This is a genomic window from Neisseria sp. P0020.S005, from assembly GCF_051957055.1.
GTDB classification, from domain to species: domain Bacteria; phylum Pseudomonadota; class Gammaproteobacteria; order Burkholderiales; family Neisseriaceae; genus Neisseria; species Neisseria subflava_A.
The window spans coordinates 1-56,610 of sequence record NZ_JBQCWV010000001.1 but is presented as its reverse complement, the minus strand read 5'-3'; the positions used below and the strand labels follow the sequence as shown (position 1 = coordinate 56,610).

Below are 56,610 nucleotides of genomic sequence, written 5' to 3'. Positions count from 1 at the left end.
ATCAAACGGTAGAATTTGCCGATAAAAGGACGGAGTTTCGCCTTTTTTTAAATCCCATTATCCTAGAAACAATAAAAACATTAACATTGATTCACAATCTCTCAAAAAGCATAGATCCTTTATCTATCTTATTAAAAGCTAAATTTTAACTTTAGTTATAGTAAACAAACATAATACTAATAAGTAGTTATTATTATGAATAGATAATATCGACAATTTACCCAAATACAGCCGCATCCGGATTTTGTTCTACGCTAATAATGTGAATTTATCTTATTTACACTATAATGACACGAATACCTATTCAACAGCTATCAGAGGAGATACTCAACCATGCGTACTTTATTGACCGGAGCCAAAGGTCAGCTTGCCCGTTGTCTGCGCGACCGCCTGCCCGAAGATTGGGAACTGATTGCTACCGATTCAACTTCGCTGGACATTACCGACACCGAAGCCGTGCATCACATGATCAAAAATTTCCAACCAGATGCCATCGTTAATGCCGCAGCTTACACTGCCGTCGATAAAGCAGAAGAAAACGCTGAAGCCGCTTTTGCCGTCAACGCAACCGCAGTTCACAACCTGGCCGCAGCTGCCCGCGCCGCACACGCCCGCTTTATCCATATTTCCACTGATTATGTATTCGACGGCGAAGGCAAACGCCCTTACCGCGAAACCGACTATACCAATCCGCGCAGCACTTACGGTCAATCCAAAGTAGCAGGCGAACTTTTGGCTTTAGCCGCGCATCCAGAAAGTACAATCGTCCGTACTTCATGGCTGTTTAGCGAATACGGCAGCAATTTCGTCAAAACCATGCTGCGCCTTGCCAAAGAACGTGATTCCCTCTCCATTGTTCACGACCAAACCGGCTGCCCGACTTATGCAGGCGACTTGGCTCACGCCATCATCAGTTTACTGCAACAGCCCACTTCCCCACGCGGCATCTTCCATTACTGTGGCAACAAATCGGCAACATGGTACGAATTTACCAAAGCCATCTTTCAGACGGCCCACCAATTAGACGACAGCTTCCGCATTCCGGAACTGAACGCGATTACCACCGAACAATACCCCCTGCCCGCTCCGCGTCCGGCATACAGCATTATGGATTGCTCACGCCTAGAGACCGAGTTTGGTATCAAACCGTCCGACTGGCAAAGAGCCCTGCGCGAAATTCTCCGCAAAATTGACTGATAAGCTGATCCATCTGTATCAAAGGCCGTCTGAAAACATATTTTCAGACGGCCTCTTTGTTTCTTTTATATCAAATGCTTTATCTATCCAGTCTGTCATTTGAAAAGTGCTACAATAGCCATTTATTTTATTTTTCAGACGGCCTGACAATATGTGCAACCATCATCCCAAACATTCACACGATAATGACACCATCCGCATCCGCGGTGCGCGCACGCATAATTTGAAAAATGTCGATTTAGACATTCCGCGCCACAAACTCGTGGTGGTAACAGGATTGTCAGGCAGCGGCAAATCGTCGCTGGCGTTTGATACTTTATATGCCGAAGGCCAACGCCGTTATGTTGAAAGCCTTTCCGCCTATGCCCGTCAGTTTTTGCAGATGATGGACAAACCTGATGTTGATTTGATTGAAGGCCTGTCGCCTGCGATTTCTATCGAGCAGAAATCCACCAGCCACAATCCGCGCTCCACCGTCGGCACGGTTACGGAAATTCACGACTATTTGCGCCTTTTGTACGCACGCGTCGGCACACCCTACTGCCCCGAACACAAGCTGCCGCTGTCAAGCCAAACCGTATCTCAGATGGTCGATGCCGTCTTGAAGCTGCCGGAAGACACGCGTGTGATGATTCTGGCGCCGGCAGTGCGCGAGCGTAAGGGCGAGTTTGTCGATTTCTTTGCCGACTTGCAGGCGCAGGGCTTTGCGCGGGTGCGCGTAGACGGCGAAGTCTATCAGCTTGACGAAGTACCGAAGCTGGAAAAAAACATCAAGCACAATATCGACGTCGTCATCGACCGCGTGAAAGTAAAAGCCGACATCAAACAACGACTGGCAGAAAGTTTTGAAACCGCGCTTCGCCACGGCAACGAGCGCGCGCTGGCAATGGAAATGGACAGCGGCGAAGAGCATTGGTTCTCCGCGCGTTTCGCCTGCCCCGTATGTTCATACAGCCTGCCCGAATTAGAGCCGCGCCTGTTTTCCTTCAACAACCCTATGGGTTCCTGCCCGACTTGCGACGGCTTGGGTAATACCAACTTTTTCGATCCCGAAAAAGTGGTTGCCCATCCCGAATTATCCTTAGCCGCAGGCGCGATTGACGGCTGGGATAAGCGCAACCAATTCTATTTCCAAATGATTCAATCGTTAGCACGCCATTATGAGTTTGATGCGGATGCAGCATGGGAAACACTGCCTGAAAAAGTTAGAAAAGTTGTCTTGCACGGCTCGGGCAAAGAAGTCATCGACTTCACCTACCTGTCCGAACGCGGCACCACCTTCAACCGCAGCCACGCCTTCGAGGGCATCATCCCCAATCTCGAACGCCGCTACCGCGAAACCGACAGCGAAACCGTGCGCGAAAAACTGCGTGAATACCAAAACCACCGCGCCTGCCCAAGCTGCGGCGGCGCACGTTTGCGCAAAGAAGCGCGCTACGTTTACGTCAGCGGTGAACCGTTGCACGAAGTCTCTGCCTGGCCGCTGACCAAAACCCACCAATTCTTTGAAACGCTGGATTTGGACGGCAACAAAAAACAAATCGCCGAAAAAATCCTTAAAGAAATCACCGAGCGGCTCGGCTTCCTGATTAACGTCGGGCTGGATTACCTGAATCTCTCCCGCTCTGCCGAAACCCTTTCCGGCGGCGAAGCCCAGCGCATCCGCCTCGCCAGCCAAATCGGCAGCGGCCTGACCGGCGTGATGTACGTTTTGGACGAACCCTCCATCGGCCTGCACCAGCGCGACAACGACCGCCTGCTCGCCACCCTCAAACGCCTGCGCGATTTGGGCAACAGCGTGATTGTGGTCGAACACGACGAAGACGCCATCCGCGAAGCTGATTTCGTCGTCGATATGGGCCCCGGTGCAGGCGAACACGGCGGCAACATACTGATTGCCGACACGCCCGAAAACGTCGCCAAATGCGAAAATTCCGTTACCGGACAATACCTCAGCGGCAAAAAATCCATTGCCGTGCCGTCTGAACGCACGCCCGTCAATCCCGACCGAATGCTCGTCCTCAAAGGCGCGCGCGGCAACAACCTCAAAAACGTCACCCTTGAGCTGCCGCTCGGTCTGATTACCTGCATCACCGGCGTATCCGGCAGCGGCAAATCCACCCTGATTAACGACACCCTCGCCAAAATCACCGCCCGCGAACTCAACCGCGCCCAAGAAGAACCCGCCCCATACGACGATATTCAGGGCCTCGAACACCTCGACAAAGTCATCAACGTCGACCAATCCCCCATCGGCCGCACCCCACGCTCCAACCCTGCCACCTACACCGGCCTGTTCACCCCCATTCGCGAACTCTTCGCCGGCGTACCCCTCTCGCGCGAACGCGGCTACAACGTCGGCAGATTCTCCTTCAACGTCAAAGGCGGCCGCTGCGAAGCCTGCCAAGGCGACGGCGTGATTAAAGTCGAAATGCACTTCCTGCCCGACGTGTACGTCCCTTGCGAAGTCTGCCACGGCAAACGCTACAACCGCGAAACTCTAGAAATCCAATACAAAGGCAAAAACATCAGCCAAGTCCTCGACATGACCGTAGAAGAAGCCCGCGAATTTTTCGACGCCGTCCCCACCGTATCGCGCAAACTGCAAACCCTGATGGACGTAGGCCTCGGCTACATCCGCCTCGGCCAGTCCGCCACCACCCTCTCCGGTGGCGAAGCCCAGCGCGTCAAACTCGCCTTGGAACTCTCCAAACGCGACACCGGCAGAACGCTCTATATCCTCGACGAACCCACCACCGGCCTGCACTTCGCCGACATCGCCCTGCTGCTGGAAGTCATAGGTCGTCTGAAAGGCAAAGGCAACTCGATTGTGATTATCGAGCACAATTTGGACGTGATTAAAACCGCGGATTGGATTGTGGATTTAGGGCCTGAAGGCGGCGATGGCGGGGGGAGGATTATTGCGGAAGGCAGCCCTGAGATTGTTGCTAAGGTTAAGGGAAGTTATACTGGGAAGTATTTGAAAAATAGCTTATAGTTAAAACATAGAATATCAAAAAATCACATTCAATTCGTCATTGGGTATCTCTATAGTTAATAAGAAATAAAGGAGAAGATAATGCAGTTTAAACTAATACCGGCATTACTAGTTTTTCTAGGTTCCTATTTTCCTTTAGCAATTATTTTAGCAATTCAAGACATTAAAATATCTTCTTGGGACTCGAATATATGCATTAATTTAGATAAATGTCATTTACCTGAATTTCACAATCCTTGGACTTCTCTGCTAATATTCATGATTACAGGGGGATGCCTTATATTGACTTTTTCTATATTTAAAAAAGTCAAGTATGTATATCAAATTAAAATTAGAGAAGCCAAACCAATTCCAACAGAGCTGATTAATTATAGTTTTCCATATATAGTTTCTTTTATGGGAGTTGATTATGAGTCAATTGGGAAAATAGTTGGTTTGATTATTTTTCTTGCATGGTTGTTTTTACTTACTTATAAGTCTCAGCAAATTATTATGAATCCAATACTATTAATTTTTGGATGGAATTTATATGATGCTAATATCTGCATAGATAAACATAATATCTCTACTAAAATATTAAGCAAAATTAAATTAACTTCCAATAAAATTTATTCTTGTGAGAAAATTCAAAGTATTTATGTAATAAAAGGAGACAATGAGAATGACTGAGTTTGACCTATGGAAATCATTTAACTATCAAGAATCTAATGTTCAATTATGGGTATTTAAGAAGAGTCAATCATCTGCTAAATTCCGTGGATGGCATGTGAAAACTGATCCTGCCATAGAACAGCTTTTTCGAGATGCAGCAAGTAAAGATGTAACATTGACAACAGAACATCTTTCTTATCAACCATTATCTCAAAATAATGAAAATAGTTGTCTAACTCACTCTTTATCAGAAAGTGAAGGCTTGACTGCATTATTAAATGTAGTTAACCAGCCCGCGACTGAGAATATTGATGCTAAACTAAAGCATCTGAAAGGAGCTATTGGTTATTTAGTTAAATTTCAATTTGATAGCCAAGTGGTTTATGCAATTAGAAAAACTGCTCCAACATGGAAACCTAAAATTCGTAATTCTTTTATTAATGCTATTTTCCAAAATGGAGAATTATCCGCAACACCTGAAGAAACCTTCTCTTTTGATGACTATTTTGATTTTTACTGCATTAATGAGGTCATTTTTATAAAATCGAAGCGTGCATATGAAAGTACAACTTCAGATAAAAAAAGCTACCAAAGGAATTTTGATAGCTTATTAATAGATCCATCATTCATAGATATTTTTGTTGATATTGAACCTTTAAAAAATTATGTTGGTAGTAATTCGATACAATTACGCAGGATGACAGTTATACAAGATAAGGCATTATATTCAAAACCTAATTTCTTAGAAAAAGTACAAGAAATTAGTTCAAATAGAGATTTTGGTCTAAATTTTGATGATGGTGGCAAACTTATAATATGCAGCGAAACTGTTAAAACAATAATACAAATATTATTAGATCATAGATTATTAAGTGAAATTACTGAAACAATATATGATGTCCCAGATACGGAAGTTGTTTGAAAAAAGCAAGCCGTAGCCTGCATACCCAACTGACCGCGTGCGTGGCTACGCCACACACCCTACCTATGAATTACTCGGAACTTAAAAACCAACGCGTAGGGTGTGTGCGGTACGCACGCACGCGGTTGCTTGATTGACGGTTTGCCGTTTCAACTTTTAACTTCGTTGAAGCTAGCGCTTTCAGACGGCCTCAAAGGTCGTCTGAAAGTGTCAAATTGAACGAAGTTAAAACCTCAAAAAACAAATCATTCCTTCTCCAACACCCAAACCACAAGCAAAAATCCTATGGCGCGTTATCGCAGAAACTTCATTGCCGGCGGCACATTCTTTTTCACCGTCAAACTCGCCGACCCGAAATCGCGCCTGCTTGTCGAACATATCGACTTATTGCGTGCGGCCTATATGGATGTGCAAAAACAATATCCCTTTGAAACCGTCGCCGTATGCGTACTGCCGAACCATATCCACGCCATTTGGACGCTGCCGCCCGACGATACGGATTATTCCCTGCGCTGGCGGCTGATTAAAACCAAATTCTCCGCCCATTTCCCTCGTGCCGAAAACCTGTCTGCCAGCAAACAGCGGCGGAACGAACGCGGTATTTGGCAACAGCGTTTTTATGAACACACCGTGCGCGACGAAACGGACTTGCAACGTTGTGCAGACTACATCCATTTCAATCCCGTCAAACATGGATTATGTGACAATGTCCGCGATTGGGCGTTTTCGTCGTTTCACCGTTATGTGCGGGACGGATGGCTGCTGTTAGATTGGGGTGGCACAAAAGAAACAGCGGTAATGAGTTTTGGGGAATGAATGCGCTATAAAACACTACCGACCGCGTGCGTGGCTGCGCCACACACTCTACCTGTGAATCAGACAGAACTTCAAAATATTAAAGTATCAAGCATTGTTATTTAATTTAATTAAAATCATGAAGTTGAAAGAGTCAGTCTATCTAAACATACTAAAGGCCGTCTGAAATTTCAGACGGCCCTTGCTTTTTTAAGTAATCCTTTTTTCAATGATTACGCCGCTTTACGGTGATAATGTCTGAGTGCGTGTTCTTTGCGCCGTCCGCTACTGAATGCGGATACGCGCTTCAAATAGCCGATGACGCGGGTGCCGTAGTCAATGTCGTGCGAACTGCAGGCGGAACAGGCATGCAGGGTGCGTTTGTCGATGTGACCGCATTCGTTGCAGATGGTGATACGTACGTTCACGCAGAAGTAGTTGCAGCCGGTTTGCGCGGCGATGTCCAGCAGCGAGCGGTAGCCGGATTCGGGCAAGGCTTCGTCAAGGTTCAGGTGCAGCGCAGATCCACCGTCAAGCCAATCCACCAGTTCTTTACCGTGCAGCAGGAATTTGTCGAGCGCGTTGATTTCTTCGTCTTCGACGACGTAGAAATAGGAGTTGTAGCATTCGCGGCTGACTTTGTAGCCGTCGGCTTTGTCCCATTTGGCGTTTTTTACGCCGAGGTTTTCGGCGGGGACAAACTCAGTGTTGAACTTCACGCCGTAGTGTTTGCTGGCGGCTTGGTTGGCTTCGAATATGGTTTTCAGACGACCTTGGACGAAGTTGATATAATCGTCGTTGTAGCCAACTTTGATGCCTTGTGATTCGGCGGCTTCCGCCATGCCGTTGATGCCGATGGTGAGGAACTGTTTGTCCAACGTGATGAAGCCTGCATCGTAAACGGGTAGCATTCCAGCGGCTTGGTATTCTTCCATCAGTTTGCGGTAGGCGTATTGGTATTTGTGGATTTTGGCGACTTCGGCAGCAAGGTCGCGTCCGTCTTGTTCCAGCCTGTTCATGTTGATGGTGATGACGTTGATGGAACCGGTCGCTACGCCGCCCGCGCCGAGGGTGTAGCTGAAAGTACGGTCTTCAATGGCGTTGCGCAGGCGGCAGCAGGAAGCCAAGGAGTCGGGATTATCGGAAAGATAAACGAAGAAGGAATTGCCTTCCGCCAATTCTTTCGCCATTTCGTCGGCAAACACGGTGTCTTTGCATTTGCCGCCATCAGTCAGCATCGCAGCGGTTACGACGGGGAATGTCAAAATGGCTTTGCTGCGTTCCTGATTAAACCATTTGAGGAAGAAGTTTTGCAGCTTCGCCACACTTGGCCACACTGGTTTGCTGAAATCGGGGAAGACGAAATCGCCAAACATCGCGTCGAAATAGTATTGATCGTAAACGGAAATATTCCAGAATACGCTCTGATAGCCACGCGCGGCGGCGGGCTGGTTGATGCTGTACACCACCTGCTGCATATGGTTGGCGATTTCTTTGCCGTGGGTTTCCAAATAATCATCACCGTAGTCTTTGCGGGCAAAGTAGTCGAAATAGGTCAGAAATTCCACCGTCGCCACCGCGCCGGCAAACTGCGCGCTGATGGCAAACACCAGGTTGATAAACGAGCCGCAAAACGAAGCCAAATGTTGTGGCGCCTTAGATTCTCCGCCGAGTTTGCTTAAGCCGTCGAGCAGGAAGGGATACAGCGTAACCGACACACAATAAGGCTTGAGGCTGGTTTCGTCATGCACATAAATCTCGTGCGCCTCAATCTGGCGGATGTATTCGTCAGCGACGGATTGATCGAAAATTTCGGCGATTTTGCGCGATACTTGGGCGCGGTTAATCTGTACGAAAAAGTCTTTCATGATTTCCGCTTCCATCGTGGCGATGTTTTTCTGGGTAACGTTGGCATTGGCGTCCATTTTCGAGCCGTCCGCCGCGTTTTGCGCGCTGATGTAGTCGCGCATGAATTGTAGTTTTCCGTTTAACTGTTCGGGATGCAGCCGAATCATGTTAATTCTCCTGTATGGTTTGGTTGATTTATCAAGCAATGACGGTCAGGCCGTCTGAAACATCGCTGTCAGCGAATACAATAAATTCAATTTAAATCAGTGCAATACAGCATTGAGCTAAATTGAAGCCACTGGAAAAACTTTAGGCGCAGGTTTGTCTTTGATAAACAAGCGGTTCAACACTTCGCCCGTACGCAAATCAATAAACTTCTGATTGGTGGTCGGGCTGTCCAAGCCGCCCAGCTCCATCTGCCAGCGGCCGGTTTTCAGATACGTCAGATAAGGCAGGATGCCGTCTGAAACCGCTTCCAGCTCCTCACGCTCCAGGCCTGTGTACAAACAGGCTTTCAAACCTTCCTCGGCAACAATAGCCAGCATTTTCTGCAAGACTTCCGGCTGCCATTCTCCGCCCATAAACAACACGCAGCTGATTAATCCGCGATAGCGTTTCAGACGGCCTTTTAAATAATCCTCGGTCAATTCCGTACCAATACCCTCTTTCCATGTATCGGCACTATGACAGCCTTTACAACGCAGAGGACAACCGGAAAACAGAAACGCCAGCGACACTTCGCCCGGCACTTCCTGCCAGACAATTTGCTCAACTGTAAATTTCAAGCTACTCATTGCAGCACCATAAAACACAAGATATGGTGCGAATTAAAACACAAGACTACTAGATATGGTATTTTTATTTAACAATGTATTTTACCCATACAATAGATTTTTATTATTTATCTGATTGTCTATTACTATAAAATAGTAGTTTTAAGCCAATAAAAAGGCCGTCTGAACACGATTCAGACAGCCTGTAATTAAAAAAAGAAAAGCAAACTCCGTTATAACAAAGACAGTTTTAACAAATCAAAAAAGGCCGTCTGAAATCATCTTTCAGACGGCCTCAATTTCAGGTTTTAGCCCCGATTCGAGCCTTTAACCATATCCATCAAAAACAATCGGCAATCCAAGTTACCATTAAACAGCGGAATTTTACGCTTCGGAGAAAGGCGCATAAATTTCGGCATATCGCGATCGCCGGTCAACATTCCGGCAAGCCAGCCTGCGTAATGCTGTTTCAACCATGTGCCCAGTTGCGGATAAAGCGCCTGTAAAGCCTGAATTTCGGCAAGGCGCACTCCATAAGGCGGATTGGAAATCATAATGCCGTGTTCGCCGTTTGGCCGCGCGGCTTGCGCATCTTGCACGTCAAAGCGGATGAAATTATCCACTTCGGCGACTTGGGCATTGGCCAATGCGGCACGGATCATATAACGGTCGTTGTCGCTGCCGGAAATGGGCGCGGCGGCCGGTTTGATTTGTTTTTCAGCTTCACGGCGCAAGGCTTGCCATTTTTCTTTGTCGAAGTTTTGCAGTTTTTCAAAACCGAAACGGCGCATCAAGCCCGGCGCACGGTGTGCTGCAATCCATGCAGCCTCAATGGCAATCGTACCGCTGCCGCAAAACGGGTCTTGGAAAGGTTGCGTACCGTCATAGCCTGCCAAAAGCAGCAAACCTGCTGCCAAATTCTCTCTCAATGGCGCTTCGCCGGTATCCTGACGATAGCCGCGTTTGAAGAGTGCTTCGCCGGAAGTATCGATAAAGATTTCCACATTGCGCTCATCGATAAAGGCATGAATGCGGATATCGGGGTTGATTTTGCCCACGCTCGGACGCGCATCATAAATATCGCGGAAGGCATCGCAGACGGCATCTTTGATTTTCAAACCGACAAAATCCAAGCTTTTCACATTGGCGCGCTTGCCTTCGACTTTGACTTTAAAGGTCTGCTCCAGCTTAAACCAACCTGTCCAATGCAGATTTCGTGCGAGTTTGTAGATATCGTGTTCGTTGCGATAACCGCCTTTGGTCAAACGCAGCAAAACACGGCTGGCAACGCGCGAATGCAGGTTGATACGATACACCTGTTCCATTGTGCCTTTACATGCCACACCGCCGTCAACAGCGCGGATATCCTGACATGCCATGTTTTCGAGTTCCTGCGTCAAAGGCGCTTCCAAACCGCGAGGACAAGTGATAAAAAGTGAATAAACCGTCATATAAAACCTTTCCGGGTAGAGCTATCCGAACCACTCGGATAACAAATAAAAACAATATTATAGCCGAAAACCAAAAGGCCGTCTGAAACTTCAGACGGCCTTTGAATAAAGCTTGCTTAGTGATCCAAACTGTCGGTTTCAACCTTAACCGCTTTATCGGTTTTGTCTTCCGGCAAAACCAAGTTCAACAATACCGCCATAATACCGCCGGCAGAAATTGAGTTTTGGAACAATACCGGCAGGTTTTTGAACACTTCCGGCTCAAACGCCACACCCAAACCCAAACCGACAGAAGTCGCCGCGATAACTGCTTCACGACGGCGAATACCGTGGCTGACCAAAATTCGCACGCCTGCAATCGCAATCAGGCCAAACATCAATACCATCGCACCACCCAAAACCGGACTCGGAATCGTGGTAAACGCGCGGCCGATAACAGGGAACAAACCCAACAATACCAAAATCGCTGCAATATATTTGCCCACATGGCGCGAAGCCACGCCGGTCATTTGAATCACGCCGTTGTTTTGCGCAAAAGTGGTCAAAGGCAAAGAGCCCAACGCAGTCGCAATCACAGACACTAAACCATCTGCCAATACACCACCGCGCAGACGTTTGGTGTATTCCTCACCCTCAATCGGCTGCTCGGAAACCATCGCAGTCGCCGTCAAATCACCTACTGCTTCAAATACGCTCAACAGGAAAATCGCACCGGCAACGATAAACGCGTGCCAATCAAATGCAAAACCATATTTAAACGGAACAGGCAGGGTAATCAGCGGCAAGTTTTGCAGGGCAGAAAAATCTACTTTGCCCAAAAACAGCGCAACAATATAACCGACAATCAAACCCACCGCGATGCCGCTCATACGCAGCAATGGATTTTTCAAGCAGTTGAAAACCAATACAATCAGCAACACCATCGATGCCAGACCTAAGTTTTCCATCGAGCCGAACGTGCCGTCTGCTTTCGCACCGAAGCCGCCGCCGAAATCGGTAATGCCGACATGTACCAAGCTCAAACCGATCAACATGACGACCACGCCGCTTACAGTTGGCGTAATCACTTTTTTCAGATAAGGCAAAAGCCAAGCGGAGAAGCACACCAAAAACGCGCCGACAAAGGACACGCCCAAGAGCGTTGAAATCATCACATCTTCAGTCAAGCCACCCTCTTTCATACCGGTACCGAGCGCAATCATCACGGTAACAAAAGAGAAGTTGACCGACTGAATCGACAACATACCCGAACCGACCGGCCCAAAACGGTTGACCTGCAAATAAGTACCGACACCGGAAGCCACCATCGCCATCGACACCAAATAAGCCGTCATTTCAACCGGCAGCTCCAATGCCCCACCGACAATCAGTGCCGGAGTAATCATCGGAACAAAAATCGCTAGAAGGTGCGTAACCGCACTCAACAACGCATTCCCAAACGGCGGCTTATCTTCCAAACCATAAACCAAATCAAGCGGTTCCGCTTGTTTTTCAGTCATTCCGGCCATGTTGAACCTTCTCTCAAGAATCGTTAAAAAATATTAAGATGCGTATTTTAACCAATTTGAAATGTATCAGCAAATTCAAAACCATCAGGCCGTCTGAAAGTTCCGCCCAGCCGTTTTCAGACGGCCTCAAACCGCCTTAACACATTTTAATTCTTGACATCATTTTTCCATCTCAAAACAAACAAACCAATGATTTAAAAATGTATTATTCATTAAGATAATGACAAGTCACCATCAAACTGCAAAGCCTCATAGCGGATATGTTTCACACAAACAACAAAGTAAGCTACAATCCACTGCATAATTCACCCACACCATAAAATTAAAGGTTTCCGTATGTTAAAAGGCAGTCTGGTTGCCCTGATTACTCCGATGAATCAAGACGGCAGCATCAACTACGAACAACTTCATGACTTAATTGACTGGCACATTGAAAACGGCACCGACGGTATCGTTGCAGTCGGCACCACCGGCGAGTCAGCCACCCTGCCTGTCGAAGAACATTTGGCCGTTATTGAAGCCACTGTCAAACACGTCAACAAGCGAGTTCCCGTTATCGCCGGCACAGGCGCCAACAATACTGTCGAAGCCATCGCCCTTTCCAAAGCCGCCGAGCAAGCCGGTGCGGACTACACCTTATCTGTTGTTCCCTACTACAACAAACCTTCGCAAGAAGGCATTTACCAACATTTCAAAGCCATCGCCGAAGCCACTTCGATTCCGATGGTTATTTATAATGTTCCCGGCCGTACCGTCGTCAGCATGAGCAACGACACTATTTTGCGTTTGGCCGAGATTCCGAATATCGTCGGCGTGAAAGAAGCCAGCGGCAATATCGGCAACAACATCGAATTGATCAACAGCGTTCCTGAAGGTTTTGCCGTATTCTCCGGTGACGATCCTACCGGCCTGCCTTTCATGCTGTGTGGCGGCCACGGCGTGGTAACCGTCGCAGCCAACGTTGCACCGAAACTCTTTGCCGACATGTGCCGAGCCGCCCTTGAGGGCGATATTGCGACCGCCCGTCGTCTAAACGAGCAACTTATCCCAATTTATAACACCATGTTCTGCGAGCCCAGCCCGGCCGCGCCCAAATGGGGCCTGAGCTTATTGGGCAAATGCGAACCCCATGTTCGTCTGCCTTTGGTAGCACTGACCGAAGCCGGTCAAGCCAAAGTCCGAGCCGCTCTGGAAAAATCAGGACAAATCTGATCCGGAAATAAGGCCGTCTGAATCCCAAACACCCTTTTCAGACGGCCTCCCTGTTAAGAACTTCATCCACAGGAAAACAAGATGACCTATATCAAACCCATCGTAGTAGCCCTCGCCCTGATTAGCATGACTGCCTGTTCCGGCAGCAAAAAAGAACAACCCAAACTCGACTATCAAAGTCAATCACACCGCTTGGTCAAACTGGAAGTACCACCTGATTTGAACAACCCAGACCAAGGCAACCTCTATCAATTACCGGCAGGCAGCGGCGCCGTCCGTGCCAGCGACTTCAACAAACGCCGCACTCAAGCCGTACAACAACCTGCCAATGCAGAAGTTTTGAAATCCGTTAAAGGCGTACGCCTTGAGCGTGACGGCAACCAGCGCTGGTTGGTTGTCGATGGCAAATCGCCTCGCGAAATTTGGCCGTTGCTGAAAGTGTTCTGGCAAGAAAACGGTTTCGACATCAAATCTGAAGAACCGGCCATCGGCCAAATGGAAACCGAGTGGGCTGAAAACCGAGCCAAGATCCCTCAAGACAGCCTGCGCCGCCTGTTGGATAAAGTCGGCTTGGGCGGCATCTACTCTACCAGCGAACGCGACAAGTTCATCATCCGCATCGAACAAGGTAAAAACGGTTCGACCGACATCTTCTTCGCCCACAAAGGCATGAAAGAAGTTTATGCCGACCGTAAAAAAGACACTACGATGTGGCAGCCGGGTGAAAACGACCCTAACCTCGAAGCCGCATTCCTCGCCCGCTTTATGCAATACTTAGGCGTTGACGGTCAGCAAGCCGAACAGGCTCTGACCCAAAGCGTTGCCGCCCGCAGCAATGCTTCTGAATTGGCCCGTGTGGACAACGGCACTCTGTTGCTGGCAGGCGATTACGGCCGCAACTGGCGCCGTACCGCCCTTGCGCTTGACCGCATCGGCCTGACTGTTATCGGTCAAAATGCCGAACGCCGCGCCTTCTTGGTTCAACAAGCGCCAACCGAAGGTGAAGCAGTTGCCAATAAAAAACCGGGCCTGTTCAAACGCGTATTTGGCAAAGGCAAAGCAGAAGCGCCAAAAACATATCCTGAAATCATCGTCTATGTTGAGCCTATCAACAATGGCGCACGCCTCCATCTGTTGAATAAAGACGGCAGCCCATACAAAGGCAGCGATGCCTCCACATTGCTGAGCCGCCTGCACACAGAATTGCGTTAATCCGTTATTCGACTTAAGGCCGTCTGAAATATTCAGACGGCCTTTTTAACGAATCCGGCATGGTTTCAAATTCCCAATCTGACGTTATAATCAGAACATTTTCCCCCTCCCCCAAGCTGCCATGACCCGACAAAAAGCCTATCTGCTCCTGACCGCCCTGTTTACCCTGATGTTTATCGTACTGATTCTGTTGGGCGCTTATCTTCTGAGCATTCACAGCAAACAATTTGCCGTTGCCGCCTTTCTGTTTGCCTTTGCAGCCGTTTTTGCCCAAATCGGCAGCCTTGCCCTTTACATCCGCCACAAAGCACGCGCACAAATGGCTCGTATGCAGCAAACCGAAAACCATTAAGGAAAAACCATGTTTGAAAAAATCGTCCTTGCCAGTGGCAACGCAGGCAAACTCAAAGAATTTTCCCGCCTCTTTGCCGACTTAAACATCGAAGTCCTGCCGCAATCGCAGTTCAATACGCCCGAATGTCCCGAGCCGTACCATACCTTTATTGAAAATGCCCTGGCTAAAGCACGTCATGCCGCCCAATACAGCGGCTTACCGGCACTTGCCGACGACTCCGGCATCTGCACCAACGCCTTAAACGGCGCACCCGGTATTTTCTCCGCACGTTATGCAGGCGAAAACCCCAAATCCGATGCCGCAAACAACGCCAAACTCTCTGCCGATCTTGCCGATAAAGACGACAAAAGCTGCTACTACGTCTGCGTACTCGTACTCGTCCGCCACGAAAACGACCCGCAACCCATCATCGCAGAAGGCATCTGGCGCGGACAATGGCAGACCGAGGCAGCCGGTACAAACGGCTTCGGCTACGACCCGCATTTCTATCTTGCCGAACACGGCTGCACCGCCGCCGAGCTTGACCCTGAAATCAAAAATGCCGAAAGCCACCGCGCCCAAGCATTGCGTGAATTGTTAAGAAAAATTGAATCCTTATAAATCGATAACAGGCCGTCTGAAAACCTGAAACGTTTTTTTAGATGTTCCAAATCCAATAAATAATAAAAGAAATCCATGTCCCCTAAGCAAATCTTGATTGTCGCCATCCGCTTGGTCGTTTTAATCGGTATCGTACAAACGCTTGGCAGCATCGCGACCATATTCGTACAGACAGAAAGCATGTATGACAGTAAACAAATCTCATCCGTACTGATGCTCTACGGCTTGTATTTAATTGCATGGCTGCTGCTATGGTGTTTCCCTGCCACCATTGCCAACCGCCTGTTGCCCGAACATCTGCAAACCGTACAGGAAGCCCCAAAACACCCTGCACCATGGCTGACGACCGGTATTGTATTAATAGGCATATATACTGTTTTTCCAAGCTATCCCCGACCTAATTTACCAGTTCTCTCTCTATCTTTTTGTACAGTCTATTGCTATCGACACACATACATCCGTTTGGGCGGACCTCGGCGCACAAAACCAAGCCGGTATACTTGCCAACATCGCGCAGCTTTTTATCGGCATTTTCCTGCTATTCGGCGCACCAAAACTCTCGTCTTGGATACGCAAAAGACTTTAACAACAGGCCGTCTGAAACCTTCAGACGGCCTACCTCACATTCATTCCCATGCCCAAACCCTCACCTGAAGAATTGGCAGCCTTTGCAAAACACGTCGCTGCCTTTATCCCAACCATACCTGACGAACTTCTGCAACTCATCGACAGTCAAGAAACTGCTATCGTCTTTTTAGGCAAACCAAGCTGTTCATACTGTCGCCGTTTTGTTGCAAAACTGTCTACCGTTTCCTTAAACAAGCAGCTTACCATCCGCTTTACCGACAGCAGCAACAAAGCAGCTTTAAAAACTTTTCGTGAACAACACGGCATCCAAACTGTTCCCGCTCTACTCAAAATCTCACAAGGCAAAATAAAATTCGTCTGCAATTCCAAATTATCAGAAGAAGAAATTGAAGCTTTTTTGAGCGCTTAGACTTCGCATATTTCCTACTGATTACTTTCCCAGCCTACATTTCAGTTAAAATAACGACCTAAAAATTTCAGACGGCCTTAAGCCTCAACACATACCATGACCAAAATCACTTTCCAACGCCCCGGCCAGCTAACCGCCCTGCCTCCTTTATCACTCTATATCCACATTCCATGGTGCATCAAAAAATGCCCGTATTGCGACTTTAATTCACACAGCCTGAAAAACGGCCTGCCGGAAGAAGCCTATATCGATGCCCTATTAACCGACTTGCAACTTGAATTGCCCAATATTTGGGGCAGACCGGTGGAAACCATATTTTTCGGTGGCGGCACACCCAGCCTGTTTCAAGCGGAATCAATTGACCGTTTGTTAAGCGGCGTGCGTTCGCTGTTACGCTTACAACCTGAAGCGGAAATTACTTTAGAAGCGAACCCGGGCACATTTGAAATTGAGAAGTTTCAAGGATTTAAAGACGCAGGCATTACGCGCCTGTCTATTGGCGTGCAGAGTTTTAACGACGATATGCTTGCTCGATTGGGACGCGTTCACAATGGCAAAGAAGCCCTGACAGCTATTGATACTGCATTGAAATTATTTGATAAAGTCAATATTGATTTGATGTATGCCCTGCCAAACCAAACGGTTCAGACGGCCTTAAACGATGTGCAAACCGCTATCGCAACAGGCGTATCGCATATCAGCGCATATCATCTGACAATGGAACCGAACACGCCTTTCGGTCATACGCCGCCCAAAGGATTGCCGCAAGATGAAGCAGCATTGGATATTGAAGATGCCGTACACGGTGCATTGGAAGGCGCAGGCTTTATTCACTACGAAACATCGGCTTTTGCAAAACCTGGTATGCAGTGCCGCCATAATTTGAACTATTGGCAGTTCGGCGATTACTTGGGTATAGGTGCGGGCGCACACGGCAAAATCTCCTATCCTGACCATATCGAACGCACCGTCCGCCGTCGTCATCCCAACGACTATCTTGCCGCCATGCAGAGCAATCCGCATGAAGCAGTTGAACGAAAAACCATTGCCGCCGAAGACCTTCCATTCGAATTCATGATGAACGCCCTGCGCCTGACCGACGGCGTACCTGCCGCAATGTTGCAGGAACGTACCGGCGTACCCACTGCAAAAATCATGGCACAAATCGAAACCGCCAGACAAAAAGACCTGCTTGAATCAGACCCGACCGTGTTCCGCCCGACCGAACAAGGCTGTTTGTTCTTAAACGATTTGTTACAGTGTTTTTTATAAGTGCGATTTTACAACAGCTGACACATTTTTAGATTTGCTTAATTTTCCACAAGAAAATACAATCAGAATAATTGTTGGGAATGAACAATCCCGGCGATTATCCACTACTCCTAATCCTACATTAAGGACAAAACAATGAAAAAAGTTCTGGTAACACTGATTGCTCTTTCCCTGCCTGCATTTGCATTGGCTGATGAAACCAAAGGTTTTTATGTTCAGGCTGATGCTGGTCATGCTACTGTAAAACTGGGTGGCGCATCAATTAAAGGCTTTAGCCCTCGTATTTCTGCAGGCTACGATTTCGGCGATTTCCGTGTTGCTGCCGACTATACGCATTATAAATCTGCAAAGATTAATGTACCTTCGGTATATGCTGAGGCTAAATATCACAGTGCCGGTGTATCTGCTATTTATGATTTTGACCTGCAAGCTCCTGTAAAACCTTATGTAGGTGTTCGCCTGGGTCTTAACCACTCTACTCATAAATATCAAACAGCCGAACAAACAGCTGAACGTAAGGATACTAAAATTGGCGTAGGTGCAATGGCTGGTGTAAGTTACGATGTAACTCAAAATGTAGCACTGGATGCAGGCTATCGCTATAACCACTGGAGCAAGATCAATAACGTTAAGCTCCATTCCCACGAAGTATCTGCCGGTGTACGCGTAAAATTCTAATATTTAAATACTTGGCATGAAGTAACGATTGCTTCATGCATCAAGTAACAAAAGGCCGTCTGAAACCTGTTTCTCAGGATTTTAGACGGCCTTTAAGTTGTTTAAATATGTCTAACTTTTTGCTGCTTTTACTTTTGATGCAAACCACAGCGCCGCAGCCGTACCTGCCATATCGGCAATGCCGTCCGCGATCGAACCCTGGCGCGTAGTAGTCAGAAATGCCTGAGCCAGCTCGCTTCCTATTGCAAACAATAAAGCGGCAAACAGAATGCCTTTATGGGGAATATTCCTATTGTCTTGAATAAATATTTTTGCGCACAGCCATGCCTGTCCGAAAAACAGTCCGAAATGGCCAACTTTATCAAAATGGGGAAATGGTGGAGCGCTATTGCCGCCCTCTTTGAAAAGTAAGGCATAAATGGCGGCGGCAAACCAGATAAAGGCAGCGGCAGTGAATTTGTTTAATGGTAAGGCTTTCATTTGTCGGCCTCTTCATCCAGCCATGTTTGGCAGATATCTGCCAAGCGGACAAATTTCCCACCCCGCGCCTTCAAAATATCACGCCATTGTGCCACTTCTTCTGCATCCGGGGCATCTTCAATACTGCATTCGTAAAGGCAGAAGTCTAATGTTTCGCCAACAATGCCCGGGGGTTCGGTCTGCATAAGGCTGGTCAGTTCGTTCATATTTACTGTTTCTTCGATTGGTTTATCGCTAGCCAGACTGCGCCGTCTGTTTTCAGGCCGTCTGAACATGATGTACAAGGTTGCCCGTTTGATTCGGGTACGCTTACTTACTGTGTAAAAAACGTGTTGCCTCTTCCCATTCGCCATTCAACACGGCCGGCAATCCTTGCAGAGATTTGGCGATGGAGTCATCAATTTGTTGTCTGTGTTCTGCCGACGGTTTATTCAACACATAACCGACAACCAGATTACGGTCGCCCGGATGATCAATACCCAAGCGCAGGCGGTAGAAATTAGGCGTACCTAAACGAGCCTGAATGTCTTTGAGACCATTGTGTCCACCGTTGCCGCCGCCAAGTTTGAATTTGATACGACCGCATGGAATATCCAGCTCGTCATGAACCACCAAGATTTCCTCCGGCTTGATTTTGTAAAACTGAGCCAAAGCGGCAACAGCCTGACCGGAACGGTTCATAAAGGTCATGGGTTTGAGCAGCCAAACATCGCCATCAGGCGTAGTGGCGCGCGCTACTTCACCGTAAAATTTCTTTTCGTCTTTTAAATTGACTTTCCATTTCCACGCCAGCTCATCCAACAGCCAAAAGCCGACATTGTGGCGCGTTTGTTCGTATTCTTGGCCTGGATTACCCAAACCGACGATTAATTTAATTTTCAAGCTCATTACTGTTCTTTCAGTTTGACAGGCCGTCTGAAAAAGTTTCAGACGGCCTTCGATTTATTCTTGCCCTGCGCGTTTACGTCTCGCTTCTTTCGGATCAATCAACAATGGACGATAAACCTCAATCCGATCGCCATTGCGCAACGCTGTCTCGTCTTTCACTGCCTTGCCGAAAATACCCAAAGGCGCTTGCTGCAAATCCAACTCTGGGAACTCTACCTCCAAACCGCTTTGCAGGGCGGCTTCGCGTACGGTTGTCCCTTCGGCAACGGTCATGTTCTTCAACACTTGCCTATCGGCCAGTCCGTAAACAATTTCAATCTCAAGCATAGCGGCGGTCGGCCTCTTTAATAAAAGCATCCACCAATGTACCGGCGAGATGGCCGAATACCGGGGAAATCATGGCAGAGAGTACGGCATTGGAGAAATCGTATTCTAATCTGAATTCGACTTTGCACATATCATCGCCCAAGTCGATAAATTTCCAAGTGCCGCGCAGGGTTTTAAATGGTCCTTCGAGCAAATCCATGCGGATTTCCTGCCCTGGGATATTGTGGTTGTGTGTCGCAAACGACTGCTTGACGCGCATATAGTCCATAAACAGGCGCGCTTTTAGCTCATTGCCTTTGCGTTCGATGACTTCGGTCTTGCTGTACCACGGCAAAAATTTTGGATAGTCCTCAACTTTGTCCACCAGCTCAAACATTTCCTTAGCGCTATGCAGCACCAATACGTTTTTCTCGACTTTTTTCATGTGGTTGTAGACCTTGTTTTTGAATATTCGGGGTTCAGACGGCATGATTTAGAAAAATATCCGCCCTACTTTGGGACAAAATTCCCAATTTAAACCGCTTCTCCATTTTGTTTCGCTTCCAGCCATTCCCAGCGTTCCAGCTTTTCCAAAAGCGACATCTCGATTTCTTCCGCCCTGCTTTGCAATGCGCCTGCTTTTTCGTAATCTTTGAAAATTTCAGGATCGGAAAGCTGGGTATTGATTTCAGCCTGCTCGGTTTCCAAAGCGGCGATTTCGTCAGGCAGGGTATCGAGTTCGCGCTGTTCTTTATAGGAAAGTTTGACCGTGCGGTTGGCTTTGGGTTTGACTTTCTCAGGCTCGGCAACCGCTTTGGGCGCAGAGGCCGTCTGAATTTTCTCTTCCCGCGATTTTGCGTCGATATAGTCCTGATAGCCGCCAATGTATTCTTTCAGACGGCCTTGTCCTTCGAAAACAATGCTTTGAGTAATCACATTATCCAAGAACATACGGTCATGCGAGACAAGGAATACCGTGCCTTGGTAATCACGCAGCAAGTCTTCAAGCAGCTCTTGGGTGTCGATATCCAAGTCATTGGTCGGTTCGTCCAAGACCAAAATATTGGCAGGACGGGTAAAGAGTTTTGCCAACAGGAGGCGATTGCGTTCGCCGCCGGAGAGCGATGAAACAGGACTTTGTGCGCGGGCTGGATGGAACAGGAAATCTTCTAAATAGCTCATCACATGCTTTTTCTTGCCGCCGACTTCAACGTAATCGTTGCCCTGTCCGAGCGTGTAAAACACAGTATCATTTTCATTCAAGGCGCTGCGGAACTGGTCGAAATAGGCAACTTCCTGTTTACTGCCGATGCGGATTCTGCCGTAGGTCGGCTGCAATTCGCCTAAAATCAGCTTAAGGAAGGTGGTTTTACCGATGCCGTTTGGACCGATTAAGCCGATTTTGTCACCGCGTTGCAAAATGGCGGAGAATTTGTCCATGATAACTTTGTCGCCATAGGCAAACGAAGCGTGTTCCAATTCGGCGATGATTTTGCCGCTTTTCTCACCGCTGTCGAGCTTAAAGTTGACCTGTCCCTGCACGTTGCGACGTTCGGCGCGCTGGCGGCGCAGTTCTTCCAAACGGCGCACGCGGCCTTCATTACGGGTACGGCGCGCTTCGATGCCTTTGCGTATCCACGCTTCTTCCTGCGCGTGGAATTTGTCGAAGAGGCGGTTGTGTTCCGCCTCAACCGCCAACTCTTGCGCTTTTTTCTCGCTATATTTGGAGAACGATCCGGGATAGGAGCGCAGAATGCCGCGGTCGAGTTCGACGATGCGCGTGGCGATATTATCCAAAAAACGGCGGTCGTGGGTAATCACGACCAAGCTGCCTTCAAACGCTTTGAGCAGGTTTTCCAGCCAGATAATCGCATCAATGTCCAAATGGTTGGTCGGCTCGTCCAGCAGCAATACGTCGGGCTTTTGCACCCAAGCCTGCGCCAAAGCGACACGCTTTTTCTGACCGCCGGAAAGGTTGCCGATTTTTTCGTTTTCCGGCAAACCGAGTTCCCCCAAAGTCTGCTTGACTGCCGCATCCAGCTTCCAGCCGTCCTTCGCTTCAATTTCGAGTTGTAATTCGTTGAGTTCTTTCAATAAAGCCTCACTCGAACCATTTTCCAACTCATGGCTGACATGATGATAACGGCGCAATAAATTACGAATTTCTCCCAATCCTTCGGCAACGGTATCAAATACGGTTGCTTCCTTATCAAAAAAAGATTCCTGCGGCACATAAACGATTTTAAGATTGTTTTGAACAATAATCTGCCCGTCATCGAGCTTTTGTACGCCTGCAAGGATTTTTAAAAACGAAGACTTACCCGCACCGTTACGGCCGATTAAACCGATTTTCTCGCCGCTGTCGAGTTGAAAAGAAGTTTTATCGAGCAAGGCGACGTGGCCGACAGCAAAAGAAGCATTTTCTACGGATAAGATATTCATGGGGAAACTTCAAAAAAGAAAAGGGGGACATTTTAACCGATTATCGGCAGATATTTGCCGACAATCATATGAAATTGAAAGTATCAGGCCGTCTGAAAGCGGTTTTCAGACGGCCTTCATTATTATTCTTGAACCTTCAAACCGAAATGTAGATAGGCTCGTTCGGTTGCTACGCGTCCACGCGGTGTACGTTGCAAAAAGCCCTGCTGAATCAGATATGGTTCAATCACATCTTCGATGGTATCGGTTGATTCGCCAATCGCAGCAGCCACGTTTTCCAAACCGACAGGACCGCCGCTGAACTTGTGCAAAATCGCCTCAAGGAATTTCCTGTCCATCACATCCAAACCTTGCCCGTCCACATCCAGCATGCTTAAGGCAGCATCGGCAATTTCCGCATCAATCACGCCGTTATTTTTCACATCGGCATAATCACGCACACGTCGCAAAAGACGGTTGGCAATACGCGGCGTACCGCGACTGCGCTTGGCCACTTCTATCGCGCCCTCTTCACCCATATCTAACTGCAACAACTGGGCAGAACGGGCAACAATAGTTGCTAAGTCTTTGTTTTGATAAAACTCCAATCGGGACACGATACCGAAACGGTCGCGCAAAGGGTTGGTCAGCATGCCGGCGCGGGTCGTCGCGCCTACCAATGTAAACGGCGGCAAATCGATTTTGACCGAACGCGCGGCCGGCCCCTCTCCTATCATGATGTCCAACTGATAATCCTCCAGCGCAGGATAAAGGATTTCTTCAACCACGGGGCTTAAGCGGTGGATTTCATCGATAAACAGCACATCATGCGGCTCGAGGTTGGTCAACAAGGCTGCAAGGTCGCCGGCACGTTCCAAAACCGGGCCGCTGGTTTGGCGCAAATTAACGCCTAACTCTTTGGCAATAATGTGTGCCAAAGTAGTTTTGCCCAAACCCGGAGGGCCAAACAGCAAAGTGTGGTCAAGCGCTTCGCCACGTTTTTTCGCCGCCTGAATAAAAATGGCCAACTGCTCTTTGGCTTTATCCTGCCCGATATAGTCGTCTAAAGTTTTCGGACGTAAAGCGCGTTCAAGCAACTCTTCCTGAGCGGAAATATTTTGAGCAGTGATAATGCGCTGAGGTTGTGCAGAAGTAAGATTATCGGTTTGTAACATAATGTTTCTAAATTCTAAGACCGTTCCCGACCCGTTATTTCAGACGGCCCGAACAATCAGATAAAGCGGTTAAATTATGATTTTGGCCATTATACCCGATAAGGCCGAGCCGCTTTTCCCTCAAATCTAAATCCCACGAAAATTTTCGTTTTCAGACGACCAAAGCAACGTATAATAAACGGTTAATTCAAATACCTATCGCATTCAGGAGAACACATGAGCCTCAAGCAAAAAGTCATCGCCATCGACGGCCCCAGCGCATCCGGCAAAGGGACGGTTGCCTCACGCGTAGCCGAAGCCTTGGGTTTTCTTTACCTCGACTCCGGTGCGCTTTACCGCCTGACCGCGCTTTACGCACAAAAACAAAATGTTGCCTGGACAGATGAAGATGCCGTCAGCACACTGGCAGAAACCTTGCCCGCACAATTTGAAGGCAGCGCCGTATTATTGAATGGCGAAGATGTATCCGAGCAAATCCGTACCGAAGCGATCGGCATGGGCGCATCTGCCGTCGCGCAGTTGCCTAAAGTGCGTACCGCCCTTTTGCAGCGCCAACGCGATTTCTTAACCGAAAAAGGTTTGGTCGCCGACGGTCGTGATATCGGCTCGGTTATTTTCCCTGATGCCGCATTAAAAATTTTCCTGACCGCAAGTGCCAATGTCCGCGCCCAACGTCGTGCCAAACAACTCGGTATCCCATGCGAAGGCATTGCATTCGAGCGCATTCTGTCAGACATTGAAGCGCGTGATGAAGCAGACCGCCGCCGCCCTGTTGCTCCGTTGAAACAGCTGCCCGACGCCCAGCTTTTAGATACTGATAACCTTTCTATCGAAGAAGCTGTAAAAAAAGTGCTTGATTGGTATCATAAAGTTTAAAATTTGGAGTATAATCGCGAAGTTTTCATTTCAGACGGCCTGTTAACCCTATAACAAGGCCGTCTGAAAACATTTCCCAACCTGCCGCGCCAAGGACGGCAGGTCATTTCAAACCTAACCCGCACCCCTTGGCGGTGTACCGAAAAGAGTATATATGACTATGGAAAATTTTGCCCAGCTGCTGGAAGAAAGCTTTACCCTGCAAGAGATGAACCCAGGTGAAGTGATTACTGCCGAAGTAGTCGGCATCGATCAAAACTTCGTTACCGTTAACGCAGGTCTGAAATCAGAATCTCTGATTGATGTTGCTGAATTCAAAAACGCTCAGGGCGAGATTGAAGTTAAAGTTGGCGATTTCGTTACCGTTACCATCGAATCTGTTGAAAACGGCTTCGGCGAAACCAAACTGTCCCGCGAAAAAGCCAAACGCGCTGCCGACTGGATCGCTTTGGAAGAAGCTATGGAAAACGGCGACATCCTGTCCGGCGTTATCAATGGCAAAGTCAAAGGTGGTCTGACTGTTATGATCAACAGCATCCGCGCATTCCTGCCGGGTTCTTTGGTTGACGTACGTCCCGTTAAAGACACTTCCCACTTTGAAGGCAAAGAAATCGAATTCAAAGTCATCAAACTGGACAAAAAACGCAACAACGTCGTGGTTTCCCGCCGCGCCGTTCTGGAAGCTACTTTGGGTGAAGAGCGCAAAGCCCTACTGGAAAACCTGCAAGAAGGCTCTATCATCAAAGGTATCGTTAAAAATATCACCGACTACGGTGCGTTCGTTGACTTGGGCGGTATCGACGGTCTGTTGCACATCACCGACTTGGCATGGCGCCGTGTGAAACACCCGAGCGAAGTTCTGGAAGTCGGTCAAGAAGTTGAAGCCAAAGTCCTGAAATTCGACCAAGACAAACAACGTGTTTCTCTGGGTATGAAACAATTGGGTGAAGATCCTTGGAGCGGCCTGACCCGTCGTTACCCACAAGGTACCCGCCTGTTCGGTAAAGTATCCAACCTGACCGACTACGGTGCGTTCGTTGAAATCGAACAAGGCATCGAAGGTTTGGTACACGTTTCCGAAATGGATTGGACCAACAAAAACGTACACCCAAGCAAAGTTGTTCAACTGGGTGACGAAGTTGAAGTAATGATCCTGGAAATCGACGAAGACCGCCGCCGTATCTCTTTGGGTATGAAACAATGCCAAGCTAACCCTTGGGAAGAATTTGCCGCCAACCACAACAAAGGCGACAAAATCTCCGGCGCAGTTAAATCTATCACTGACTTCGGCGTATTCGTAGGTCTGCCTGGCGGTATCGACGGCCTGGTTCACTTGTCTGACCTGTCTTGGACTGAAGCCGGCGAAGAAGCTGTACGCAAATACAAAAAAGGTGAAGAAGTTGAAGCCGTTGTATTGGCAATCGACGTTGAAAAAGAACGCATCTCTTTGGGTATCAAACAACTGGAAGGTGATCCGTTCGGCAACTTCATCAGCGTAAACGACAAAGGTTCTTTGGTTAAAGGTTCTGTGAAATCTGTTGACGCTAAAGGTGCCGTAGTTGCTCTGTCTGAAGAAGTTGAAGGCTACCTGCCTGCTTCTGAATTCGCTGCTGACCGCGTTGAAGACCTGACTACCAAACTGAAAGAAGGCGACGAAGTTGAAGCCGTTATCGTTACCGTTGACCGCAAAAACCGCAGCATCCGTCTGTCTGTTAAAGCGAAAGACGCTAAAGAAAACCGCGAAGTGCTGAATTCAGTTAACGCCGCTGCAACTGCCAATGCCGGTACTACTAGCCTGGGCGACTTGCTGAAAGCCAAACTGTCCGGCGACCAAGAATAAGGTTGCAGACATGACGAAGTCTGAATTGATGGTTCGCCTTGCAGAAGTGTTTGCCGAAAAAAATGGCAACCAACTGCTGGCTAAAGATGTCGAATACAGTGTAAAAGTCTTGGTTGATACCATGACCCGCTCACTGGCTCGTGGACAACGTATCGAAATCCGCGGCTTCGGCAGCTTCGACTTGAACCACCGCCCTGCCCGTATCGGGCGCAACCCGAAAACCGGCGAACGCGTGGAAGTGCCAGAAAAGCATGTTCCTCACTTCAAACCGGGTAAAGAGTTGCGTGAGCGTGTAGACTTGGCATTGCAAGAAAGTGCTCATTAATACTTAGTAGCAAAACGCCGCAGAAATGCGGCGTTTTTTTGTTTTCGCCCAAAATACCAAGACCTGCTCTTTTCACGCATACCTTAATCGCACACTATTTCAACTATATTTACTACAATGCTTTTGCAAAAAACGCAGGCCGTCTGAAATCATTTATAATAGACCGACTATTCTGTAATGAAAACATCATTCCAACTACTGTCCAAACTATTGCGGATGATGTTTCAACTATCGCCAGTAAAGCATAATAAAGGTTACACATGAGCAATAGAGACCAACTATTCACACCACCTCCATTTGAAAACCACAGCCCATTGACTTGGTATCAAGCAGCAGCCGAACAGCCCAACTTTATCCGCGACGAAGCCCAAGCGCGAGCCATTGAATATTTGGATCGTTTATGGACCGAGCTGATGATGTTCAAACGCAAACGCAACCGTTTTCTCGGCCGTAGCTTGCGTTCCCCTCAAGTACCTAAAGGACTCTATTTTTATGGTGGCGTAGGACGCGGTAAAAGCTTTTTGATGGATGCTTTTTTCGGCTGTCTCCCTTATCGTCGTAAGCGTCGCGTGCATTTCCATGCCTTCATGGCCGAAATCCATCAACGCCTTAAAGTCTTGAAAAGCGAAGCCAATCCCTTAAAAGCCGTTGCAACAGAGATTGCCAAAGAAACACGTGTATTATGCTTTGATGAGTTTCACGTCAGCGATATTGCCGATGCCATGATTTTGGGCCGTTTACTGGAAAACCTGTTGAGTGAAGGTGTAGTCTTGGTAGCCACTTCCAACTACGCCCCGTCCGAACTCTATCCTCAAGGCCAAAATCGCAGCAGCTTTCTCCCAACCATCGCCCTTATCGAGTCCAACCTGACCGTTTTAAATGTGGATGGCGGCGAAGATTACCGCTTACGTACGCTGCGTCCTGCCGAAATTTTCTTTGTCCCCAATAATGAAGAGAACGAGCAAAAACTGGCTGCTTTATTTAAAGAAATGAGCGGAATCTCTGAATTAAACCCAGGCATCAGTATTATTCATGGACGGGAAATTCCTCATAAAGCCCAGTCAGAACGCGCCATCTGGTTTGATTTCCGTGCATTATGTTTTGGCCCGCGCTCACAAGCTGACTATTTGTATTTAGCCGAACATTACGAGATGGTTTTCCTTTCAGGATTAGAACGTCTAACCCCGCAAGAAAAAGCAGAAGCACGCCGTCTGACATGGTTAATTGACGTTTTATACGATTTCCGTGTGAAGCTGTGCGCCACTAGCGCAGTTGGCGTAAACGATATTTACGTTGAAGGCGATTTTGCCGAAGAATTTACCCGTACAGCCAGCCGTATGATCGAAATGCAATCTGAAGTCTATTTAGAACAACCACACCTAACTTTAAGCAAATAATGCCTTTCCCAAAAAGGGGCGAAATTTGGTAGAATACACTTCCCTCGCCTCTTGGCTACAGCAACTTACCTTTCAATAAAAACAAGGACATAACATGGCCATCGAACGTACTATTTCCATCATCAAACCCGATGCAGTAGAAAAAAACGTCATCGGCAAGATTTACAGCCGCTTTGAAGAAAACGGCTTGCGCATTATTGCGGCAAAAATGAAACATCTCTCTAAGCGTGAAGCAAAAGAGTTTTATGCCGTACACAAAGACCGCCCTTTTTACGAAGACTTAGTTAAATTCATGACACGCAATCCCGTCATGATTCAAGTATTGGAAGGTGAAAACGCCGTTGCTAAAAATCGCGAATTGATGGGCGCAACCAATCCGGCTGATGCCGCTCCAGGCACAATCCGTGCCGACTTTGCAGAATCTATCAGTGTCAATGCCGTACATGGTTCTGACAGCGTTGAAAATGCTGCAATTGAAATTGCTTACTTCTTCAGCCAAAGCGAAATCTGCCCACGCTAAGAGCAAAAGCCTGTAGCCGCTTTACGGCCGTCCGATTCATATCGGACGGCAAAACTGCTTTGTATGTCCTACAAATTAAAGGCCGTCTGAAAATCCAAAGGCTTTTAAAGCAAAGCTGCCCAATAAGCCCCTTTGCTTTAAAAGCTTTACTGAGAAACATAAAAATACATGAAAACCAATCTACTGAATTATGATTTAAACGGACTGACGCAACACTTTGCCGAAATGGGCGAAAAACCTTTTCGCGCCAAGCAGGTAATGCGTTGGATGCATCAAGCGGGTGCACAAAACTTTGAAGAAATGACTGATTTGGCCAAATCATTGCGCGCCAAGTTGAATGAACAAGCCACAATCGAAGTGCCTAAATTAATGATGGCACAAGAATCTACTGATGGCACACGCAAATGGTTGCTGGATGTCGGCACGGGCAACGGTGTAGAAACCGTCTTCATTCCCGAAGCCGAACGCGGTACTTTGTGTATCTCTTCCCAAGTCGGTTGCGCATTGGAATGCACCTTCTGCTCTACCGGACGACAAGGTTTCAACCGCAACCTGACTGCCGCTGAAATTATCGGTCAGCTTTGGTGGGCCAATAAAGCCATGGGCGTTACCCCTAAAAACGAACGCGTTATCTCCAACGTCGTGATGATGGGCATGGGCGAACCCATGGCAAACTTTGACAATGTTGTTACCGCGTTAAACATTATGCTGGATGACCACGGCTACGGCTTGAGCCGCCGTCGCGTAACCGTTTCCACTTCAGGGATGGTTCCACAAATGGACAGGCTGCGTGATGCAATGCCTGTTGCTTTGGCTGTATCTTTACACGCATCCAACGATGAAGTGCGTGATCAGATTGTTCCCCTCAACAAAAAATACCCGCTCAAAGAATTGATGGCGGCCTGTCAACGTTATTTGGTCAAAGCACCCCGTGATTTTATTACCTTTGAATACGTTATGCTCGACGGTATCAACGATAAAGCGCAACATGCGCGTGAATTGATTGAATTGGTTAAAGACGTACCATGCAAATTCAATCTGATTCCGTTCAATCCTTTCCCAAATTCCGGCTACGAACGTTCTAGCAATGAAAATATCCGTGTCTTCCGCGATATTCTGCAACAAGCCGGCTTTGTCGTTACTGTCCGCAAAACCCGCGGCGACGATATCGATGCCGCTTGCGGACAATTGGCCGGACAAGTACAAGATAAAACACGCCGCCAACAAAAATGGCAACAGATTTTGGTCGAACAATAAGGTTAATTATGAAAATCAAGTTCGGATTCGCTTTACTTACCGCACTTACTCTTTCAGCCTGCGCTTCCTCTTCCGGCCCAAGCCCTAAAGAACGTGCCATTCAAGTTTCTAATATCAAAACCCAACTGGCTGTAGAATATATGCGCGGCCAAAACTACCGCCAAGCTACTGAAAGTATCGAAGAGGCGCTTCAGTCCAATTCAAAAAATGACCTTGCTTGGTTGGTACGCGCCGAGATTTATCAGTATTTGAAGGTCAAAGATAAAGCCCAGGAAAGCTTTCTTAAAGCATTGTCTTTAAAACCTGATAGCGCGGAAGTCAACAACAACTACGGTTGGTTCTTGTGCAATCAAATGAATGCACCAGCCGAATCTTTGGCTTATTTTGATAAAGCACTGGCCGACCCAACCTATCCAAGCCCCTTTATTGCCAATATGAATAAAGGCATTTGCAGTGCAAGGTTAGGCCAATACTCTTTGGCTCAAGCCTATTTGGAAAGGTCTTTGGCGGCCAATCCACAATTCTTCCCTGCTTTCAAAGAGCTTGCCCGAACCAAAATGATGGCAGGCAATCTGAACGATGCCGACTATTATTTCCGCCAATACCAAAGCAAAGTTGATGTCCTGCAGGCTGACGATTTGCTTTTAGGCTGGCGTTTGGCTACCGCCTTGGGCAATAAACACGCCGCATACGAATACGAAGCCCAACTTAGGGCAAACTTCCCTTATTCAGACGAACTACAGACTGTCACAACAGGCCACTAAATGGAAAATAACGATAAAATCAACTACGACACACAAGCCGCCAAAACATTGGGGGATGAATTACGCAAACACAGAACTGATGCCAAAATCGATATTCAAGATGTTGCTTCACGGTTGAAACTGTCTGCCGAACAAATTGATGCTTTGGAAAAAGGCGAATATTCAGGCTTTCCCGGTTTAGTCTTTGTTTCAGGCTATCTGCGTTCATATGCACGATTTCTGAAAATCGACGAACAAACCATCGCCAAACATTTGCTCTCCATTACTCCGCAACTTGAAGACCATGTATACGCGGTAACACGCAGTGCCAATGCCGGCTTAAGCTACAAAGACACTGAAAAACAAGGCTTCCCAAAATGGATATTGGGAGTAGCCGCATTGGCTTTAGCAATAGGCGGTGTTTACTTTTGGCAAAGTAAATCTAGCTATGAAAACGAACAGGCAAATATTCAAAACAGCAAAGATGTTGCTGATACGATGAAAACGCCTGCCTTAAAAACGGATAATATTGCCGTTAGCGAAATGACAGAAGACGGCAAAAAAGAAATCACCAATAAGTCTGAAGCGGCTAATGATCAAGCTGCCTCAGCAGCTTCCGCCGTCGTACAAGAAGAGAAGCCTGCCGTCAAAGTTGAGAAAGACGAACTTTGGATTAAAGTCCAATACCGAAGCAATCTGATTATTACAGACAAAGATGGAAAAGTAGTATTCAGCCGTATTGTTCCAGCCGGAAGCGAACAACGTCTGAGAGGCGGCGCTCCCTACAATGTTTGGATCGGTATTGCAGCCGGCTCGGAAGCCAATTACGGCGGCACACCTATCGAACCTTTGAAATACCGTGTTGCCGGTGAAAAATCCGCCTCTTTTGTTGCAGGAAAAAACTAAAATGACCACACCTAAACGCCGTCTGACACATCAAGTACAAATCGATCATCTCATCGTCGGTTCGGATGCGCCCGTTGTTGTGCAATCTATGACCAATACCGACACCGCAGATGCAGAAGCAACCGCCCGACAGGTCAAAGAGTTGAGCGATGCCGGCTCGGAAATGGTCCGTATCACGGTTAATACTCCGGAAGCTGCTTCCAAAGTAGCCGAAATCCGCAGCCGCTTAGACGATATGGGCTACACCACGCCCCTGATCGGCGACTTCCATTTCAATGGCGAACGCTTATTGGCCGAATTTCCTGAGTGCGGCAAGGCCCTGTCTAAATACCGCATCAACCCAGGCAATGTCGGCAAAGGCGCAAAAGGCGATGAGAAATTTGCCTTTATGATTCGTACAGCGGCAGAAAACAATAAAGCCGTACGCATCGGTGTGAACTGGGGTTCGCTTGATCAAAGCCTTGCCAAGCGCATGATGGATGCCAACTTGGCCTCCGCCACACCAAAGCCGCCTGAAGAAATCATGAAAGAAGCTTTGATTGTTTCGGCACTGGAATCGGCAGAAAAAGCCGTAGCTTTGGGCTTACCCGAAGACAAAATCATTTTGTCGTGCAAGGTCAGCGCCGTACAAGACTTGATTCAGGTTTACCGCGAATTAGGCAGCCGTTGCCGCTACCCGCTCCATCTCGGTCTGACTGAGGCAGGCATGGGCAGCAAGGGCATTGTGGCATCTACCGCAGCTTTGTCTGTATTGTTGCAAGAAGGTATCGGCGACACCATTCGAATTTCCCTTACGCCCGAACCCGGCTCCCCGCGTACACAAGAAGTCATTGTCGGTCAGGAAATCCTGCAAACCATGGGCTTGCGCTCCTTTACACCAATGGTTACAGCCTGCCCGGGTTGCGGCCGTACCACCAGTACCGTATTCCAAGAGTTGGCTCAAGACGTACAAAACTATTTACGCCAAAAAATGGCTGTTTGGCGCACTGAATATCCAGGCGTTGAATCATTGAACGTCGCCGTAATGGGTTGCGTGGTAAATGGCCCGGGCGAGAGTAAGCTTGCCGATATCGGTATCAGCCTGCCAGGTACAGGCGAAACTCCGGTTGCGCCGGTTTATGTAGACGGCGAACGAAAAGTTACCCTCAAAGGCGACAATATCGCTGCCGAGTTTTTACAAATCGTTGAAGATTATGTCAAAACCAACTACTGCGAAGGTGGCGCAAAACGTAAGCAAAACCGTGTCATTCCGATTCAATCTGCCTAAAACATTTTCAAGATAAAGAGGCCGTCTGAAAATATGTTGGGCAAACTGGATACTTGGCTGACTGAGCATCCCAAACGCAAGGATTTGCATGGTTGGCGACGCTTTATCGTTGAATTTTGGTTCTTCGGTTTGAAAGAAGCACGAGCCTGCTTATTTGCAGGCTTGTTTTTCATTGCCATGTTCCTCGTCCCAAAAACAGGCTGGTTAGGGATTTCGCGCTATGACCTGCTGCTGATTTTTGCCATCTCCGTACAAGCAGCCATGCTGTATTTCAAGCTGGAAACTTGGGATGAAGTGAAATCGATTACGCTGTTTCACTTGGTGGGCTTTGCTTTAGAATGGTTCAAAACCTCAGGCGATATCCAGTCTTGGAGCTATCCGGATGAGGCATACACCAAAATTGGCGGCGTACCGCTGTTTGCAGGCTTTATGTATGCCGCAGTCGGCAGCTATATCATTCAAGCATGGCGACTGTTTGACCTCAAAATCAAAAGCCATCCGCCGTATTGGTTGGGCACTTTGTGCGCACTGGCGATTTATATCAATTTTTTCACCCATCACTATATCGGCGACTATCGCTGGTATCTTGCTGCTTTCGCTCTCGGCCTATATGCCCGGACAACGGTCTTATACACGCCCTATGACACCACTCGCAAAATGCCGCTCCTGCTCGCTTTCGTCCTGATCGGATTTTTTATTTGGCTGGCAGAAAATTTAGGAACTTTATTCGGTGTTTGGCGCTATCCCAACCAAATCGGCGCGTGGGCATCGGTACACATCAGCAAATGGAGCTCATGGGCTTTACTGGTGATGATGACTTTTACCATCGTTGCGAATTTAAAACATATTAAACATACCATCAGCGTATCAAAAGATTAATTGTTCAACATATATAAAAAGGCCGTCTGAAACTTTCAGACGGCCTTTCATTTTCAACAATCAATTAAACAAACTTAAGGCTTTCACAAACACCATAATGACGCCGTAGCCCAAAGGAATGCAGACCAAAGCCCAGCGCCACCACACCCCGATACCGCCCGCTGATACTTTTTTACTAATCAGATAGGCATCGGATACAGCGGTTTCATCATCGGGATTACGGCTATGGGCCGCTACTTTAATGTCTTTCTCGTGATGCTTTTCATGAACCGAACGGACACTCAAGTTACACAGCAAACCGACAATCAACAAACCCGCCATGATGTACATGGTAATGCTATAAGCCTCGGCAGCCGGAACACCGCTTTCAATTTGACTTTGGCGGATATAGTTAACCAATACCGGGCCAATAACGGCAGCAGTTGACCATGCCAGCAAAATCCTGCCGTGGATTGCACCGACTTGATAAGTGCCGAACAAATCCTTCAAATAAGCCGGAATGGCTGCAAAACCACCGCCATACATGGAAATAATGACGCAGAAACCAATGACAAACAAAGCCTTGTTACCGCTTCCGCCAATAGACGGAATGGCAAAATACAACAGCGAGCCGAGCACGAAGAAAATGGTATAAGTATTTTTACGGCCGATTTTATCGGACACACTGGACCACAAAAAGCGGCCGCCCATATTAAACAGGCTCAACAGGCTCACAAAACCTGCCGCCGCGCCCGCACCAATGGCCGCTTGTTTTCCCACAGACGCCTCGGAAAACAGCTCCTGAATCATGACGGAAGCCTGCCCTAACACACCAATACCGGCCGTTACATTCAAACACAACACCCAGAACAAGAGCCAGAATTGCGGCGTTTTCATGGCTTGTGAGACATTGACATGATTGCTGCTGACCAATTTGCTTTTGTTTTTCGGCGCAACATAACCTTTAGGTTTCCAGCCATCGGCAGGTACTCGGATCGTAAACGCGCCGAACATCATCAACACCAAATAAAACAACCCTAAAACCACAAAAGTCTGTGCAACGCCAACCGAAGTTTCACTGGAGAAAAAACTCATCAGCGATACCGACAAAGGCGAGGCCAACATCGCGCCGCCGCCAAAACCCATAATCGCCAAGCCTGTCGCCATGCCCGGTTTATCGGGAAACCATTTCATCAGTGTCGATACAGGCCCGATATAGCCCAAGCCCAAGCCAACCCCGCCAATCACACCATTGCCCAAATAAAGCAAAAACAGATTGTGCGTATGGACGCCGATCGCCGACACAAAAAAGCCCAAGCTAAAGCAGCAGGCAGCAACAAACATCGCCTTACGCGGCCCAACGCGTTCCATCCATGTACCGAACATGGCCGCAGACGCGCCCAACATCGCCAAGGCAATACTGAAAATCCAGCCCACCGTAGTCAGCTTCCAATCTCCTGCAGCCGACTCAGTAATACCGATAAGCTTGGTCAGCGGCGCATTAAACACGGAATAAGCGTATATCTGCCCAATGGCAAGATGCACGGCCAACGCGGCAGGCGGTACCAGCCAACGATTAAAGCCGGGTTTGGCAATGGTCGCCTCACGGTCTAGAAATTTCATAAAATCCTCTTGTCTATGTGTGTCAAACGCTGATTCCATATCATGTGGAATCAGAAAATTGTTGACAATATTTTAGCATGATCTCCCGTTTATCCTTTTTTCTGCTCCATGATAATTTTGCGTATCAGACAGAAAAAACATTCATCTAAACCATTTCTTCACGCCAATATCGACAAAAAGGCCGAGACCTTTGCAAAAGTCTCAAGTTGACCGTATTGGCGGAAAAAATTCAAACGCGTAGTAAGGGCATTTTCAGGGAGTTGTTGAACAGTATGCATAAAATTCGGCAAATAATCGCAGTTCGGGGCAAGGATATTTGGGTGGCGCACCAAAATTACTACAAAATGACTTGCGTCTATTGGTAGGTGAATGCACTTTTATAAGAAATTTCCCCATCATAATAAATAATCCATGTAGAAACAAAATTTAAAGATTCTGGCTCATGCATAGATGTAATAAGTACTGAATGTTGCTTTTTTTCTATCCCATCAGCTATAGATGTAGCCCAGCTATTTTTATATTCTTCAATACCCCAATAGTCTATTGGAATATGTAATTCTTCTACATATTCACCTAAAGAGATTGAAGCCAAAATATGCATCCCATATCCATTATCAAAAGATGTACCTTTATCTTTAAAGAAAATACCAAACATTATTAATCCTTAATTCTTTTTAAATCCCTGTCATAAATAAATAGTTCCAATCTTATTCATATTTTTCATGGCGCTTATATACACATATATAATTATCAAAAGATAAATATTTAGGGTAATCAATCCTAACTAAATTCTCATCAATAGTATAATCCTCACCAAAATTAGAAATAATATCTGTACCAATTTCATAAATCTCTTCATTCCAATAGGTAGAGATATCTCCATCAATAACGATATAAATACTTATACAATTTTCATTGATTCTTACATAAACACCTCTAACCTCTTTGGTAATTTTACCTATCAAGGCATTTTGGGTAACAATTCTTAATCTTATAATGTCATTATTCATAGACTATTATTCCTTTGGTTTAGCCGGAACTACATGATATCCATTTTTACTATAATGAATAATCCCCATAGTTGTTGGAGTTTGATTTCCTGTAACAGGATCGATATAAATACCGATATTTTTATTGAAGTTCACCCTTTCTTTAGAACCAGGAAGCCCAATTTCAGTTTTTCCCAACTGTTGTCCAGTTCCTACATAACCTTTTAAAGAATCTAAACTTACAGTGATAAAGATGCAGTAAAAAGGCATAATGATAGCCCCATTTTTATAATTATTTATTTTAGGGGCAAAAAGATGAATATTTTATTACTAGACGGTAGAAAAGAGTTTGGTCATTCGCATGGTGAGTTGAACCATATGCTTCACAAAAAAGCGAAAGAAGTTTTGACCGCACTTGGACACAATGTACAAGAAACCGTGATTAATGCGGGCTATGATGTTGAAGCAGAAATCGAAAAATTCTTGTGGATGGATGCCGTGATTTGGCAAATGCCAGGCTGGTGGATGCACGAACCTTGGACAGTGAAAAAATACATAGACGAAGTATTAACTTCCGGACACGGCAAGCTTTACCACAGTGATGGCCGCCATCGTGTCAATCCGACAGAAGGCTACGGCACAGGTGGTTTGTTGCAAGGCAAAAAACACATGCTCTCACTTACTTGGAATGCGCCGATTGAGGCCTTCACCCGAGAAGGCGATTTTTTCGAAGGCAAAGGCGTGGATGCGTTGTATATGCACTTCCACAAACTCAATGAGTTCATCGGTTTGACCCGTCTGCCGACATTCTTATGTAACGATGTGATTAAAAATCCACAAGTGGAACAATACTTAGCAGACTACCAAGCACACTTAGAAAAAGTATTCGGCTAATGGCAAAAAAGGTGGGTAAAATGCCCACTTTTTTATTATTGATGAATGGGTGTGATCATTGTAAATGAGCCACATCGTTAAGCTGCTCAATATGAAAACCGCTTTCACTATCATATTTCACAATACTGATTGAAGTATGCAACAATGACACGGATTTACCCTCATCACGATGGTTTTCCCAAGTCGCTCCGCCTAGTAAGGACAATAAAAGCCGCAGGGTATGACCATGCGATACCACTAAAATATTAGCGCCCGATTGATGTACCTTAATGATGTCGTAAAGGGCGGCCATTGCACGTACTGCTAATTGTTCAAAGGTTTCAGGCCGTCTGAAAATTTTTCAGACGGCCTTTTCACTCATATCGTTTTATGCGGCGAAGCGTTTGGCAACTTCATCCCAGTTAACGATTTCCCAGAAACCTTTCAGGTAGTTAGGACGGCTGTTGCGGTAGTCGATGTAATAGGCGTGTTCCCATACGTCGCAAGTCAACAGCGGAGTGTTTTCAGTAGTCAGCGGAGTACCTGCATTGGAAGTAGAAACCAGATCCAATTCACCGGCAGGCATTTTCACCAACCATGCCCAACCGGAGCCGAAAGTACCGGCCGCGCAAGCATTGAACGCTTCTTGGAATTTCTCGAAGCTGCCCCATTTGGCGTTGATGGCCGCAGCCAATTCGCCGGCAGGTTTGCCTTGGCCTTTAGGGGTAAAGCCTAGCCAGTAGAAAGTGTGGTTCCAAGTTTGGGCAGCGTTGTTGAACATACCGCCGGAAGATTTTTTCACGATTTCTTCCAAAGGCATTTCTTCAAACTCAGTGCCTTTGATTTGATTGTTCAAATTGGTGATGTAAGTTTGATGGTGTTTGCCGTAGTGGAACTCCAAAGTTTCTTTGGTCAGATGAGGGGACAACGCATCCAGTTCATAAGGCAATTGTGGCAGCTTGTGTTCCATTTTTATGCTCCTAATTATTGATATTTATATTTTGGTAGTGTGTGTTGTCAAATCGACAACATTGCTATTTTACCTGCTTTAGCCTAAACAAACCAATTGAACTTACACTGCGTTATAATAGCGGATTACAATTTTCCAGCCAGAGATGCCCGTCATGAGCAATTATTCCGACATGCCGTCTGAAGACCGTGAAATCAGCGCATTATCACTGCCGCCGCATTCCACAGAAGCGGAGCAATCCGTTTTGGGCGGCCTGATGCTGGAAAATTCGGCTTGGGACCGTATTGCCGATGTCGTTTCCGGCGAAGATTTCTACCGCCACGAACACCGCCTGATTTTTCGTGCCATTGCCAACCTGATTAACGAAAGCCGCCCTGCTGACGTCATTACCGTTCAAGAAAGTTTGGAACGCAATGAAGAATTGGAAGCGGCAGGCGGATTCAACTATCTGATTACGCTGGCGCAAAACACGCCATCCGCTGCCAATATCCGCCGCTACGCCGAAATCGTGCGCGAACGTTCCATCATGCGCCAGCTTGCCGAAGTCGGCACGGAAATTGCACGCAGCGCCTACAATCCGCAAGGGCGCGATGCAGGCCAGCTTTTGGACGAGGCAGAAAACAAAGTATTCCAAATTGCCGAAAGTACCGCCAAATCCAAACAAGGCTTCCTTGAGATGCCCGACCTTTTGAAAGAAGTGGTCGAGCGCATCGATATGCTTTATTCGCGCGACAATCCTGATGAAGTAACCGGTATATCGACTGGTTTTATCGACCTCGACAAAAAAACATCAGGCCTTCAACCGGGCGATTTGATCATCGTCGCAGGCCGTCCTTCCATGGGTAAAACTGCCTTTTCCATCAACATTGCAGAACACGTTGCCGTAGAGGGCAAGCTGCCTGTCGCCGTATTTTCGATGGAGATGGGCGGTGCGCAGCTGGTTATGCGTATGCTGGGTTCGGTAGGACGTTTGGATCAAAGCGTTTTAAAAACCGGCAGATTGCAAGACGAACACTGGGGCCGTCTGAACGAGGCGGTCGTTAAACTCTCCGATGCACCCATGTATATCGATGAAACTCCGGGTTTGACCGCGCTCGAACTGCGCGCCCGTGCCCGCCGTCTTGCGCGCCAGTTCAATGGCAAATTGGGTTTGATCGTCATCGACTACCTGCAATTAATGTCAGGCTCCGGCCGTTCTGACAACCGAGCTTCCGAGCTTGGCGAAATTTCCCGCTCCCTCAAAGCATTGGCTAAAGAATTGCAAGTTCCCGTCATTGCCCTATCGCAGTTGAGCCGTACAGTTGAGCAGCGTACCGACAAACGCCCGATGATGTCCGACTTGCGTGAATCCGGTGCCATCGAGCAGGATGCCGACTTGATTATGTTTATGTATCGTGATGAATACTACAACTCAGAATCACCCGCAAAAGGCTTGGCGGAATGTATTATCGGTAAACACCGTAACGGTCCCGTCGGGAAAGTATTCCTCACTTGGATGGGTCAATTTACCAAATTTGATAATGCCGCCTATGTTCCAGAATCCATGTTGATGGAAGATTGAGACAGGTTATCTGAAAAACTAACCGAATTTCATATTTCATTAGTCACGCATTACAAAATCGTTTAAAATAAATCTAATAAAAGCAAAAGCATTGCCACAGGCAAATGCAAAAGAGAAAACGTCAGTTACCCAACACATTACTACCAAAAATCACTCATGTATCAGACACAAAAAGGCTTCACCCTAATTGAGTTGCTGATCGTCATTACTATTGCAGCAGTAATGGCCGTCATCGCACTTCCCAATATGAATCAATGGATTGCCTCCAGACGTGCGGCATCGCAAGCAGAGCAAATTGCCAATCTGCTGCGCTTCGCGCGAAATGAGGCCGTCCGTCTCAATCTTCCCGTTTACATTTGCCCGGTCAAAATTAAATCCGATGGCTCGCCCAATAACGGTTGCGATTCCAAATATGCCGGTAATGGTATGTTGGCCTACGCCGATAAAAACGAAGACTTACGCTATCAAAACGATACTGTCGATTTATCCATCCGCTCCATTATCCTTAATGGCGACACTGAAAAAGTGAAATACAGCTTCAACTATATCCCTAGCAGCAATGACCGTTCTACCCTCTCCTCTTCGGCTCCAAAAGAAGTCTGGTGGAAATTCCTGCCCAATGGTACATTTGAACATTCAACCGATGGCAAGAATTATCAATTTTCAGACGGCCACATCAAAATCAGCCTGACAGATAAATCAGCTGACGATGCTGAAACCAAAAAAGCCCGTGCTACCGTACTTTTAATCAATGGCAATGGGCATGTCGAAATCTGTGCTAAAAACGATGAGCGCAAAATGTGCGAATACACTTCCAAAAAATAACAACGGTATCTTATGAACATTACTAATCCTACTCATCTCAGATCATTTAAAGGCCGTCTGAAAATGAGCTCATCAAGCTTTACCCCAGAACTTCAATCAGGTATGACCCTGATTGAAGTTTTGATTGCCATGTTTGTCCTTGCTATCGGTGTGCTGGCCCTTCTGGCTGTCCAACTACGTACCGTATCCAATGTGCGTGAGTCTGAAAATCAAACCACCGTCGCCCAAATTACGCAAAATCTGATTGAAGGCATGCTCATTAATCCGACGTTCCCTAAAGAAAAAGAAGTCGATAAGATGACAGGCGAAAAAACTCCCCGTTATAAAAAATCCTACAAAGCTTATGAACAGCTTAAAGATTCAAATCAAACTACTGAATTTGAAGACAAAATGACGAAAGAACAACTTGCGCAGGCGCAAATTGCCCAGTTTAAGGCTGACTTAACCAAAGCCCTTCCCGAAGCCCAAGTCTTCTCGACCATCTGCAAAGATTCTTCCGGTGCAGAGCCGACTTACGAAAATGGCTTCCAAGCAAACTGCGATGGCAAAGGCGACACAACCATCGTTAAAGTTTTATGGTTGCAAGATGTCGAAGAAAAAAATACCGCAAAAAATCTCAACACATCGGGGCATCACGTTGTCTATACCTACCAATCACGCGTAAGAGACTAACAATGAACAATAAACGCTTACTCAACCATATTCCCAATAAAACCGCCATTCGCGGTTTTAGCATCCTTGAATTTTTGGTTGCCAGCCTGCTTAGCATGATTGTCTTAATGGCTGTCAGCTCCACTTACTTTACTGCACGCGGATTAAACAAATCTGCCAACGCCCGCATCGGTATCCAACAAGATTTGCGCAACGCTGCTAATATGATCGTCCGCGATGCGCGTATGGCAGGCAATTTCGGCTGCTTCAATATGGCGAATTTTCCTGCCTCTGCAGTAATAGAAGACAAAAGCTCAGATGAATATACCTTAAAAACAGCTGGTGTGAATAATCTGTTGCCGGTTAAAGAAATCAATAAATTAAGCTATAGCGGCTTTGCTCAAACCGGTAAAGACCCAATCCTGCTGTTTCAATACGGTATCGACAAAGCAAACCCTGCTGCAAAAACTGCTATTGTCAGTAGCTGCTCAGGCATTGCAAAGCCTCAAACAGAAATTAAAGATTTGGCGGCGGCAAAATTGGCTTTAAAAATTAACGACTCTGATCAAGACGGCAGTATCGCCATCATGAAACATGAAATGATTGCCTATGCCGTCGGTAAACTTGGCGAAGAGAGCGGTTTGTTCCGTTTCCAATTATCAAATGATGGCTCATGGAGTAATCCGCAGCTGTTGATTAAAGGCATTACAACCATGGATATCCACTATATCTATGCAGAATGTCCTGATTCTGAAAATACATCTGCCAGCGGAGTAAATACAGAATCATTTGATTACAAAAATGCATTGGATATCTCATCTGAGGCTAAATCTCCGGCAGCTGTTCAAATTGTACTGAATGGCGGCAGTATCGATTCCTCAACAGAAAAAGACAATAAAGTCGATATCTATAATATTAATGCCACTATCCGCGGAGGAAACGTATGCGCCGACCGTTCACTCTAATCAAACCTGACCGGCAGCAGGGCTATGCTTTGTTTATCGTTTTAATGATGATGGTCGTCATCGCCCTGCTCGTGGTCACAGCTACCCAGTCCTACAATACTGAACAGCGTATCAGCACCAATGATGCCGACCGCAAACTGGCAACCACTTTGGCCGAAGCGGCATTGCGTGAAGGTGAAAATCAAATTTTTGATATTGAAGGGAAAAAGACTAATTTTACTAAAGAGTGTAAAGACGGTTTATGCTTTACACCATACGTTAAATACGACGGTAACTTTCAAACACAAGAAAATGACAATAAGATAGGATATGCTTGGGATCGTATACTCCCTGAATGTATAGATAAAAAAAAGAAGAATAAAAAACCTCAAAAATGTATTGATGTTAACGGCACAGAATATTCTCTAGGTGAAAATAGCGGCATCGCAAAAAATCCCCGCTACATCATCGAATATCTAGGCACCAACTCTGCCGACAAACGTACTATTTACCGCGTTACCGCCAAGGCATGGGGTAAGAATGTCAATACCCAAGTTGTTCTTCAATCTTATGTTGCCAGCGAATAATATAATGAATACCACTTCCACCAAACAACTAGGCTTTACGCTGGTTGAGATGATGATTGCCGTCGCCATCTTAGCCATCCTGAGCGTCATTGCCATTCCTTCTTACAACCGCTACATTGAACGAGGCTACCAATCACAAGCGCATGCCGAGTTAGTCGCCATCAATTCTGCTTTTAAAAACCAGATGGTTAAAAATCCAAATTGGGACAATGATAAGATTAAAAAGAAATTGGAAGGCTTTATTTCCTCATATAAAGGCCATAAAGATTTAGCAGACAAATACAAATACTCTGCTGAAATGATTGATGCCAGTAAAAGCCGGGCCTATCTTTTAAAAGCCATTCCCACAAAAAAAGGCTATACCCTTTCTGTTTGGATGGATAGTTTGGGTAATGCTTACAAATGTACTGATATTGATTCTGCCAAAGATTCCAAAACTACAATGACCAATGGCAAAGGTTGCGAATCGGTTTCCAAAAAGAAATCTTCTTAGTCTGACAAACATAAAAAGCAGTGTCATTTTATCGACACTGCTTTTTATATTTTACCGTTTCCAATCATCGTCTCGGCGTTGGCGTTTCAACAAAATCCTGACTGCGCCATCATTACCTTGTCGAGGCTCGACATAAGCCAACACATCAGGATGCTGCATCAACCAACGGCGCGTCATATTTTTTAAAACCGGTTTATAGCCTGAAGAACCCAAGCCGCTGCCGTGGACAATCTCGCCGCAAACGCCGCGTTTTTTCGTAAATTCAATAAATTCGTTCAGTACCTGCTGCGCTTCTTCCTGCGTATAGCCGTGCAAATCTACATCCGCTACCACAGGATAATGACCGTTTCGCAAACGCATCAAATCATTTTTACCCTGCCCGTTTTTACTGAACGAAGCCGGCGGTTCTTCCCAGCCGCCGCTGCCTACATAAAAATAATCTTCCTGCTCCAAAGTCGCCATTTCTTTAGGTCGCGGCTTGATCGGAGATTTATCACGAGGCTGTTCATAATAGTTGCCAGCATTTTTCAACAGCGTAACCTTGCCAACCGCCTTGCTGAAATCCACATCCTCTACCTGCTTTTTAGCCTTCGCTTCGGCTTCCCGCTCCGCGGCTTCCTTTTTCGCCTGTTTGCCCAAAGCCTTCAGCGTTTCTTGAAAGTTTGCTGTCATGGTTTGTCCTTTCCAAAAAATTGATTGCACTCATTATAGCAAACCCGGCTACAAGGCCGTCTGAAAGACTCTTATCATCGCTTCTTGTTTAGGGTATAGTATTAACGCATTGCCAGTCTTACAAAAGAGAGAAATCATGTTTAAACGCCCGGAAGAAATCATCGTCTTGATACTTGCCCTATTATGGGTCGCACTCAGCTACTACTTTGCCGCCATCCTGATTTCAGATGCCTACACCATTCTCCTGATTACCGTACTGACTTTCGTTTGGGCAGCCATCTGTTTCCTTTTATGGCAGCACAACTTAAGCCGTCATATTTGGCCGCTGTTCCTCGGCAGTCTGGTTGCCTGCTGGTGGCCGTACTTCACTTGGCTTGCAAGCGACGTTCCCGAAGGCACTTGGTATTCAGGCTGGACATTCAAATCCATTATCGCCCTGATTCCCGTTGTTGCCGCTTATATTTTCAAGTGGAAACGGAGCCGAAAAAACAAAATCTCCAATACCCTTGCCTGATACCTCGCGCCGTCTTTTTCAGACGGCGTTTTCCATATCTGACATAACGCTCAGACTGTCAACAATTCCAATAAAATGCTATACTCTTCACACGATTTAACACCCTAAAACAGGCCGTCTGAAAGACTTATCAAGATGATCAGCAAACAAGAATACCAAGCCCAAGCCGCACAAGGTTACAACCGCATTCCACTCGTTCAAGAGCTGCTTGCCGACTTGGACACACCGCTCTCAATCTACCTCAAACTTGCCAACAAGCCTTTCACCTACCTGCTCGAATCCGTTGTCGGTGGCGAACGCTTCGGCCGCTATTCCTTTATCGGCCTGCCTTGCAGCCACTATCTCAAAACCAGCGGCAAACATGTCAATGTGTATCAAAACGGCGAAATCGTCGAACAACACGACGGCAATCCCCTGCCCTTTATCGAAGCCTTCCACAACCGCTTCAAAACGCCCGAAATCCCAAGCCTGCCGCGCTTTACCGGCGGCCTGGTCGGCTACTTCGGTTATGAAACCATCTACAATTTCGAACATTTTGCCCACCGCCTGAAACATACTGCCAAAGCCGATCCGCTCGGTACGCCCGACATCCTCCTGATGCTCTCGCAAGAGCTTGCCGTAGTGGATAACCTAAGCGGAAAAATCTACCTGATTGTTTATGCCGATCCGTCTCAAGCCAACGGCTACGAACGCGCACGCGAACGTCTTGAAGACATCCGTACCCAGCTACGCCAAAGTTGCGCCATCCCACTTTCCCTAGGCAGCAAACAAACTCAAGCAGTCAGCGAATTTGGAGAAGAACCTTTCAAAGCCTGCGTCAACAAAATCAAAGACTACATCTTTGCAGGCGACTGCATGCAGGTTGTCCCCAGCCAACGCATGAGCATGGAATTTACCGACAATCCGCTTGCCCTCTACCGCGCCCTGCGTACGCTGAACCCATCGCCATATATGTTCTACTACGATTTCGGCGATTTTCATATTGTCGGCTCTTCGCCCGAAATCCTCGTCCGCCGCGAACGCGACGATGTCATCGTCCGTCCTATCGCCGGTACACGCCTGCGCGGCAAAACACCAGCCGAAGACCTCGCCAATGAGCAAGACCTGCTGAGCGATGCCAAAGAGATTGCCGAGCATGTCATGTTGATTGACTTAGGACGCAACGACGTCGGCCGCATCAGTAAAACCGGCGAAGTCAAAGTCACCGACAAAATGGTGATTGAAAAATACTCCCATGTAATGCACATCGTCTCCAACGTCGAAGGCCGTCTGAAAGACGGCATGACCAATATGGACATCCTCGCCGCAACCTTCCCGGCAGGCACACTTTCCGGCGCACCCAAAGTCCGCGCCATGGAAATCATCGAAGAAGTCGAGCCGAGCAAACGCGGCATCTACGGCGGCGCAGTCGGCGTATGGAGTTTCAACAACGACATGGACTTGGCCATCGCCATCCGCACCGCCGTGATTAAAAACAATACCCTCTTCGTCCAAAGCGGCGCAGGCGTAGTTGCCGACTCCGACCCAACCTCCGAATGGCAGGAAACCCAAAACAAAGCCCGCGCAGTAATACGTGCAGCGCAAATGGTGCAAGAAGGGTTGGATAAATAATTTTCAGACGGCCTGCGTTCTGGAATGACTAAACAACAAGATTATGATACTCAACGAAAAACAATTAAAATCCGTCAGCAAATTCCTCAGCTTTATCTTACGCCATCATCCCGAGCAAATCGGTATTACTTTGGATAAAGACGGCTGGGTGGATATTGATACCCTACTGACGCAGGTAAATCATCCCGAGCGCGGCTTTACGGGCAATCTGCTGACCTATGAAGTATTGTTGGAAGTGGTAGAAAACAATGATAAAAAACGGTTTACCCTTTCTGAAGACGGCAAACGCATCCGCGCGGCGCAAGGTCATTCGACGGTACAAGTTCAGGTCGAACACAAAGTGGCAACGCCTCCTCAGATTTTGTATCACGGTACGGCTGAGCGCTCCGTTCTATCTATTTTGGAACAAGGCCTGCATTCTGCCTCGCGCCATTTTGTCCATCTGTCTGCCGATGCCGCAACAGCCGTCAACGTCGGCTCCCGACACGGCAAGCCGGTTGTATTGACCATCGACACTGTCGCCATGCTTACGGCAGGACATCAATTTTATTTGGCGGACAATGGCGTATGGTTAACTGAAAACGTTCCGCCGCAATTTATCGGCAAACTTTAAAACATCGGGCCGTCTGAAGCCGTAAAACCATGTTCAGACGGCCTGCAAACACCCTACCCAATTTCTTCATAAAGCGATTATCCATGAACACATCCCCCATCCTCCCTCCTGCTATGCTCGGCATTCTTGGCGGCGGACAATTAGGCAGAATGTTTACTGTTGCTGCCAAAACCATGGGCTACAAAGTAACTGTACTCGATCCCGACCCGAATGCGCCGGCAGCGGAATTTGCCGACCGTCATTTATGTGCGCCATTTGATGATGAAGCAGCTTTGGAAGAATTGGCAAAATGCGCGGCGGTTACGACTGAGTTTGAAAACGTCAATGCCGACGCGATGCGTTTTCTCGCCAAACACACCAATGTTTCCCCCAGCGGCGACTGCGTTGCCATCGCGCAAAACCGCATTCAGGAAAAGGCATGGATACGCAAAGCAGGTCTACAAACCGCACCATATCAAGCAGTTTGCAAAGCCGAAGACATCACTGAAGAAAGCGTACAATTTCTGCCCGGCATCTTAAAAACTGCCACTTTGGGCTACGACGGCAAAGGCCAAATCCGCGTAAAAACATTGGATGAACTCAAAGCAGCGTTTGCCGAACACGGAGGCGTGGATTGCGTTTTGGAAAAAATGGTTGACTTGCGCGGCGAGATTTCCGTTATCGTATGCCGTCTGAACAATGACAACATGCAAACTTTCGACCCTGCCGAAAATATTCACGAAAACGGCATCCTCGCCTACTCCATCGTCCCTGCGCGACTGAGTGCCGACGTGCAGCAACAGGCGCGACAAATGGCACAGCGTTTGGCCGATGAATTGAACTACGTCGGCGTATTGGCAGTAGAAATGTTTGTTGTCGGCGATACACATGAATTGGTCGTCAACGAAATCGCGCCGCGTCCGCACAATTCCGGCCACCATACCATCGACGCCTGCGTGACAGACCAATTCCAGCAACAGGTCCGCCTGATGTGCAACCTGCCACCTGCTGACACCAAGTTGCTGAGCTCTTGCTGTATGGCGAATATTTTGGGTGACGTTTGGAAGGAAGACGGCGGCGAACCCGAATGGCTGCCGCTGCAAAGCAACCCGAACGCACATCTGCATCTTTACGGTAAAAAAGCCGCGCGCAAAGGTCGAAAAATGGGCCACTTTACCGTCTTGGCCAATGATGCGGACAATGCGTTCCAAACCGCACAAACCTTGCATCAAAGCCTGTAACCTTACCCACTTTTTTCAGACGGCCTTTGGCAATCAAAGGCCGTCTGAAATCAATTTTTCCGACCATCCGCCATGAGCCTTCTGACCATCCTCCGTCCGGCAACCGAAAAAGACTGCCAAGCCATACACAACGCCCATCTGCATGCCGTTCAATATGCCTGCATCCGCAGTTACGATGAAACCATTATGCACACATGGGAAAGTCTGCTCGACATCAACAGCTATTTGGAAACCATCTCCGATAAAAACAAAGCATTGTGGGTGGTCGAATACAAAGGGCTGATTCAAGGCTTCTTCCAAGTCGATTTCAAAGAAGCGCAACTGGACGCCTTATACGTCCATCCGCTCTTCCACAATCTCGGCTTGGGTACGGCCCTGCTCAGCCGCGCCGAAGAAATGGCACGAAATGCAGGCCTCAGCTTTCTCAAACTGTATGCCTCGCTCAATTCCGTGCCTTTCTATCGCCTCAACCGTTATGAATCGCTCGGTACTGCCGTGTTGCAGCTGAACAAAACCGTCCGCGTCGAATGCGAATTGATGCGCAAATACCTGTAATTTTCTCTTCCTCCGTTGCTTTTTTGAAAGAAACCGATGTCCCGAATTGCCGCCCTGCCCGACCATCTTGTCAACCAAATCGCCGCCGGCGAAGTGGTTGAACGCCCTGCCAACGCCTTGAAAGAAATCGTTGAAAACAGTATCGACGCAGGCGCGACAGCAATTGATGTTGAACTGGCCGGCGGCGGCATCCGCCTGATTCGCGTCAGCGACAACGGCAGCGGTATCCATCCGGACGACATCGAGCTTGCGCTCCACCGCCACGCCACCAGCAAAATCAAAACCTTAAACGATTTGGAACACGTTGCCAGCATGGGCTTTCGCGGCGAAGGCTTGGCAAGCATCGCCTCCGTCAGCCGCCTGACCCTGACCAGCCGTCAAGAAGACAGTTCTCACGCAACCCAAGTCAAAGCCGAAGACGGCAAACTCAGCAGCCCTACGGCAGCCGCCCACCCCATCGGCACCACCATCGAAGCTGCCGAACTCTTCTTCAATACCCCTGCGCGACGCAAGTTCCTCAAATCCGAAAACACCGAATACGCCCACTGCGCCACCATGCTCGAACGCCTCGCGCTGGCACATCCGCATATTGCCTTCTCACTCAAACGCGACGGCAAACAAGTGTTAAAACTTCCTGCACAAAGCCTGCATGAACGGATTGCCGCCATTGTCGGCGATGATTTTCAGACGGCATCCCTAGAAATCGACAGCGGCAATGGCGCATTGAGGCTCTATGGTGCGATTGCCAAGCCGACTTTCGCCAAAGGCAAAACCGACAAACAATACTGCTTCGTCAACCATCGTTTTGTCCGCGACAAAGTCATGCTCCATGCCGTCAAGCAGGCATACCGCGACGTATTGCACAACGCGCTGACGCCTGCTTTCGTCCTCTTTCTCGACCTGCCGCCCGAAGCCGTGGATGTCAACGTCCACCCGACCAAAACCGAAATCCGCTTCCACGACAGCCAGCAGGTACACCAACTCGTGTTCCACACGCTCAACAAAGCCCTTGCCGACACGCGCGCCGACCTGACCGAAAGCGTCAGCAACGCAGGCGAAGTGTTGCATGACATTACCGGCGTTACTCCTGCACCAATGCCGTCTGAAAACAACAGCGAAAATCTGTTTGATAGCGCATCCAACTACCCAACAGGCAACAAACCCGATACACGCAATGCCTTTGGTCCATCAGGCAAAACCGCGCCCATGCCTTACCAAGCCGCGCGCACGCCGCAACAACGCAGCCTATCCCTGCGCGAAAGTCGCGCGGCAATGAATACTTACGCCGAGCTCTACAAAAAAACCGACGACATCGACCTTGAGTTGAGCCAATTCGAGCAGGCACGTTTCGGCAATATGCCGTATGAAACGCCTACTCCCAAAACAAATACGCCGCTTTCAGACGGCCTGCCCTCCCAATCCGAACTACCGCCGCTAGGCTTCGCCATCGCCCAACTCTTAGGCATCTACATCCTTGCCCAAGCCGAAGACAGCCTATTGCTCATCGATATGCACGCTGCCGCCGAACGCGTCAACTACGAGAAAATGAAACGCCAACGTCAGGAAAACGGCAACCTGCAAAGCCAGCGTCTGCTTATTCCCGTAACCTTTGCCGCGTCCCACGAAGAATGTGCCGCCCTTGCAGATCATGCCGAAACGCTGGCAGGCTTTGGATTGGAATTGTCCGACATGGGCGGCAATACCCTTGCCGTCCGCGCAGTTCCCGCTATGCTCGGCAAAGCCGACGTCGTTTCACTGGCCAAAGATGTATTGGGCGAACTCGCCCAAGTCGGCAGCAGCCAAACCATCGAGGAACACGAAAACCACATCCTCGCCACCATGTCCTGCCACGGCTCCGTCCGCGCCGGCCGCCAACTGACTTTGCCCGAAATGAACGCCCTCCTGCGCGATATGGAAAACACGCCGCGCAGCAACCAGTGCAATCACGGTCGTCCGACTTGGGTCAAACTGACTTTAAAAGAATTGGATGCGTTATTTTTACGCGGACAGTAACGCCAATAAAAAGGCCGTCTGAAAATGCTTTCAGACGGCCTTTTAACTTATTTGCCCTTAACGAATATCCATAGGCGCAAACGATTTCACGGTTTCATCAATCGCTTTAACACGGCTCAGGAAATCTTCCAATTGGGCAAGCGGCAATGCGCTTGGGCCATCGCATTTAGCTTGGTCGGGATTGGCATGGGATTCGAGGAACAAACCGGCCAAGCTGGTTGCCATACCGGCAAGCGCCAAGTCCAATACTTGGGCGCGACGGCCGCCTGACGCAGCGGCACCGGATTCGCGCGTTTGCAGGGAATGGGTTACATCAAAAATAACGGGCAAGTTGTTACACGTTTTTTTCATCACGCCAAAGCCGAGCATATCGACCACCAAGTTATCGTAGCCGAAGTTTGCACCGCGTTCGCACAAAATGATTTGATCGTTGCCTGCTTCTTGGAATTTCTCGACGATGTTTTTCATTTGAGAAGGGCTGAGGAATTGCGGCTTTTTGATGTTGATGACATTGCCGGTTTTCGCCATTGCCACCACCAAATCGGTTTGGCGTGCCAAGAAGGCAGGCAACTGGATGACATCGCAGACTTCGGCAACCGGTTGGCATTGGTAAGGCTCGTGAACGTCGGTAATCACGGGAACGCTAAACTCGCGTTTCACCGCTTGAAAAATCTTCATGCCTTCGTCCAAACCCACACCGCGGAAAGAGTGGATGGAAGAACGGTTTGCCTTGTCGAAAGAGGCTTTGAACACGTAAGGGATGCCGAGTTTATCGGTTACTTTAACGTATTGCTCACAGGCTTTCAGCGTAGAGTCGAGGTCTTCAAGGACATTGATGCCGCCGAAAAGGGTAAAGGGCGCATCGTTGCTGACGGTGATGTTGTTGATTTGGATATTCACGGCAAAGCCTTTCAGATAAGTTGAATTTGGGAAACAGGCCGTCTGAAACGTTTCAGACGGCCTTTGTTTGAATATTACAACACGGTGTGCGGCGGCTCATAAGAAATCACGTCGCGGATTTTATTGTTCTCATCGACGAGGACGACTTTCGGCTCATGCGCTGCAATTTCAGGCTCGGATAACATAACGTAAGACATGATAATCACGATGTCTCCTTTTTGAACCAAACGTGCGGCCGCGCCATTCAGGCAAACGACGCCGCTGCCGCGTTCGCCGGGGATGGTGTAGGTTTCAAGACGTTCGCCGTTGTTATTGTTGACGATGGCGACTTTTTCGTTCACGCAAATACCTGCCGCATCCAGCAGGTCTTGGTCAACGGTAATGCTGCCGACGTAGTTGAGGTCGGCTTCGGTAACGGTGGCACGGTGGATTTTGCCGCCGAGCATGGTACGGAACATGGGTTTCCTTTTTGATTGTGGGTTGATTTGCGGTTTTAACTTCCTGGAAGTTAAAACCGCTGTTTGTGTTATTGAGGATTAGTTATTGAGGAAGTCTGATTCGTCAAACTCGGGTTCTGGGTCGCTTTGAAGGACTTTTCCGTTTAATTTCAACTCGCTGTTTTGCAGAGTCAGATGGGTTTTGACATTATCGTCTTCTAAGGTCAGATATTTCTCACTTGCCATGCTTTTAATGGTGCTGTCCACCATCAGGCGCAAGGTCTCGTTGATATCGTCGATGCTGGCACGGCCTGCGGCTTCATCTTCGGCATTGACGCTAAACAGGCTGCTTGCTTGGTTGACGGCGAGTTGTTCCAACAATTTTTGCGGTACGCTCATGTTGAAGTCGGCTTCGGTTTTTTTCAACATATCGCCTAGGCTGTTGAGGTCTTTGGCCGTCAAACCTTTAAAGGCAAGCTTGCCGCTGACATCGACATCACCATTAGGCATGGTAAATTTGAAGGTTTTGACGTTCAAAACCGGATTGTTAGTAAACAGGCCCGAAGCCTCGTTTTTGGCCGTCTGAATCAAGGAAGCCTGAATTTCTTCTTCGCTCATTTTCTTCACGGACACTTCGGCAATTTTGTTTTTCAATGCCAAAAGTGATGCGGCGTCCAAATGCTCGGCAGCGACATTGATGTCCAGAGGGCCGTATTTATCTTCGCCATAGGTCAGGCTTTCAAATTGGAAGCGGCCTTCGCTGTTGATGAATTTATCGACTTCGCCGGTCTGGGTATCGAAACGCAGTTTGTTGACTTCGATTTTAGACGGAGCAATCGTACCGGTCGGATTGATAAACGCACCGATTTGTAGATTGGTCACAAGGTTGACCAATTCGTTCAACTTAACGTTGTAATCGATATTTTCTTTCCATTGCAGCAGGAATTTATCCAACGTAATGCTGCTCTTACCCAAAGCAAGTTTGGTCAGGCCGTCTTCCGTTTCGGATTGGAAGCGCAGGTTTTCCAAAGACACATTACCTTTGTCGGCCAATTTGACTTGCAAAGACGGCGCAAGATAATCGTGACGATAGCTTTTGAAGCCTTGGCTGTAATCGGTATTGCCGCTAAAGCCTTTCCAGTTGAGCTTGATACCGGAAAGCTCTTCATAATCGAAGGCGGGAATATTGAGGCTGAGTTTGCCGTCGCCGGAAAGGTAAACCGTATTGGTCATGGTCAACGGCGTTTGCTGGCCGAAGAAGCGGTCTAAAACTTTTTTGGTTTCCGGATGGTATTGGAACTCAGTTTCCACATGGGCGCGCGTGCCGAAACCTCCGGCAAACGGGCCGTGTGTCACGTGGTTAATGACCGTAATCGGCTCTTGTAGGACGGTTTTCAAATTGTCCGGCAGGTATTTTTGCGTATTTTGAAGCAGGGTCGGCTTGAGGCGGATGACGGTCGTCTCGGTTGAACTGAACCAGCCGCGATCGTATTGGTGGGACTCAACGGTCAAGAAACCGGATTCCTGCAACAGCTTTTGTTGCTCGGTCAGGCTTTCTTCCGCTTTGACACCAAGATAATAAGGCGTGCCGAGCGCAGCGGCGACAACGACGGCGGCAGTCGGGATAAGATACTTTTTCATCACTTCAAACAGATTAGGTTCAAAGCGTAAAGCATAGCATTTTTTAGCTGTTTTGTCTTATCCGCCGTTTCAGACGGCCTTTAGGTAAAGATTGTGATATTATGCAAACATAAACGATTTTTACAATTTTGGCAGACCTTACCCTGTCTGCCGAAATGTCATTAAAGGTTTGCAAATGCTTTTATTCATTGATAACTACGACAGCTTCACCTACAACATCGTCCAATACTTTGCCGAATTGGGGCAGGAAGTTTTGGTACGCTGCAACGATGAAATCACCATCGAAGAAATCGAAGCCCTGAAACCGCAATATCTGGTCATCGGCCCCGGCCCTTGTTCCCCTAAAGAGGCAGGCATTTCTGTTGCAGCCATGCAGCACTTTGCCGGCAGGCTGCCCGTCATGGGCGTGTGCCTCGGCCATCAAACCATGGGCGAAGCATTCGGCGGCAATGTCGTGCGCGCGCAAACGATGATGCACGGCAAAGTCTCCCCCGTTTTCCATCACGGCACAGGCATGTTTAAAGGCCTGCCCAATCCGGTTAACTGCACGCGCTACCACAGCCTGGCCATCGACCGCGCCACCCTGCCCGACTGCCTCGAAATTACCGCATGGACGGAAGACGGAGAAATCATGGGAGTACGCCACAAAGAATATGCTGTCGAAGGCGTACAGTTCCACCCCGAAGCCCTACTGACCGAACACGGCCACGATATGCTGAAAAACTTCTTGGAAGAATTCAAAGACTATCGCCCGCAAAAATCTTAATGAAAGGCCGTCTGAAAGGAGTTTGACAGTGTTCAAACTCCTTTCAGACGGCCTGAATCACATCGGACACGAATAAAGGAAAAATCATGATTACCCCTCAACAAGCGATTGAACGCCTCATCAGCAATAACGAACTTTTCTACGATGAAATGACCGACCTCATGCGCCAAATCATGAGCGGCCAAGTTCCGCCCGAGCAAATCGCCGCCATCCTGACCGGCCTGCGGATTAAAGTTGAAACCGTTTCCGAGATTACCGCCGCAGCCAGCGTGATGCGCGAATTTGCCACTAAAGTGCCGCTGGAAAACGCCGATGACTTGGTCGATATTGTCGGCACGGGCGGCGATGGTGCCAAAACTTTCAATATTTCCACGACTTCTATGTTTGTCGCGGCTGCGGCAGGCGCGCAAGTTGCCAAACACGGCGGTCGCTCCGTTTCTTCATCCAGCGGCGCTGCCGATGTCATGGAACAAATGGGCGCCAACCTCAACCTCAACCCCGAACAGGTTGCCCAAAGTATTCAGCAAACTGGCATCGGCTTTATGTTCGCGCCCAACCATCACAGCGCCATGCGCTATGTTGCCCCTGTCCGCCGTTCGCTCGGCTTCCGCAGCATCTTCAATATCTTGGGTCCGCTGACCAATCCTGCCGGCGCGGCAAACCAACTCTTGGGCGTGTTCCACATCGACTTGTGCGGCATTCTTTCCCGCGTATTGCAACAGCTTGGTTCCAAGCATGTTTTGGTTGTGTGCGGCGAAGGCGGTTTGGATGAAATCACGCTGACCGGCAAAACCCGCGTTGCCGAACTGAAAGACGGCAAAATCACCGAATACGATATCAGCCCGGCCGATTTCGGCATGGAAATCCGCCGCAATTTGGACGAAATCAAAGTCGAAAACGCGCAAGAATCCCTGCAAAAAATGAACGAAGTGCTGGATGGCAAAGTCGGTGCCGCACGCGACATCGTCGTCCTCAATGCAGCCGCCGCGCTCTACGCAGGAAATGTGGTCGCATCGCTGGCGGACGGTGTCAAAGCCGCGCAAGAAGCCATCGACTCCGGCAAAGCCAAAGCCAAAAAAGACGAGTTTATCGAATTTGGCAAACAGTTTGCCTAAACTTTAAAACCATAAACAAAGGCCGTCTGAAAAATCTTTCAGACGGCCTTTTATTCTTTAAATATTAAAATTTGCTTTTAATATCATTAATCAAGCCTTCAGCTTTTTCTTTGGCTTCTTCAGCCAAGTGTGCTACTTTCTCTTTGGCTTCACCGGCTAAATGAGCTGCTTTTTCTTTAGCTTCACCTGCAAAGTTTTCTGCTTTTTCTTTAGCATCCGCAGCAACTTCTTTTGTCTTACCGACGCCTTGTTGAACTACGCCTTCAGCTTTGAGTTTGGAATCGTCAAGAACTTCGCCGGCTTTCTCTTTTACTTCACCGCTGATTTGATCTAATTTGCCAGTCATCATTTATTCCTTCTTAGTTTCATGTTGATAAGAGTAATCACTATACTCCAATAGATATTGGGTTGCAACTTAAAGTCTGTCTCAATATTAAAAACATAATAAAAATGGATTACGTCAAGTTAGCACAACTGTTTCAATATCGCTTCGGCTACTGCCTCGCCTATCATCTTGCTGCCGAACTCATTGAAATGAAGTCCATCGCACAGCATCACATCGGTCAAATCCTGCTCAAACATCAGACTGTATAAATCATTGACGGTAAAACCATATTGCCTTGCCAAATCCTCCGCCACACGGTTATAGGCCTTCAAGTCGGCCAGATAGCGGCGCGAGGGTTTGACGATATTGTGTACGCTTTCCAAAAACGGCGTACTGCTCGCCCAAATAATTTTTGCCCCTGTCTGTTTCAGATAATCGAAAATTTGAATCAGGTTGCTGCGATAGGTTTTTATATCGGCCACCGGCTCATTACAGCCTTGATTATGGCGGATGTCGTGCAAACCGCAATTGATGTGGATAATGTCTCCCACAGTCGCGCCCTCTGTCCATTGCCTGATATGCTCTAACACATCATGCGACGAACGGCAGTTTTCCGATGGAGAAACAATATCCACCTCAGGCAAAGCGGCGCGCGTGTAAGGCTCCGAAGCAAGCCGAACGGAGTCGCCGATTAAGTAAACGGTCATTTTTGTTCTCCTCCCTTTATTTGAATCAACAGCAAGGCCGTCTGAAATATCACTTATATTATTATAAGAGTGCTATTTCAGACGGCCTTAACTTCAGTCAAGTTCTATCGTTAAATCATCAATTAGAGCTGACTGTTTTTATAAAAATCAAGGGGCTGACGTAGATTAGCCCTAAATTCCACACCAATCCCGCAGGATTTTAAGCTGTTGAGACGGTGTGCCGAAGTTAAATCGAAATTCGCATTCTTTCAAGAACAGCGGGAACGATTTGCGATCG

The 56,610-nt window shown here is 47.7% G+C and carries 61 protein-coding genes and 1 pseudogene; 38 read left to right on the top strand and 24 right to left on the bottom strand.

The genetic code is table 11. The annotated features are described in order from the left end of the window. The first annotated feature begins 333 nt into the window (after positions 1-333). The 5 genes from rfbD (at position 334) to ACTHTU_RS00290 (ending at position 6,584) form a co-directional block, all read left to right on the top strand. Complete coding sequence (rfbD, locus tag ACTHTU_RS00310) at positions 334-1,197, top strand: dTDP-4-dehydrorhamnose reductase (RefSeq protein WP_070460814.1); 864 nt, start codon at positions 334-336, stop codon at positions 1,195-1,197. 151 nt (positions 1,198-1,348) lie between these two features. Further along, a complete protein-coding gene (gene uvrA, locus ACTHTU_RS00305) occupies positions 1,349-4,195 on the top strand; it encodes an excinuclease ABC subunit UvrA (protein ID WP_440361389.1) in 2,847 nt (948 codons plus the stop codon). Between the two features lie 81 nt (positions 4,196-4,276). After that, positions 4,277-4,864, top strand: coding sequence for a hypothetical protein (locus ACTHTU_RS00300; protein WP_315039220.1), 588 nt, complete (start codon positions 4,277-4,279; stop codon positions 4,862-4,864). Continuing rightward, complete coding sequence (locus tag ACTHTU_RS00295) at positions 4,857-5,768, top strand: Kiwa anti-phage protein KwaB-like domain-containing protein (protein WP_315039221.1); 912 nt, start codon at positions 4,857-4,859, stop codon at positions 5,766-5,768. The genes ACTHTU_RS00300 and ACTHTU_RS00295 overlap by 8 nt, the downstream gene beginning before the upstream one ends. Positions 5,769-6,053: 285 nt before the next feature. After that, positions 6,054-6,584, top strand: a complete 531-nt coding sequence (locus tag ACTHTU_RS00290) for an REP-associated tyrosine transposase (protein ID WP_440361388.1) — start codon at positions 6,054-6,056, stop codon at positions 6,582-6,584. Between the two features lie 212 nt (positions 6,585-6,796). On the opposite strand, the gene nrdD is transcribed toward ACTHTU_RS00290, so the two are convergent. The 4 genes from nrdD to ACTHTU_RS00270 all read right to left on the bottom strand — a co-directional run bounded on the left by nrdD (position 6,797) and on the right by ACTHTU_RS00270 (position 12,143). Then, positions 6,797-8,578 carry an anaerobic ribonucleoside-triphosphate reductase gene (gene nrdD / locus ACTHTU_RS00285; protein ID WP_440361387.1) on the bottom strand — a complete coding sequence of 594 codons (1,782 nt, stop codon included), beginning with the start codon at positions 8,576-8,578 and terminating at the stop codon, positions 6,797-6,799. 117 nt (positions 8,579-8,695) lie between these two features. After that, positions 8,696-9,205, bottom strand: coding sequence for an anaerobic ribonucleoside-triphosphate reductase activating protein (nrdG, locus tag ACTHTU_RS00280; protein ID WP_440361386.1), 510 nt, complete (start codon positions 9,203-9,205; stop codon positions 8,696-8,698). Positions 9,206-9,492: 287 nt separating this feature from the next. Then, on the bottom strand, positions 9,493-10,635 hold the full coding sequence (locus tag ACTHTU_RS00275) for a THUMP domain-containing class I SAM-dependent RNA methyltransferase (RefSeq protein ID WP_440361385.1): 1,143 nt from the start codon (positions 10,633-10,635) through the stop codon (positions 9,493-9,495). A 116-nt stretch (positions 10,636-10,751) separates the two neighbouring features. Beyond that, on the bottom strand, positions 10,752-12,143 hold the full coding sequence (locus tag ACTHTU_RS00270) for a nucleobase:cation symporter-2 family protein (protein WP_440361384.1): 1,392 nt from the start codon (positions 12,141-12,143) through the stop codon (positions 10,752-10,754). A 336-nt stretch (positions 12,144-12,479) separates the two neighbouring features. Between ACTHTU_RS00270 and dapA the strand changes: the two genes are divergently transcribed. The 8 genes from dapA to ACTHTU_RS00230 all read left to right on the top strand — a co-directional run bounded on the left by dapA (position 12,480) and on the right by ACTHTU_RS00230 (position 18,469). Continuing rightward, positions 12,480-13,355, top strand: a complete 876-nt coding sequence (gene dapA, locus ACTHTU_RS00265) for a 4-hydroxy-tetrahydrodipicolinate synthase (protein ID WP_004519769.1) — start codon at positions 12,480-12,482, stop codon at positions 13,353-13,355. Positions 13,356-13,436: 81 nt separating this feature from the next. Further along, entirely contained in the window at positions 13,437-14,567 is a 1,131-nt protein-coding gene (bamC, locus tag ACTHTU_RS00260) for an outer membrane protein assembly factor BamC (RefSeq protein WP_049351545.1), read from the top strand. A 121-nt stretch (positions 14,568-14,688) separates the two neighbouring features. After that, on the top strand, positions 14,689-14,919 hold the full coding sequence (locus ACTHTU_RS00255; RefSeq protein WP_003679018.1) for an NGO_0222 family membrane protein: 231 nt from the start codon (positions 14,689-14,691) through the stop codon (positions 14,917-14,919). 9 nt (positions 14,920-14,928) lie between these two features. Then, a complete protein-coding gene (rdgB, locus tag ACTHTU_RS00250) occupies positions 14,929-15,522 on the top strand; it encodes an RdgB/HAM1 family non-canonical purine NTP pyrophosphatase (protein WP_377072936.1) in 594 nt (197 codons plus the stop codon). Between the two features lie 75 nt (positions 15,523-15,597). Then, positions 15,598-16,176, top strand: coding sequence for a hypothetical protein (locus ACTHTU_RS00245; protein WP_440361383.1), 579 nt, complete (start codon positions 15,598-15,600; stop codon positions 16,174-16,176). Further along, the gene (locus tag ACTHTU_RS00240) at positions 16,157-16,519 is read left to right on the top strand and encodes a thioredoxin family protein (RefSeq protein ID WP_440361382.1); all 363 of its coding nucleotides are present in this window, start codon (positions 16,157-16,159) and stop codon (positions 16,517-16,519) included. Before ACTHTU_RS00245 ends, ACTHTU_RS00240 begins: the two co-directional genes overlap by 20 nt. A gap of 96 nt (positions 16,520-16,615) precedes the next feature. After that, positions 16,616-17,791 (top strand): radical SAM family heme chaperone HemW, encoded by a 1,176-nt coding sequence (gene hemW, locus ACTHTU_RS00235; RefSeq protein WP_440361381.1) that lies wholly within the window; start codon positions 16,616-16,618, stop codon positions 17,789-17,791. Between the two features lie 135 nt (positions 17,792-17,926). Beyond that, on the top strand, positions 17,927-18,469 hold the full coding sequence (locus tag ACTHTU_RS00230; protein ID WP_049344773.1) for an opacity family porin: 543 nt from the start codon (positions 17,927-17,929) through the stop codon (positions 18,467-18,469). A gap of 111 nt (positions 18,470-18,580) precedes the next feature. Here ACTHTU_RS00230 and ACTHTU_RS00225 read toward each other — a convergent pair whose 3' ends face one another. The 7 genes from ACTHTU_RS00225 to ruvB all read right to left on the bottom strand — a co-directional run bounded on the left by ACTHTU_RS00225 (position 18,581) and on the right by ruvB (position 23,739). Next, complete coding sequence (locus ACTHTU_RS00225; protein WP_440361380.1) at positions 18,581-18,949, bottom strand: VanZ family protein; 369 nt, start codon at positions 18,947-18,949, stop codon at positions 18,581-18,583. Then, complete coding sequence (locus ACTHTU_RS00220) at positions 18,946-19,155, bottom strand: dioxygenase (RefSeq protein WP_315039242.1); 210 nt, start codon at positions 19,153-19,155, stop codon at positions 18,946-18,948. The genes ACTHTU_RS00225 and ACTHTU_RS00220 overlap by 4 nt, the downstream gene beginning before the upstream one ends. A 103-nt stretch (positions 19,156-19,258) precedes the next feature. Next, positions 19,259-19,837 (bottom strand): aminoacyl-tRNA hydrolase, encoded by a 579-nt coding sequence (gene pth, locus ACTHTU_RS00215; RefSeq protein ID WP_440361379.1) that lies wholly within the window; start codon positions 19,835-19,837, stop codon positions 19,259-19,261. Positions 19,838-19,891: 54 nt separating this feature from the next. Next, positions 19,892-20,164 (bottom strand): RnfH family protein, encoded by a 273-nt coding sequence (locus ACTHTU_RS00210; RefSeq protein ID WP_070826201.1) that lies wholly within the window; start codon positions 20,162-20,164, stop codon positions 19,892-19,894. Then, the gene (locus ACTHTU_RS00205; protein WP_003683270.1) at positions 20,157-20,588 is read right to left on the bottom strand and encodes a type II toxin-antitoxin system RatA family toxin; all 432 of its coding nucleotides are present in this window, start codon (positions 20,586-20,588) and stop codon (positions 20,157-20,159) included. The genes ACTHTU_RS00210 and ACTHTU_RS00205 overlap by 8 nt, the downstream gene beginning before the upstream one ends. A gap of 89 nt (positions 20,589-20,677) precedes the next feature. Next, positions 20,678-22,585 (bottom strand): ATP-binding cassette domain-containing protein, encoded by a 1,908-nt coding sequence (locus ACTHTU_RS00200; protein WP_440361378.1) that lies wholly within the window; start codon positions 22,583-22,585, stop codon positions 20,678-20,680. Between the two features lie 122 nt (positions 22,586-22,707). Continuing rightward, a complete protein-coding gene (gene ruvB, locus ACTHTU_RS00195; RefSeq protein ID WP_315039249.1) occupies positions 22,708-23,739 on the bottom strand; it encodes a Holliday junction branch migration DNA helicase RuvB in 1,032 nt (343 codons plus the stop codon). Positions 23,740-23,955: 216 nt separating this feature from the next. Between ruvB and cmk the strand changes: the two genes are divergently transcribed. From cmk to ACTHTU_RS00145, 10 genes are all read left to right on the top strand, one after another. Beyond that, entirely contained in the window at positions 23,956-24,615 is a 660-nt protein-coding gene (gene cmk, locus ACTHTU_RS00190) for a (d)CMP kinase (RefSeq protein WP_315039251.1), read from the top strand. Between the two features lie 154 nt (positions 24,616-24,769). Continuing rightward, a complete protein-coding gene (rpsA, locus tag ACTHTU_RS00185; protein WP_440361377.1) occupies positions 24,770-26,455 on the top strand; it encodes a 30S ribosomal protein S1 in 1,686 nt (561 codons plus the stop codon). A 10-nt stretch (positions 26,456-26,465) separates the two neighbouring features. Then, positions 26,466-26,780 carry an integration host factor subunit beta gene (locus ACTHTU_RS00180; RefSeq protein WP_003678992.1) on the top strand — a complete coding sequence of 105 codons (315 nt, stop codon included), beginning with the start codon at positions 26,466-26,468 and terminating at the stop codon, positions 26,778-26,780. 260 nt (positions 26,781-27,040) lie between these two features. After that, complete coding sequence (gene zapE / locus ACTHTU_RS00175) at positions 27,041-28,177, top strand: cell division protein ZapE (protein WP_049333700.1); 1,137 nt, start codon at positions 27,041-27,043, stop codon at positions 28,175-28,177. Between the two features lie 94 nt (positions 28,178-28,271). Beyond that, the gene (gene ndk / locus ACTHTU_RS00170; RefSeq protein WP_440361376.1) at positions 28,272-28,697 is read left to right on the top strand and encodes a nucleoside-diphosphate kinase; all 426 of its coding nucleotides are present in this window, start codon (positions 28,272-28,274) and stop codon (positions 28,695-28,697) included. A 168-nt stretch (positions 28,698-28,865) separates the two neighbouring features. Beyond that, the gene (gene rlmN, locus ACTHTU_RS00165; protein WP_440361375.1) at positions 28,866-29,954 is read left to right on the top strand and encodes a 23S rRNA (adenine(2503)-C(2))-methyltransferase RlmN; all 1,089 of its coding nucleotides are present in this window, start codon (positions 28,866-28,868) and stop codon (positions 29,952-29,954) included. Between the two features lie 8 nt (positions 29,955-29,962). Next, complete coding sequence (gene pilW / locus ACTHTU_RS00160) at positions 29,963-30,718, top strand: type IV pilus biogenesis/stability protein PilW (RefSeq protein ID WP_440361374.1); 756 nt, start codon at positions 29,963-29,965, stop codon at positions 30,716-30,718. Then, positions 30,719-31,603 carry a helix-turn-helix domain-containing protein gene (locus tag ACTHTU_RS00155; RefSeq protein WP_440361373.1) on the top strand — a complete coding sequence of 295 codons (885 nt, stop codon included), beginning with the start codon at positions 30,719-30,721 and terminating at the stop codon, positions 31,601-31,603. Between the two features lies 1 nt (position 31,604). Beyond that, positions 31,605-32,870, top strand: coding sequence for a flavodoxin-dependent (E)-4-hydroxy-3-methylbut-2-enyl-diphosphate synthase (gene ispG / locus ACTHTU_RS00150; protein ID WP_440361372.1), 1,266 nt, complete (start codon positions 31,605-31,607; stop codon positions 32,868-32,870). Positions 32,871-32,903: 33 nt separating this feature from the next. Continuing rightward, entirely contained in the window at positions 32,904-33,749 is an 846-nt protein-coding gene (locus tag ACTHTU_RS00145; RefSeq protein ID WP_003678979.1) for a DUF817 domain-containing protein, read from the top strand. A 60-nt stretch (positions 33,750-33,809) separates the two neighbouring features. Here ACTHTU_RS00145 and ACTHTU_RS00140 read toward each other — a convergent pair whose 3' ends face one another. From ACTHTU_RS00140 to ACTHTU_RS00125, 4 genes are all read right to left on the bottom strand, one after another. Then, a complete protein-coding gene (locus ACTHTU_RS00140) occupies positions 33,810-35,351 on the bottom strand; it encodes an L-lactate MFS transporter (protein ID WP_440361371.1) in 1,542 nt (513 codons plus the stop codon). A 355-nt stretch (positions 35,352-35,706) separates the two neighbouring features. Then, positions 35,707-36,006, bottom strand: a complete 300-nt coding sequence (locus ACTHTU_RS00135) for a hypothetical protein (RefSeq protein WP_049332257.1) — start codon at positions 36,004-36,006, stop codon at positions 35,707-35,709. A gap of 52 nt (positions 36,007-36,058) precedes the next feature. Continuing rightward, positions 36,059-36,361, bottom strand: coding sequence for a hypothetical protein (locus ACTHTU_RS00130; protein WP_049332258.1), 303 nt, complete (start codon positions 36,359-36,361; stop codon positions 36,059-36,061). Between the two features lie 6 nt (positions 36,362-36,367). Next, on the bottom strand, positions 36,368-36,610 hold the full coding sequence (locus ACTHTU_RS00125) for a polymorphic toxin type 50 domain-containing protein (protein ID WP_079454241.1): 243 nt from the start codon (positions 36,608-36,610) through the stop codon (positions 36,368-36,370). Between the two features lie 45 nt (positions 36,611-36,655). Between ACTHTU_RS00125 and ACTHTU_RS00120 the strand changes: the two genes are divergently transcribed. After that, a complete protein-coding gene (locus ACTHTU_RS00120; RefSeq protein WP_070765411.1) occupies positions 36,656-37,234 on the top strand; it encodes an NAD(P)H-dependent oxidoreductase in 579 nt (192 codons plus the stop codon). A 55-nt stretch (positions 37,235-37,289) separates the two neighbouring features. Here ACTHTU_RS00120 and ACTHTU_RS00115 read toward each other — a convergent pair whose 3' ends face one another. Both ACTHTU_RS00115 and ACTHTU_RS00110 read right to left on the bottom strand, forming a co-directional pair. Then, on the bottom strand, positions 37,290-37,571 hold the full coding sequence (locus ACTHTU_RS00115) for a histidine phosphatase family protein (RefSeq protein WP_283116597.1): 282 nt from the start codon (positions 37,569-37,571) through the stop codon (positions 37,290-37,292). A gap of 30 nt (positions 37,572-37,601) precedes the next feature. Then, entirely contained in the window at positions 37,602-38,183 is a 582-nt protein-coding gene (locus ACTHTU_RS00110; protein ID WP_440361370.1) for a superoxide dismutase, read from the bottom strand. Between the two features lie 154 nt (positions 38,184-38,337). On the opposite strand from ACTHTU_RS00110, the gene dnaB reads away from it, so the two are divergent. The 6 genes from dnaB to ACTHTU_RS00080 all read left to right on the top strand — a co-directional run bounded on the left by dnaB (position 38,338) and on the right by ACTHTU_RS00080 (position 43,244). Further along, positions 38,338-39,744, top strand: a complete 1,407-nt coding sequence (gene dnaB, locus ACTHTU_RS00105; RefSeq protein ID WP_036490624.1) for a replicative DNA helicase — start codon at positions 38,338-38,340, stop codon at positions 39,742-39,744. A 156-nt stretch (positions 39,745-39,900) separates the two neighbouring features. Beyond that, positions 39,901-40,569, top strand: coding sequence for a pilus assembly FimT family protein (locus ACTHTU_RS00100; RefSeq protein WP_440361369.1), 669 nt, complete (start codon positions 39,901-39,903; stop codon positions 40,567-40,569). Positions 40,570-40,632: 63 nt separating this feature from the next. After that, positions 40,633-41,241, top strand: coding sequence for a type IV pilus modification protein PilV (gene pilV, locus ACTHTU_RS00095; protein ID WP_440361368.1), 609 nt, complete (start codon positions 40,633-40,635; stop codon positions 41,239-41,241). A gap of 2 nt (positions 41,242-41,243) precedes the next feature. After that, on the top strand, positions 41,244-42,185 hold the full coding sequence (locus ACTHTU_RS00090) for a PilW family protein (RefSeq protein WP_440361367.1): 942 nt from the start codon (positions 41,244-41,246) through the stop codon (positions 42,183-42,185). Then, positions 42,164-42,751, top strand: a complete 588-nt coding sequence (locus ACTHTU_RS00085; protein ID WP_440361366.1) for a pilus assembly PilX family protein — start codon at positions 42,164-42,166, stop codon at positions 42,749-42,751. Before ACTHTU_RS00090 ends, ACTHTU_RS00085 begins: the two co-directional genes overlap by 22 nt. Positions 42,752-42,755: 4 nt before the next feature. Continuing rightward, positions 42,756-43,244: a PilX family type IV pilin gene (locus ACTHTU_RS00080; RefSeq protein ID WP_440361365.1), complete on the top strand. Its 489-nt coding sequence runs from the start codon at positions 42,756-42,758 to the stop codon at positions 43,242-43,244. A gap of 51 nt (positions 43,245-43,295) precedes the next feature. Here ACTHTU_RS00080 and ACTHTU_RS00075 read toward each other — a convergent pair whose 3' ends face one another. Beyond that, entirely contained in the window at positions 43,296-43,916 is a 621-nt protein-coding gene (locus ACTHTU_RS00075) for a Smr/MutS family protein (protein WP_440361364.1), read from the bottom strand. Positions 43,917-44,052: 136 nt separating this feature from the next. On the opposite strand from ACTHTU_RS00075, the gene ACTHTU_RS00070 reads away from it, so the two are divergent. From ACTHTU_RS00070 to mutL, 6 genes are all read left to right on the top strand, one after another. Continuing rightward, positions 44,053-44,430 (top strand): hypothetical protein, encoded by a 378-nt coding sequence (locus ACTHTU_RS00070; protein WP_440361363.1) that lies wholly within the window; start codon positions 44,053-44,055, stop codon positions 44,428-44,430. A gap of 135 nt (positions 44,431-44,565) precedes the next feature. Next, on the top strand, positions 44,566-46,041 hold the full coding sequence (gene trpE, locus ACTHTU_RS00065; protein ID WP_285069920.1) for an anthranilate synthase component I: 1,476 nt from the start codon (positions 44,566-44,568) through the stop codon (positions 46,039-46,041). Between the two features lie 43 nt (positions 46,042-46,084). After that, positions 46,085-46,654 carry an RNA 2'-phosphotransferase gene (locus tag ACTHTU_RS00060; protein ID WP_440361362.1) on the top strand — a complete coding sequence of 190 codons (570 nt, stop codon included), beginning with the start codon at positions 46,085-46,087 and terminating at the stop codon, positions 46,652-46,654. An 83-nt stretch (positions 46,655-46,737) separates the two neighbouring features. Continuing rightward, a complete protein-coding gene (locus tag ACTHTU_RS00055; protein ID WP_440361361.1) occupies positions 46,738-47,874 on the top strand; it encodes a 5-(carboxyamino)imidazole ribonucleotide synthase in 1,137 nt (378 codons plus the stop codon). A gap of 72 nt (positions 47,875-47,946) precedes the next feature. Beyond that, a complete protein-coding gene (locus tag ACTHTU_RS00050; protein ID WP_003678948.1) occupies positions 47,947-48,429 on the top strand; it encodes a GNAT family N-acetyltransferase in 483 nt (160 codons plus the stop codon). 36 nt (positions 48,430-48,465) lie between these two features. After that, positions 48,466-50,442 carry a DNA mismatch repair endonuclease MutL gene (gene mutL / locus ACTHTU_RS00045; protein WP_440361360.1) on the top strand — a complete coding sequence of 659 codons (1,977 nt, stop codon included), beginning with the start codon at positions 48,466-48,468 and terminating at the stop codon, positions 50,440-50,442. 57 nt (positions 50,443-50,499) lie between these two features. Here mutL and kdsA read toward each other — a convergent pair whose 3' ends face one another. From kdsA to ACTHTU_RS00030, 3 genes are all read right to left on the bottom strand, one after another. Beyond that, complete coding sequence (gene kdsA, locus ACTHTU_RS00040; RefSeq protein WP_440361359.1) at positions 50,500-51,342, bottom strand: 3-deoxy-8-phosphooctulonate synthase; 843 nt, start codon at positions 51,340-51,342, stop codon at positions 50,500-50,502. Between the two features lie 74 nt (positions 51,343-51,416). Continuing rightward, positions 51,417-51,800 carry an aspartate 1-decarboxylase gene (panD, locus tag ACTHTU_RS00035; RefSeq protein WP_003678944.1) on the bottom strand — a complete coding sequence of 128 codons (384 nt, stop codon included), beginning with the start codon at positions 51,798-51,800 and terminating at the stop codon, positions 51,417-51,419. A gap of 78 nt (positions 51,801-51,878) precedes the next feature. Beyond that, positions 51,879-53,420, bottom strand: coding sequence for a YdgA family protein (locus ACTHTU_RS00030; RefSeq protein ID WP_440361358.1), 1,542 nt, complete (start codon positions 53,418-53,420; stop codon positions 51,879-51,881). Positions 53,421-53,595: 175 nt separating this feature from the next. On the opposite strand from ACTHTU_RS00030, the gene ACTHTU_RS00025 reads away from it, so the two are divergent. Both ACTHTU_RS00025 and trpD read left to right on the top strand, forming a co-directional pair. Beyond that, positions 53,596-54,186: an aminodeoxychorismate/anthranilate synthase component II gene (locus ACTHTU_RS00025; protein ID WP_295848086.1), complete on the top strand. Its 591-nt coding sequence runs from the start codon at positions 53,596-53,598 to the stop codon at positions 54,184-54,186. A gap of 86 nt (positions 54,187-54,272) precedes the next feature. Next, complete coding sequence (gene trpD, locus ACTHTU_RS00020) at positions 54,273-55,301, top strand: anthranilate phosphoribosyltransferase (protein ID WP_107723128.1); 1,029 nt, start codon at positions 54,273-54,275, stop codon at positions 55,299-55,301. 64 nt (positions 55,302-55,365) lie between these two features. Here the strand turns inward: trpD and ACTHTU_RS00015 are convergent, their stop codons facing one another. From ACTHTU_RS00015 to ACTHTU_RS00005, 3 genes and pseudogenes are all read right to left on the bottom strand, one after another. After that, positions 55,366-55,647 carry a CsbD family protein gene (locus tag ACTHTU_RS00015; protein WP_070504816.1) on the bottom strand — a complete coding sequence of 94 codons (282 nt, stop codon included), beginning with the start codon at positions 55,645-55,647 and terminating at the stop codon, positions 55,366-55,368. 119 nt (positions 55,648-55,766) lie between these two features. Continuing rightward, the gene (locus tag ACTHTU_RS00010; RefSeq protein WP_070460885.1) at positions 55,767-56,333 is read right to left on the bottom strand and encodes an SGNH/GDSL hydrolase family protein; all 567 of its coding nucleotides are present in this window, start codon (positions 56,331-56,333) and stop codon (positions 55,767-55,769) included. Between the two features lie 171 nt (positions 56,334-56,504). Continuing rightward, a pseudogene (locus ACTHTU_RS00005) lies at positions 56,505-56,610 on the bottom strand (IS1595 family transposase); the annotation flags it as partial.

Coding starts and splice junctions, on each gene's coding strand:
- rfbD (WP_070460814.1), top strand. CDS start 334: ATGCGTACTTTATTGACCGGAGCCAAAGGTCAGCTTGCCCGTTGTCTG.
- uvrA (WP_440361389.1), top strand. CDS start 1,349: ATGTGCAACCATCATCCCAAACATTCACACGATAATGACACCATCCGC.
- ACTHTU_RS00300 (WP_315039220.1), top strand. CDS start 4,277: ATGCAGTTTAAACTAATACCGGCATTACTAGTTTTTCTAGGTTCCTAT.
- ACTHTU_RS00295 (WP_315039221.1), top strand. CDS start 4,857: ATGACTGAGTTTGACCTATGGAAATCATTTAACTATCAAGAATCTAAT.
- ACTHTU_RS00290 (WP_440361388.1), top strand. CDS start 6,054: ATGGCGCGTTATCGCAGAAACTTCATTGCCGGCGGCACATTCTTTTTC.
- nrdD (WP_440361387.1), bottom strand. CDS start 8,578: ATGATTCGGCTGCATCCCGAACAGTTAAACGGAAAACTACAATTCATG.
- nrdG (WP_440361386.1), bottom strand. CDS start 9,205: ATGAGTAGCTTGAAATTTACAGTTGAGCAAATTGTCTGGCAGGAAGTG.
- ACTHTU_RS00275 (WP_440361385.1), bottom strand. CDS start 10,635: ATGACGGTTTATTCACTTTTTATCACTTGTCCTCGCGGTTTGGAAGCG.
- ACTHTU_RS00270 (WP_440361384.1), bottom strand. CDS start 12,143: ATGGCCGGAATGACTGAAAAACAAGCGGAACCGCTTGATTTGGTTTAT.
- dapA (WP_004519769.1), top strand. CDS start 12,480: ATGTTAAAAGGCAGTCTGGTTGCCCTGATTACTCCGATGAATCAAGAC.
- bamC (WP_049351545.1), top strand. CDS start 13,437: ATGACCTATATCAAACCCATCGTAGTAGCCCTCGCCCTGATTAGCATG.
- ACTHTU_RS00255 (WP_003679018.1), top strand. CDS start 14,689: ATGACCCGACAAAAAGCCTATCTGCTCCTGACCGCCCTGTTTACCCTG.
- rdgB (WP_377072936.1), top strand. CDS start 14,929: ATGTTTGAAAAAATCGTCCTTGCCAGTGGCAACGCAGGCAAACTCAAA.
- ACTHTU_RS00245 (WP_440361383.1), top strand. CDS start 15,598: ATGTCCCCTAAGCAAATCTTGATTGTCGCCATCCGCTTGGTCGTTTTA.
- ACTHTU_RS00240 (WP_440361382.1), top strand. CDS start 16,157: ATGCCCAAACCCTCACCTGAAGAATTGGCAGCCTTTGCAAAACACGTC.
- hemW (WP_440361381.1), top strand. CDS start 16,616: ATGACCAAAATCACTTTCCAACGCCCCGGCCAGCTAACCGCCCTGCCT.
- ACTHTU_RS00230 (WP_049344773.1), top strand. CDS start 17,927: ATGAAAAAAGTTCTGGTAACACTGATTGCTCTTTCCCTGCCTGCATTT.
- ACTHTU_RS00225 (WP_440361380.1), bottom strand. CDS start 18,949: ATGAAAGCCTTACCATTAAACAAATTCACTGCCGCTGCCTTTATCTGG.
- ACTHTU_RS00220 (WP_315039242.1), bottom strand. CDS start 19,155: ATGAACGAACTGACCAGCCTTATGCAGACCGAACCCCCGGGCATTGTT.
- pth (WP_440361379.1), bottom strand. CDS start 19,837: ATGAGCTTGAAAATTAAATTAATCGTCGGTTTGGGTAATCCAGGCCAA.
- ACTHTU_RS00210 (WP_070826201.1), bottom strand. CDS start 20,164: ATGCTTGAGATTGAAATTGTTTACGGACTGGCCGATAGGCAAGTGTTG.
- ACTHTU_RS00205 (WP_003683270.1), bottom strand. CDS start 20,588: ATGAAAAAAGTCGAGAAAAACGTATTGGTGCTGCATAGCGCTAAGGAA.
- ACTHTU_RS00200 (WP_440361378.1), bottom strand. CDS start 22,585: ATGAATATCTTATCCGTAGAAAATGCTTCTTTTGCTGTCGGCCACGTC.
- ruvB (WP_315039249.1), bottom strand. CDS start 23,739: ATGTTACAAACCGATAATCTTACTTCTGCACAACCTCAGCGCATTATC.
- cmk (WP_315039251.1), top strand. CDS start 23,956: ATGAGCCTCAAGCAAAAAGTCATCGCCATCGACGGCCCCAGCGCATCC.
- rpsA (WP_440361377.1), top strand. CDS start 24,770: ATGACTATGGAAAATTTTGCCCAGCTGCTGGAAGAAAGCTTTACCCTG.
- ACTHTU_RS00180 (WP_003678992.1), top strand. CDS start 26,466: ATGACGAAGTCTGAATTGATGGTTCGCCTTGCAGAAGTGTTTGCCGAA.
- zapE (WP_049333700.1), top strand. CDS start 27,041: ATGAGCAATAGAGACCAACTATTCACACCACCTCCATTTGAAAACCAC.
- ndk (WP_440361376.1), top strand. CDS start 28,272: ATGGCCATCGAACGTACTATTTCCATCATCAAACCCGATGCAGTAGAA.
- rlmN (WP_440361375.1), top strand. CDS start 28,866: ATGAAAACCAATCTACTGAATTATGATTTAAACGGACTGACGCAACAC.
- pilW (WP_440361374.1), top strand. CDS start 29,963: ATGAAAATCAAGTTCGGATTCGCTTTACTTACCGCACTTACTCTTTCA.
- ACTHTU_RS00155 (WP_440361373.1), top strand. CDS start 30,719: ATGGAAAATAACGATAAAATCAACTACGACACACAAGCCGCCAAAACA.
- ispG (WP_440361372.1), top strand. CDS start 31,605: ATGACCACACCTAAACGCCGTCTGACACATCAAGTACAAATCGATCAT.
- ACTHTU_RS00145 (WP_003678979.1), top strand. CDS start 32,904: ATGTTGGGCAAACTGGATACTTGGCTGACTGAGCATCCCAAACGCAAG.
- ACTHTU_RS00140 (WP_440361371.1), bottom strand. CDS start 35,351: ATGAAATTTCTAGACCGTGAGGCGACCATTGCCAAACCCGGCTTTAAT.
- ACTHTU_RS00135 (WP_049332257.1), bottom strand. CDS start 36,006: ATGTTTGGTATTTTCTTTAAAGATAAAGGTACATCTTTTGATAATGGA.
- ACTHTU_RS00130 (WP_049332258.1), bottom strand. CDS start 36,361: ATGAATAATGACATTATAAGATTAAGAATTGTTACCCAAAATGCCTTG.
- ACTHTU_RS00125 (WP_079454241.1), bottom strand. CDS start 36,610: ATGCCTTTTTACTGCATCTTTATCACTGTAAGTTTAGATTCTTTAAAA.
- ACTHTU_RS00120 (WP_070765411.1), top strand. CDS start 36,656: ATGAATATTTTATTACTAGACGGTAGAAAAGAGTTTGGTCATTCGCAT.
- ACTHTU_RS00110 (WP_440361370.1), bottom strand. CDS start 38,183: ATGGAACACAAGCTGCCACAATTGCCTTATGAACTGGATGCGTTGTCC.
- dnaB (WP_036490624.1), top strand. CDS start 38,338: ATGAGCAATTATTCCGACATGCCGTCTGAAGACCGTGAAATCAGCGCA.
- ACTHTU_RS00100 (WP_440361369.1), top strand. CDS start 39,901: ATGTATCAGACACAAAAAGGCTTCACCCTAATTGAGTTGCTGATCGTC.
- pilV (WP_440361368.1), top strand. CDS start 40,633: ATGAGCTCATCAAGCTTTACCCCAGAACTTCAATCAGGTATGACCCTG.
- ACTHTU_RS00090 (WP_440361367.1), top strand. CDS start 41,244: ATGAACAATAAACGCTTACTCAACCATATTCCCAATAAAACCGCCATT.
- ACTHTU_RS00085 (WP_440361366.1), top strand. CDS start 42,164: ATGCGCCGACCGTTCACTCTAATCAAACCTGACCGGCAGCAGGGCTAT.
- ACTHTU_RS00080 (WP_440361365.1), top strand. CDS start 42,756: ATGAATACCACTTCCACCAAACAACTAGGCTTTACGCTGGTTGAGATG.
- ACTHTU_RS00075 (WP_440361364.1), bottom strand. CDS start 43,916: ATGACAGCAAACTTTCAAGAAACGCTGAAGGCTTTGGGCAAACAGGCG.
- ACTHTU_RS00070 (WP_440361363.1), top strand. CDS start 44,053: ATGTTTAAACGCCCGGAAGAAATCATCGTCTTGATACTTGCCCTATTA.
- trpE (WP_285069920.1), top strand. CDS start 44,566: ATGATCAGCAAACAAGAATACCAAGCCCAAGCCGCACAAGGTTACAAC.
- ACTHTU_RS00060 (WP_440361362.1), top strand. CDS start 46,085: ATGATACTCAACGAAAAACAATTAAAATCCGTCAGCAAATTCCTCAGC.
- ACTHTU_RS00055 (WP_440361361.1), top strand. CDS start 46,738: ATGAACACATCCCCCATCCTCCCTCCTGCTATGCTCGGCATTCTTGGC.
- ACTHTU_RS00050 (WP_003678948.1), top strand. CDS start 47,947: ATGAGCCTTCTGACCATCCTCCGTCCGGCAACCGAAAAAGACTGCCAA.
- mutL (WP_440361360.1), top strand. CDS start 48,466: ATGTCCCGAATTGCCGCCCTGCCCGACCATCTTGTCAACCAAATCGCC.
- panD (WP_003678944.1), bottom strand. CDS start 51,800: ATGTTCCGTACCATGCTCGGCGGCAAAATCCACCGTGCCACCGTTACC.
- ACTHTU_RS00030 (WP_440361358.1), bottom strand. CDS start 53,420: ATGAAAAAGTATCTTATCCCGACTGCCGCCGTCGTTGTCGCCGCTGCG.
- ACTHTU_RS00025 (WP_295848086.1), top strand. CDS start 53,596: ATGCTTTTATTCATTGATAACTACGACAGCTTCACCTACAACATCGTC.
- trpD (WP_107723128.1), top strand. CDS start 54,273: ATGATTACCCCTCAACAAGCGATTGAACGCCTCATCAGCAATAACGAA.
- ACTHTU_RS00015 (WP_070504816.1), bottom strand. CDS start 55,647: ATGACTGGCAAATTAGATCAAATCAGCGGTGAAGTAAAAGAGAAAGCC.
- ACTHTU_RS00010 (WP_070460885.1), bottom strand. CDS start 56,333: ATGACCGTTTACTTAATCGGCGACTCCGTTCGGCTTGCTTCGGAGCCT.